Origin of the sequence: Deinococcus aerolatus (assembly GCF_014647055.1) — a bacterium.
GTDB classification, from domain to species: domain Bacteria; phylum Deinococcota; class Deinococci; order Deinococcales; family Deinococcaceae; genus Deinococcus; species Deinococcus aerolatus.
Genome location: NZ_BMOL01000015.1, coordinates 1 through 55,716, shown reverse-complemented (window position 1 = coordinate 55,716; position 55,716 = coordinate 1). Strand labels below are relative to the sequence as shown.

The window sequence follows — 55,716 nt, the reverse complement described above, 5'->3', positions numbered from 1 at the left end:
CGCCTGGACAACGTCGTGTTCCGCATGGGCTTTGCCAGCACCCGCCGTCAGGCCCGGCAGTTCGTGGGCCACGGTCATATTCTCGTGAACGGCAAGAAGGTCGACGTCCCGAGCTACCGCGTCAAGGTTGGCGACGAGATCGTCGTGACCGAGGGCAGCCGCTCGATGGGCTTTATCCAGGAAAACATGGAAGCGCAAAAGCGCCGCCGCGTTGCTCCCTGGGTCGAACTGAACCCCGAAACCTTCACCGGTACCTTTGCCCGCCTCCCGGCGCGTGAAGACCTGGCGCTGCCGATCAACGAGAACTTCATCATCGAGTACTACTCGCGTTAACGGAGGCCCCAGTGGATCAAAAGCGCCCTCAACTTAAAGCCCGCGTGGACGGCGATTATGGCGAGTTCGTCCTGGAACCGCTCACGCGCGGTTACGGCGTCACCATCGGGAACCCCATCCGGCGCATCCTGATGTCCTCGATCCCCGGCACGGCTGTCACCAGCGTGTACATCGAAGACGTACTGCACGAATTTTCCACCATTCCCGGGGTCAAAGAGGACGTCATTCAGATGATCCTCAACCTCAAGGAACTGGTCGTGAAGTTTCACGCCCCCGGCCCCAAGACCCTGACCCTGCGCGCGCAGGGCGAGGGTGTCGTCAAGGCGAGTGCCTTCGAGGTGCCCAGCGACGCCGAGATCGTCAACCCCGACCTGGTGATTGCCACCCTGGCCGAGGATGGCAAGCTGGTCATGGAAGTGCGCGTGGAAGAAGGCGAGGGCTACGTTCCCGCCGACAAGCACGCCACCAAGGACCGCATCAACTCGATTCCGGTGGACGCGGTGTTCTCCCCGGTGCGCCGCGTGGCCTACCACGTCGAGAACACCCGCGTGGGTCAGCAGACCGATCTGGACCGTCTGATCCTGCGCGTCTGGACCGACGGCTCGACCGGCCCGCAGGACACCCTGGACAAGGCGGTGGAAATTCTGCGCGAGGAGCTGAACGTGTTCGGCAATGTGGAGAACCTGCCGGCCCTGACTCCGGAGTTCCAGCAGCCGGTCTACACGCCCTCCACCCCAGTCATGCCGCAGCCCGGCGTGTACGATCTGCCCTCGGCTCCCGCTGCGCTGAACCTGAACCCCGGCGACTACCCCGCCGAAATGGATTCGCCGCGCGTGACGCTTGAAGGCCTGGGTCTGACCACCCGCGTGCTGCATTCCCTCAAGGAAGAGGGCATCGACAGCGTGGACGCGCTGTGCGCGCTCTCGGACCGTGACCTGAAAAAGGTGCCCGGCATCGGCGAACGCAGCCTGGACGAGATCAAGCAGCAGCTGGCCCAGTTTGGCCTGGCGCTGCGCGACTAAACCATTTTCCGGCCTCTGGTTGCAGGGGCCGCGTTTTGAAGGAGAACACCCATGCGCCACGGTAAAGCCGGACGCAAGCTCAACCGCAACAGCAGTGCCCGTACCGCCCTGGCCCGTGCCCAGGCGACGGCGCTGCTGCGCGAGGGCCGCATCCAGACGACCCTCACGAAGGCCAAAGAGCTGCGCCCCTACGTTGAGAAACTGATCACCACCGCCAAGGGCGGCGACCTGCACGCCCGCCGTCTGGTGGCCCGCGACATCCATGACAACGACGTTGTCCGCAAGATGATGGATGAAGTGGCCCCCAAGTACGCCGAGCGTCCCGGCGGCTACACCCGCATCCTGCGCATCGGCACCCGCCGCGGCGACGGCGTGACGATGGCCCTGATCGAACTGGTCTGAGTTCAGACCGTTCCCGAAGCCCCCTGCCCTGTGCGGGGGGTTTTTGTTTGGTGTCGAATCGGGCTGGGCACGTCAACGCCCTGTGTGTGCAGCTCGGGATTTTTCAGGCGCATAAAGCAGCATGTCAGCCGGGTTTGTAAAGCTCAGAATGTCATTTTTCCAGTCAGCCAGCGGGCGGCTATTCCTCCCGGTGTGTGGTGGACGCAAAAACCCGCCTCGGCGGCGGGTCCGTGCGGGGGTGATGACATTCTCGCTTTCATACTGACATTCTCAACTGAGATGGACAATTACTGGCTGAGCGTCCCAATAATGCTGAACATCGGCAGGAACATCCCCGCCACGATGGTGCCCACGATGCCGCCGAGGAAGACGATCATGATCGGCTCAATGGCCGCTGTCATGCTGTCGACAGCCTCGTCCACTTCACGGTCATAGAAATCGCCCACCTTGATCAGCATAGAGTCCAGAGCGCCGGTTTCCTCGCCAATCGAGATCATGCTGACCACCATGGGCGGAAAGACCTTGCTGGTGGCCAGGCTCGAACTCATCTGTTCCCCCACCATGACGACGTTCTTGGCGTTCTCGATGGTGTCCTCGACGATGGCGTTGTCGGCCGTGCCCTTGGTGATTTCCAGCGCCTCTATGATGTTCACACCGCTACTGATCAGCAGGCCAAAGGTGCGGGCGAACGACGCGATGGCGCTTTTCTGGGTCAGGTTGCCGAAGACCGGCAGCTTGAGCTTGATGTCGTCGATCACAACGCGGCCTTTGGGTGTCTTGTATACCCAGCGGTACGCAAAGGTCGCAATCACCCCGAACACCACGATTAACCATGCCGAGTTCTTCAGGAAGTCCGAGACCGCCATCAGCATCCTGGTGATGAAGGGCAGCGGCGCGTTGAGCTGCGTCAGGATTCCCGCAAACTGCGGCACGATGGTGGTGAGCAGGAAGTAGGTGATGAGAATGGCGAAGACCAGCACCACCACCGGATAGGTCAGGGCGCTCTTGATCTTGCCGCGCAGGGCCAGCTCCTTTTCCTGAAAATCGGCGATGCGTTCCAGCACCGAATCCAGGGTGCCGCTCGTTTCACCGGCCCGCACCAGATTGATGTACAGGCGGTTGAAGACCTTGGGGTATTTGGCGATGGCCTCGCTCAGCGGCGTTCCCGCCTCCACATCGCTGCGCAGGTTCTTGACGGTCTTCTGAAAACCCTTGTGCTCGATCTGGCCCTGCAGGACGGCCAGCGACTGCACCAGCGGCACGCCCGCATTGATCAGCGTGGCCAGCTGTTTGCTGAAGATCGAAACCTGTTTGAGGCTGGGCGGACGGTCGTCCAGAAAGGGGATCTTGATGTCGGCATTCAGACCGCTCTTGGGGGCCTTGATCTCGACGACCATCAGGTTCTTGGCGCGCAGCACGTCGCGGACCTGGGCCGACGTCTCGGCCTCCATCTGGGATTTGAGCACTTTGCCAGAGCGGTCGCGCGCGCGGTATTCGAAGACGGCCATATTCTGCCCAGTATAATCTGGGGTGGTCTTGCGCCGACCTTACAGACGCGCCGCCCTTATGACTGAATCCCTGACCTCTGTTTCTGAAAATCCCGCTGCTGCAGCTGTCGACCGGGCCTGGTCGGTCCTGCAGGACGGCGGCATCGTGGCCTATCCCAGCGAGACGGTCTGGGGCCTGGCGGCCCTGCCCGGTCACCCGGTGGCCGTGGGGCGGTTGTACGCGGTCAAGGGCCGCCAGGCCCACCGGCCAGTGCAGGTGTCGTGTCAGGACGCCCGTGCCGCGCTGGAGCTGGCCCAGCCGAGCGCCGCCCTCACGGCGTTGTCGGCACTGTGGCCCGGCCCGCTGACGCTGGTGACCCCGGCCCTGCCGGGTCTGGCCTCCACGCTGGCCCCTGGCGGGCTGGTGGGTCTGCGCGTGCCGTCGCACCCGCTGGCGCTGGCGCTGCTGCGGCGCAGTGGGGGGCGGCTGCTGACCACGAGCTGCAACCCCAGCGGGCAGCCTCCCGCCCTGACGTCGGCCCAGGCGCAGGCCATGGCGCTGGCGGACTACGTGTTGGCTGCGGAGACGACCGGGAAGCCGGACGAGGAACCGATTGGCGGGCAGGCCAGCACCGTGGTCGAACTGCCGGGGGGCACCCTGCTGCGCTCCGGCCCGCTGGACGAGGCGGTGGCCGCGCTACTGGCCGGGGTGCGGGCCGGGCAGCCGCATGACTGACCCGGTGACGCCTGCCCCGCCGCCCCGGCTGTCGGCCCTGATCGGCGCGGCGCTGCTGGCTGCCGGCCGCCCCGTGGCTGTCCGTGAACTGGCCGCCACCCTGGACCTGCCGGAAACCACCGTTGAGCGGGAACTGCTGGCCTTTGAGAAGACCCTGGCGTCGGCAGGCCTGGGCTTCGTGGCCGAGGCGGTGGCGGGCGGCTGGCGGCTGATTGTGCCGCCTGTGCTGGCGGCCCGGCTCGCGCCGCTGCTGGCGCCCCCGCCGCTGCCGGCCCTGAGCAGCGCCGCGCTGGAGGTTCTGGCGGTGATTGCCTACCGGCAACCGGTCACCCGCGCCGAGATCGAGGCGATGCGCGGCGGCAGCGCGGGTACGGTGGTCACCTTGCAGGAGCGTGAACTGGTCAAGGTGGTGGGCCGTTCGGACGCGGTGGGCGGCCCGCTGCTGTACGGAACCACCGGGCGTTTTCTGCTGGAGTTCGGGCTGGTAGGTCTGGATGACCTGCCCCCTTTACAGGAGGGCGGCTTCTCGCATCTGCTGCGCGGCTAGGCGCTGCTGAAGCCGTCTGCCGGGCTGCGCCTCACATCAAGCGAATGTGACGTACTGGGGGTGTGTGGGGGTACACCACCCCCGGAAGACGTGCAGGTCAGGCTTTCGGCGTTACACTCCCTGCACGCTGCGCCACAACACCCCGCATTGCCCAGGCCCCCATGACCAAGACTGTATGACCAAGACTGCCAACCTCGAAACCTTTGATTTCCTGCAACTGCTGTACCTGCTCAGCGAGCAGGGCCGGACTGGTGCCCTGACTGTTCAGCGCGCCGACGGCCCGTTTCAGGCGTTTCTGGAGGGCCACCGGGTCCGCCACCTGCAGTTTGCAGCCCAGACTGGGATTCCTGCACTGATCCGGCTGCTGCTCGACCCGCACGGGGGCTTCCGGTTCGACGAGGGCGTCGTGCATCCCAATCCGCTGCTGAATGTCAACCTGGACGATGTGGCGCTGGAAGCGCTGGACGCCCTGCCCGAAGTGCCGCTGCCCTTCGGTGGCCCGGTGAAACTCACCTCGCCGGAGCGCGCGGCGCGGATTCGCTGGGGGCTCAAGGATCAGGCGATTCTCAAGCAGATCGAGCTTCAGCGGCCCGTCTCGCTGCTGTCGCAGGACCCCGACGCCCGCCGGCTGCTGCAAAAACTGCACCAGATCCGTCTGATCGCCCCGCGCAAGTCCCGCGTGGCCCGGCTGAGCGTGGCGGTAACCCGCGAGGTGCAGGGGGTGGTGGTGGTGGATGACCTGATCCTGAAGCGCTGGAAGGAGGACATGTTGCGCCCACCGCAGACCGTCGCGGTCCGGGCCGACGACGGTCTGGTTCACACCCTGTCGGTGCGCGGCGGCCCGAACCTGTCCAACACGCTGCTGGTGCCGGCCGAACTGCTGATGAGAACGGGCCTGCGCGCCGGCGACAGCGTGCTGGTGCGGCCCGCGTGAGCTGGGTTCCGCTCTTGGCGGCGCGGATCGGATAGCCTCGGCAGATGACCAGGCCCACCAACAAGACCCCGGACACCGTGAAGCTGGCCGTGATCCAGATGCACGTCACCGATCAGCTGGAGGACAACGTGGCCCGCGCCGAGGCGCATGTCCGCGACGCGGCGGCCCAGGGCGCACAGGTGATTCTGCTGCCGGAACTGTTCGAGAACCTGTACTTCTGCCAGGTGGAGCGCGAGGATTACTTTGCCCTGGCGCACCCGCAGCAGGACCACCCGTTTATCGGACGGTTCCAGAACCTGGCGCGTGAGCTGGGCGTGGTGCTGCCGCTCAGCTACTTCGAGCGGGCCGGACAGGCGCACTACAACAGTCTGGTGTGCATCGACGCCGACGGCGAGGTGCTGGGCAACTACCGCAAGACCCACATCCCCGATGGTCCCGGCTACGAGGAAAAGTACTACTTCAATCCTGGAGACACCGGGTTCAAGGTCTGGGCCACCCGTTATGGGCGCGTCGGAGCGGGCATCTGCTGGGACCAGTGGTATCCCGAGACCGCCCGCGTGATGATGCTGCAGGGCGCTGACTTCCTGCTGTATCCCACCGCCATCGGCAGCGAGCCCGCCGAGGTCGAGTCGCCCAACAGCCACCACATGTGGCAGCGCGCGATGGTCGGGCACGCCGTCAGCAATTCCAGTTACGTGGGCGCGGCCAACCGCATCGGCACCGAGGTGGTGGGTGGGCTGTCCCAGACGTACTACGGACACTCGTTTATTAGCGACTACACCGGCGAACTGGTGGCCGAATTCGGCGACACCGACGAGGGCGCGCTGACCCACGATCTGAATCTGGCCGAGGCCCGCAAATTCCGCGCGGGCATGGGCTTTTTCCGGGACCGCCGCCCGGAGCTGTACGGTCCGCTGCTGACGGTGGACGGCGTGACGCGGCGAGACTGAGGGTTGGCGGTGCCGGGCTGAAGCTGAACTACGGTCCCCGGACGGCCAGCGGCCCGCTCAGCACCCGCCGGGCGCCCCGGTAGCGCGGCCCCCAGTAACGGTCGGCCATCAGGGTGTCCAGTGAGACCTTGCCCTGGTAGCTGTTGGCGCTGACGAAGGTGTCGCCGCCCAGGTAGATGCCCACGTGCGAGATGCGGCCCCCGCCCACCGTGTCGAAGAACACCAGATCGCCGGGCTGCAGTTCCTCGGCGGCCACCGGCTGGCCCACCTGTGCCTGATCCGCGCTGACCCGGGGCAGGCGCACGCCCAGCGGCGTGAACACCTGCAGCACGAAACCGCTGCAATCCAGTCCGGCGGGGGTTGTGCCGCCGTACCGGTACGGCGTGCCCAGCAGGGCCATCGCCATGCCGCGCCAGTCGCCGGGCAGGGCCGCGCTGGGCCGGTCGGGTGACGGCGCGTCCGGCAGCGCCGGCTCAGGCGGAGCGAAGGCGGGGGCCTGCGGCGCGGCGCTGGGCACCGGCTCGGGCGGCTGGGGCACACCCAGAAGGGGCGGCAGCGTCAGGGAGAGCGCAGCAAGCGGCCCTGGCGTGGGGGCCAGGGCAACGGGCGTGGGCTGCGCCGGAGAGGGCAGGGTGGCGGTGGCGGGCAACGTCAGCACCTGGCCCACGCTCAGCACCGCGCCCTCGGGCAGGGCGTTTTCGGCCAGCAGTGCGTTGACACTGACGCCGTAACGCCGCGACAGGGCGTACAGGGTCTCTTTCGGCCCAACGACATGCCGCGCCGTGCTGGAGACCCGCAGGGTCTGGCCGATCTTCAGATCGGGGCTGTGCAGGCCGTTCAGCGCCAGCAGGGCCTCGACGCTGATGCCCGCGCGCCGGGCGATGCCGTAGGCGGTGTCCTTGGCCTGCACGGTGACGGTGACGCCCTGGAATTCCCCGGTCTGGGCCCCGGCTGGTCCTCCCAGGAACAGAAGGGCACCCAGCAGCAGGGCGGGGAACGGAAAAACAGACAGGGTTCGAGGCATCGGATGGGGGCTCGCAGGGGGCGGAGATATGGATTGACCGTGTGGGATGAGAATGAGATTGTGGGTAAGGTAACACAACATCAAGAATTGGAAAAGGTGAGCCGGGTGAGAAGTGTGGGGCGGCGGTGGGTGGGATGGGGGGGCTCCCCACGCCCGCGCCGCTTTCACCTGCCCTTCATTCCCCGGTGCAGGCGCCCTTCCCACTGCAGACGGGCGTATGGTGGGCGGGTGTTTGCGCGTGTTGGCGAGTGGCGAATCAATACATTCAGGGCGCTGAGTCATCCCCACTACCGCCGCTACTGGTTCTCGCAGTTGCTTTCGCTGGTGGGGGCGTGGATGCAGGCCACCGCGCAGCAGTATCTGGTGCTGGAGCTTTCGGGAGGCAGCAGTTCCGCGCTGGGTCTCGTGACGGTGGCGCAGTTCACGCCCAGTCTGCTGCTGTCGCTGTTCGCCGGGGCCATCGTGGACCGGGTGCCCCGGCGGCGGGTGCTGCTGGCCACGCAACTTGTGCTGCTGACCACCGCGCTGGTGCTGGCCGTTACCACCCATTTGGGCATCGTGTCATTGCCGCTGGTGATGCTGCTGGCCTTTGTGTCGGGGTGCGCCAACGCCTTTGACATGCCTGCCCGCCAGAGCATGGTGGTGGACTTCGTGCCGCGTGAGGCCGTGACCAATGCGGTGGCCCTGAACAGCCTGTCGTTCAACGTGAGCCGCACGCTGGGGCAGGCGCTGTTTGGGGTGGTGGCGGTGCTGGGCATCCGGCTGCTGGCGGGCGGGGACTCCACCAACATTGCCCGGCTGGCCCTGCCTTTCTACCTGAACGTGGCGTCGTTCGGGGCGGTGCTGTACGTGCTGGCCACCCTGCCTTTTCCGGCCCGTCCGGGTCTGCGGCGGGGCAAGGTGGGCGACGACATCCGCGAGGGCCTGCGCTACGTGCGGGCCACGCCGCCCGTCCGCAACGTGATGCTGCTGGTGGGCCTGATGAGCCTGACGGTCATCAACTTCAACGTGATCATTCCCTACTTCGCCCGCGTGGTCTACGGCGAACGTGAGGCGGCCTTCGGGTTGCTGTCGGCATTTTTTGGTGTGGGGGCGATGGGCGGCGCACTGTGGCAGGCCAGCAAACCCAATCCGGCGCGCAACCTGCGCTACGGCGCCGTGATCCTGATCGTCTCCACCATGGCGCTGGCCCTGACGCCTGGCTCGGTGCTGGCCGCGCCGGTGCTGGCGGCCTGCGGGTTCGGGATGCTTACGCTGCTGGTCAGCGCCAACAGCACCGTGCAGCTGACCATCCCCGACCACCTGCGCGGGCGCGTAATGAGCCTGTATTCCTTCGTGCTGGTGGGGATGGGACCGCCCGGCGCGCTGCTGTCGAGCGCCCTGATCAACAAGGACGGCCCCCTCGGCTCGCGCTGGGGCCTGATCGTGCTGGCGGCGCTAGGGTTGGTCGCCCTGCTGACGCTGTGGCGCAGGCTGCCACGCGTGCTGGAAGGACCGAAAGCTGTTCCGGCAGACTGATCTGGCTGCTGGCCGGGAGTGGGCCGCCTCCCACCCCCGATTCCTCAACCCGGTTCAAACCCTGCGCCGCGCACAGGCTGTTATGCTTCACCCATGGTTTCAGACCGCACCCACGATCATTCGCAAGTGCTGATCACCTGGACGCTGATCGTGATCGGCATCGGCGCGGTCATCGGCATTGGCACCGCCGCCGCCCTGATGGCGCGCAAGGACCGGCCCCTGCTGGACGATCCCGACGCGCCGCTGTTCATCTGACGATCGTCTGAGGGTCAAAACCCCTGCCTGACCCTCTTCCCGGTGGAGAGGGCTTTTTTTGCGCGTACGGTACAGCTGCCGCGCGGTGAACGCTAGAACGGCCACACGCGCGGAATGATCAGCAGCGACACGGCGAAGGTCACCAGCGTCAGGCCGGAGCCGACGCGCACAAAGTCCAGAAAGGTGTAGCGACCCGGCCCGTAGACCAGCATGCAGGAGGGCTCCAGCGGCGTGATGAACGAGTTGCTGGCGGCAATCGTGATGCCGATGATGAAGGGGCGTGGGTCGTAGCCCAGCGCCCCTGCCGTGCCGATGGCCAGCGGCAGCATCACCAGCGCCGCCGCCTGGTTGCTCATGGGCTGGGTCAGGGCCACCGTGACCAGAAAGAGCGCGGCCAGCAGGCCGTAGGGCCCCAGCGGCTCCAGCACGCCCGACAGCGCCCCGGTCAGCACCCCGGCGGCCCCGGTGGCCTCAAACGCCGTGCCGAAGGCCAGCATGCAGGCGATCAGCACGATGATGGGCCACTCCACCGCGCCGTAGGCCTCCTCCGGCGAGATCAGGCGGAATATCAGGCTCAGGGCGACGGCCACCACCACCGCCACGGCGAGCGGCACCGTCCCGGATGCCCCCAGGCCCACCGCGCCCACGAACAGGGCCAGGGCCAGCGGCGCGCGGCGAGGGTCGCGCACGCGCTCGGTCAGGTCACCCATCACGGCCAGGTAGTCGCCCAGCGAGTCAATGCGGGCCGCCGTGCCCTGAATCAGCAGCAGGTCACCCACCGCCAGCCGCACACCGCCCAGCCGCTCGAAGTGCTGGGCGCGGCGGTGCAGCGCCAGCACCGACACGCCGTAGCGCTCGCGGAAACGGCCCTCTTTCAGGGTCCGGCCCAGCAGCGGCGAACCGGGCAGCACGACGGCCTCGATCAGGCGCACGTTGCTGTCCCTGCCTGGGCTGCCCTCGCCTGGCTCGGCGCGCAGCTTCTGCTCGGATTTGCTGACCACGCCCAGCGTGCTTTTCCCGGCCAGGATGCGCTCGGTCTGGCCTTCCACCGCCAGCGTGTCGCCGGCCTGCACCACAAAATCCGGCCCTGGCGCGTAGAAGGTCTGGTTGTCGCGGCGCACCGCCACCACCGTCAGGCCATGGTCCCGGCCCAGCCCGCTGTCGCGCAGCGCCTGATCCGCCAGCGGGCTGCCAGGGGCCACCGTCAGGTCCGCCAGATACTCACGCAGCGAGTCTTCCAAGGCGGCCTCCCGGTTGGGCAGCAGGCGCGGGGCCACGAGGAACAGGTACAGCAGGCCCACCACGGCCACCGGCAGGCCCACCCAGGCCAGCTCGAAGAAGCCCAGCGGCGCCTGCCCGGTGGTGGGCAGCGCTCCCGAGACCACCAGATTGGTGCTGGTGCCGATCACCGTGACTGTGCCGCCCAGGATGCTGGCAAAGGCCAGCGGCATCAGCGCCCGCCCCGCTCCCAGGCCTGACCGTTTGGCCAGTCCGGCCACCACCGGCAAAAAGACGGCGGTGGTGGCGGTGTTGCTGGTAAAGGCGCTGATGCCTGCCACCGTGCCCAGCAGCCCGCGCAGCATGGCCGGGGCGTTGCGGGCGCGGCGGGCCAGCGACACCCCGATCCACTCGATGACTCCTGCCCGCAGCAGCACCCGCGTCAGGATGAACAGCGAGGCGAGGGTCAGCACCGTGTCGCTGCCGAAGCCGGCAAACGCCTGCCCCGGCGTGACCAGCCCGGCCAGCAGCAGCGCCGAGAGCAGGGCCAGCGCGGTGACGTCCACCGGCAGCCATTCGGTGGCAAACAGCACCAGCGCGGCCACGAACAGGATCAGGATGAGCGTTACGGGGTCCATGGATTCACCTGTTGGGAAGGGGAAGCGGGGGAGAGAGTGGGGGGCAGTTTCCGGAGACTGCCCCGAGTGTGCGCGGGGCAGCGGAAGGACACATGAGACGGTCTAGATCAGGTCTGGAGACTGCCTGAGTTCTAACTTGCGGGGGTTGTCTGGTCCAGCCCATTCGCTCCTCTCGACAAGCTGCCCGCCGCGCGGTGGCATGGACGGGACGGCGCTGATACTGTGGTCTGACACCAGTTGTTGCCCGTGCCCCGGCCCAGTCCCCGGCCTGTGCAGGGGTACCCAGTAGCGTTCCGCCCCGCCCCTCAAGGAGTCTCCATGCCCACCGTTCACGTCTTTGCCCGCGATCACATCAACACCGACGAGATTATTCCCGCCCGTCACCTGACCACCGACGTGGAGGCCGAGCTGGCAAAATTTGCGATGGAGGATTACGACAAGACCTTCGTGAAGCGTGTTCAGCCCGGCGACATCATCGTGGCCGGGGCCGACTTCGGCTGTGGCAGCAGCCGTGAGCACGCCGTCTGGGCGCTGCGCGGCGCGGGCGTGGGCGCGGTGATTGCCCCCAACTTCGCGCGCATCTATTACCGCAATTCCATCAACAACGGCTTTCTGGCGCTGGAGTGTGAGGGCATCGTGGAGGCTTTCGAGGACGGCGACGACGCTGATCTGAACCTGCAGGCAGGCACCGTCACCAACACCCGCACCGGCCAGAGCCTGACCTTCGTGCCGGTGCCGCAGTTCGCACTGGACGTGCAGAAGGCCGGCGGCTGGCTGGAGTACATGAAGGAGCACGACGCCGCCGATCTGGAAGCCGAAACCCTGAACGCCCACAGTACGGAGGCCGGTCACGGCCACCCCGGCCACGACTCCACCGAAGTTGACTCAGCGACACAGGACCCAGCCACACAGGAGAAGACCCATGCCTAAGATCGTCACATTGCCCGGCGACGGCATCGGCCCTGAAGTCACCGCCGCCGCCGTTCAGGTGCTGCGCGAGGTGGCCCCGGACCTGACCTTCGAGGAACACGCCATCGGCGGCGCCGCCTACGACGCGCACGGCGATCCCTTCCCGCAGCGCACCCGCGACGCGCTGAGGGACGTCGACGCTGTGCTGCTGGGCACCGTGGGCGGCGCGCAGAACAGCCCCTGGAACAGCCTGGCGCGCCCGATGCGCCCCGAAAGCGGCCTGCTGGCCCTCCGCAAGGCGCTGGGCTGCTACGCGAACCTGCGCCCGGTGCGCGTGCAGCCGGGGCTGGAGCACCTGTCGCCCCTCAAGCCGGAACTCGCACGCGGCGTGGACATCCTGATCGTGCGCGAGCTGCTGGGCGGCGTGTACTTCGACGGGGACCGCAAGCTCGACGGCGACACCGCCTACAACACCATGCGCTACACCACGCCCGAGGTGGAGCGCGTGGCGAAGATGGCCTTCTGGGCCGCCGAGCAGCGCAAGGGCCGCGTGACCAGCGTGGACAAGGCCAACGTGCTGGAGGTCAGTGAGCTGTGGCGGCGCGACGTGCAGGCCCTGCGGGACCGCGAGTACCGCAGCATCCACCTGAACCATGAGTACGTGGACAGCGTGGCCATGCTGATCGTCTCGGACCCCAGCCGCTACGACGTGATCGTCACGGAAAACCTGTTCGGCGACATCCTGAGTGATCTGGCCGCCGTAATTCCCGGCAGCCTGGGTCTGATGCCCAGTGCCTCGTTGGGCGACGGCGCGGGCCTGTTCGAGCCAATTCACGGCAGCGCCCCTGACATTGCCGGCAAGGGCGTGGCCAATCCCGCCGCCGCCATCATGAGCGCCGCCATGCTGCTGCGGCACGGCCTGGGCCGCAGCGACGCCGCCAACCAGATCGAGCGCGCCGTGGCCCTGGCCCTGCGTGAGGAACCCACCCGTGACCTGGGGGGCAAGGCAGACACCAAAACCTTTACCCACGCGGTGATGGAGGCGATCGGCACGCCCGTCGGCTGACCGGAAGGACGATTCAGGCGCTGGGGGACGGAAGGGCAGACAATCTTTCTGTCCCTTGCGGCCTTTAGCGCCTTTTTTCCAGTTCCCCCACCTGAGATTCCAGTTCCTGAATCCGCTTGGCATGTCCCCCGTCCAGGGCCAGACGGATGACCCGGACGACCACCAGGATCCAGGCCAGCAGCACGGTCAGGACAAGAAGGACCATGATCAGTTCCACCGGGCCGAGGTCGGGCATGATCCAGCCTACAAAAAGGCTGCGCTGTCCCTGTGTCGATTTGCGCCTCGTTCAGGCCCCTTGGCCTCAAGGCGATATGGTACGGGCATGGTCACCGTCGTCTCCCATCCGCTGATTCAACACAAGCTCTCGCTGATGCGCGACACCCAGACCGGGGTCAAGGAGTTCCGCGAACTGGCTGCCGAGCTGAGCATGCTGCTGGCCTACGAGGCCATGCGCGATCTGGAACTGGCCCCCCACACCGTCACCACGCCGATGGAAACTGGCGAATTCCCCATGCTGAGCGGCAAGAAGCTGGCCCTGGTGGCCATCTTGCGCGCCGGACTGATCATGACCGACGCGATTGTGGATCTGGTGCCGGCGGCCAAAGTGGGCCATCTGGGGATGTACCGCGACCCGCAGACCATGCAGCCGGTGGCCTACTACAACAAGCTTCCCGCCGACATCGCCGAGCGCCGCGTTTTCCTGACCGACCCCATGCTGGCGACGGGCGGCAGTGCCAGCGCCGCCATCCACAGCCTCAAGCAGGCTGGGGCGCAGTTCATCAAGCTGATGTGTATCCTCGCAGCCCCAGAGGGCATCGCCGTGATCGAGCGCGACCACCCGGACGTGGACATCGTGACCGCTGCCATCGACTCGCACCTGAATGACCACGGCTACATCGTGCCGGGGCTGGGCGACGCGGGAGACCGGATCTACGGCACCAAATGAGGCATCTGCTCCCTTCGGCTGACGCCGTGGCGCGGCATAGCCTCTAGACTCGGGTCAGTTTATGGATTCACTCTCTGCCTTCGCCCGGCAACTGGGCATCGCGGACCTGTTTGGACTGGGGTTCGTCAGCGTCGTCGTTACTTTCCTGACTGCCGGGCTGTTTACCTGGCTGTTCATTCCGCGCCTGCGCGAATTTGCCGTGCAGGTGGGCTGGGCCGATCATCCCAACGAGCGTCGACTCAACACCGAGCCGCTGCCGAATGCGGGTGGTCTGGCCATTTTCGCAGGCTTCATCGTCAGCGTGATCGTGGCGTGGGCGCTGCGGCCCATCGTCGTGGAGATCGTCAATATTCAGGTGCTGGCCATCCTGCTGGGCGCGTCGCTGCTGGTGCTGGTGGGCTTTATCGACGACCAGTACGGCCTGTCGCCGCTGTCGCGTCTGCTGGTGCAGGTGCTGGCCGCCATGCTGCTGATCGTCAACGGCCTGAAAATTGACTTCAATGCCATTCCCTTTCTGCCCATCATTCCCGACGCCATCAACGCGCCCCTGAGCATCTTCCTGACCATTCTCTGGATCGTGGGCCTGACCAACGCAGTCAACCTGATGGACGGCGTGGACGGTGTGGTGGGCGGCGTGGGTTTTGTGGTCAGCACCGTGCTGCTGGCGACGGCGGCGCAGTTTCCGGACCGGGCCGCCGCCGTGGTGCTGCTGGCCGGCCTGTCGGGGGCAGCTCTGGGTTACCTGCGGCACAACTTCAACCCCAGCCGCATCATCATGGGCGACGCAGGGGCGTACCTGTTTGGCTACACGCTGGCCGCTGTGAGCCTGCTGGGCACCCTGAAATTCAGTGCGGGGGCCAGCCTGCTGGTGCCGCTGGTGGTGCTGGCGTTGCCTGTACTGGACACCACCCAGGTGGTGATCGGGCGGCTGGCGCGCGGCATCCGCAACCCGCTGGGCCACCCTGACAAGACCCATATTCACCACCGCGTGCTGGCCCGCACCGCCAGTGCGCGGCGCACCGCCGTCATTCTATGGACCGTGTCGCTGATCTGCGGCATGGTGGGCATGGCATTCCAGGGGGTGTCCTGGCCGGTGATTGCGGTGACAGGTGTGTTGATCGCCGCGTGCCTGTGGTTCGTGGCCTACCGCCGCATGCGGGCCCAGACCATCGATGCGGCCCGGCAGGCGTCCATCTCGAAGGACGGCTGAAGCCTCCGCGCCTGGGCTGAACCCGGGCCATCCTCCAGATTAGTGGTCTGGAGGATGGCCTTTTTATGGAGGTTTATCGCTTCCGGTGCGCCGCCCGTCGCCATTCCCCAACAGGCTGTGGGAAATGCTTTTCTCTGGTTGCGCTGCCACCCGCTATGCTGTCCGGCATGTCTGTCCTGCTGCCCACCCGTACCCAGAGCGCCGAACAGGTCATGGCCTTCTACGATGCCCACCGCACCACCCGCAAATACGTCACGGCGCAGGACGGTTCCCCACTGCCCCTGCCCGCAGACCATTTAGAAGCCATCCTGCACGCCGCCCAGCGGGCGCCCACCGACGCCACTGCGCAGCTGTATTCGCTGGTGCGGCTGGTGAACCCTGCCGTGCGGGCCGAGGTGGCGGCCCTGACCACCAACGCGCACATTGCCACTGCCTCCGAGGCCTTCGTGGTGTGCGCGGACGTGAGGCGGGTGGAGCGGGTGCTGGAGGTCAGGGGGCAGACGCCGGGGCACTGGCCCGCCATTGCCGTGCATTTCGGCATCGGGGACGCCGTGATGGCCGGGACCAACCTGCTGACAGCCGCTGAGATGCTGGGCTACCAGGGGTGCTGGATCGGCGGCGTGATGAACGGGCTTGAGGGCATCATTGATCTGCTGGCGCTGCCGCCCGGCGTGCTGCCATTCGCCGCACTGACCATCGGCACCTCTGCCGAGGACACGCCTTACCGCCCGCGCGTGCCCCGCCCGCTGGTGATTCACACCGACACCTATCACGGCGGCACGGACGGGGAAATCCGCGACGCCGTGGAGGTCATGAACCCCATCGCGGCGCGGGGGGACCAGCCCGGCGACTGGGCCAGACTGCTGCGCTCCTACTTCGCCGTGGGCGGCAGCATGGAACAGCGCGAACCCCGGCTGGTGGCGGCCCTCAAACGGCAGGGCCTGTGGGCGGGGGATGAGGACGTCACCCCGCCTCTTCCGTCCGTCACGTAAGCGAATGCCCGCTTGATGGGCTGGGCCAGCACCAGTGTCGTCGTCCCACCCCGCCTTCTGGCGGTAGGAGCGTGGGGTTGCCGCCTCGTCACGCATGAAATGACGTGAGTGTCCGCTGGACCGGGCCTTACGTTAAATAAAGTGGACATGGACGACAAGGCAAAGGGCGGCCCGGAAGCCGCCCCTCTGCACCGAAAGCTCAGTCGGCGGCCTGGGCCGTTTCCTGGGCCGGGTACACTTCCAGCACGCCCGCCGCGCCCATACCGCCGCCGATGCACATGGTCACCAGCGCCTTGCCGCCGCCGCGCCGTCCGAGTTCGTAGATGGCGGTGGTGGCCAGCTTCGCGCCGCTGCAGCCCAGCGGGTGGCCCAGCGCAATCGCGCCGCCGTTGACGTTGGTGATCTCCTCGTTCAGGCCCAGCTCGCGAATCACCGCGAGGCTCTGGGCGGCAAACGCCTCGTTCAGCTCGATCAGGTCAATGTCGGCCAGGGTCAGCCCCACCTGCGCCAGCACCTTGGGAATGGCCTTGACCGGGCCGATGCCCATCAGTTCAGGGTCCACCCCGGCCACCGCGAAGCCCAGGAATTTCGCCAGTGGCTTCAGGCCCAGTTCCTGTGCCTTTTCGCCGCTCATGATCAGCACGGCGGCGGCGCCGTCGCTAAAGGGGCTGCTGTTGGCCGCCGTCACGCTCCCGGTGGTCTTGAAAGCGGGACGCACCTTCGCCATATCGGTCAGATTGGCGTCGCGGCGGATCAGCTCGTCCTTGCCGAACTGGAGGGTCTCGGTCTTGATCTTTGTGCCCTCGACCGTGTCCTTCTCCACCAGCACCGCCACGATCTCGGCGTCGAAGCGTCCGGCGTCCTGGGCGGCGGCGGCCCGCTGGTGGCTACGCAGGGCAAAGGCGTCCTGATCGGCGCGGCTGACGCCGTACTTGTCGGCCACGTTCTCGGCGGTCATGCCCATGCCGATGTACGAGCCGGGGCGGGTGTCCACCAGGTCGGGGTTGGGGCTGGGGTTGTGGCCGCTCATGGGCAGCATGCTCATGCTCTCCACGCCGCCCGCCAGCATAATTTCGGCCTGCCCGGTCTGGATGGCCGCCGCCGCCATTGCAATGGTCTGGAGGCCGCTGGAGCAAAAGCGGTTGACGGTCACGCCGCCCACGCTGTTGGGCATTCCGGCGCGCAGCGCGGCCAGGCGGGCCACGTTCAGGCCCTGCTCGGCCTCGGGGATGGCGCAGCCCAGGTAAACGTCTTCCACCAGGGCGGCGTCAATGCCGGCGCGGCGCACGGCCTCGTTCATGACCAGGGCGGCCAGATCGTCGGGGCGGGTGTTGGCGAGGGTGCCTTTGATGCCGCGTCCCACGGGGGTCCGAACGGCGGATACGATAACGGCGTCTTTCATTTGCGTTCTCCTTGAGAGAAAGGTTCAGGTGGGCTAAGAGTCAAGAGAGGTGGGGAGGCCGGGCAAAACCCTCGCAATAAACGCTTCCAACTCTGCATCATATTTTTCGGGGTCAATGTTCCAGCAGCGGATATGTTTGGCTCCCTCCACGCGGTGGTATTCCACCAGATCGGGGCGGGCGGCGGCCAGAGCGTCGGACTGGCGGATGGGAATGGTGGCGTCACGGGTGCCGTGCCACAGCAGGATGGGCAGGTTGAACTTGGGGGCGGCGGCCAGCTGGTCCACCACATCGAAATCCTGCCCGCTGCGCCGGGTGACCAGATACTGCACGAAACGGCCAATCTGACGCGCCATGAAGCCGGGAATGCCGTAACGCTGCCCGTTGGCGCGAATGGTGTCGCGCCAGTCCAGCGCCGGGCAGTCCAGCGCCACGCCCGCCACCGGAATCGGGTACGGCTGGTGCCGGGGCCGCAGCACGCTCAGGGCCACGTTGCCGCCCATCGAAAAGCCGTAGAGCATGGCCCGCCCGTACCCGGAGGCCTTCGCCCAGTCCAGCGCGGCGATCACATCTTCCGCCTCCTTGTCGCCCAGGCTCAGGTAACCCCTGCCCACACGCGGCGCACCGTGTGCGTTGCGGAAGGTGACGAACAGCGAGGCCACGCCCGCCCGCCGCAGCGCCGGGAGCATCCGCAGCGCCTGTGCCCGCTGCCCACCGTGCCCATGAATCACTATGGCGATGGCGTCCTTCTTACCCGACACGCTGGGAATGTGCCACGCGGGCATGTCCCCCACGTCGGTGTGAACCGAAGTGACCTCGTAGTCGATGCCCAGTTGCCCCGGCGTGCCGTTGTACACGAAGGTGGACACCCACGCGAGCGAACCGTTCGGCAGCACCCCGCGCTCCTCCAGGATCTCGCGTTTCACCAGCGTTCCCGCGAGATTGGGCGGGCCCAGAATCGCGTGGCCCTGGTTGGGCAGCAGCGGCACGATGCCCACCACTCCTCGCGAGAGCGTTTCCGGCGAGGCCGGCAGGTACACGGAGTTGCCGCGCCGCCCCACCGGCACGAACTCGCCCTTGACCCGGCGCGTCTTGGAGCGCAGCGTGATCTCCGCGCCCAGGAACGCCCCGGCCAGCACCGCCACCGCGTAGGACAGGGTGGCCCAGCCCAGCGCACGGCGACGGTTGATCTGACGGATTCGGGTGAGGATCGACACGGTCGGTGCTCCTATGGGGGAGGGGCGGCGGCACTGCCCCTTTCCCCGCAGAGGGGGGGAGGGGCCAGCACAAGGTCAGTTCCTGAGCGGCTTGCCGGTCTTGAGCATGTGGTCGATGCGCTGCTGCGTGCCCTTCTTGCCCAGCAGGGTCAGGAAGGCCTGACGTTCCAGGTCCAGCAGGTGCCCCTCGCTGACCTTGGCAGTGCGGTTGTTGCCGGTGCCGCCGCTCAGCACCCGGCCCAGTTCCTTGCTGACCACCAGGTCGTAGTCGGTGATGTACCCGCCCTGGTGCATGCCGTACAGCGCACTCTTCAGCGCGGCGATGGCGGCGTCGCCCATCACGGGAATGTCCTGGCGGGGCGTGGGCTGCACGTAGCCGGGCGCCAGCGCCAGCACCTGCCGCTTGGCCTCCATGAGGATGTGGTTCCTGTTCATGGCGACCGTGTCGGTGTCGCGCAGAAAGCCCAGGTTGCGGGCTTCCAGGGCACTGGTGGACACCTTGGCCGTGCCGATCAGCTCGAAGGCGCGCTGCACGGCGGGCAACATGGTTGCGCCGATCTGCTGGCCAGGGTGCAACTGATCGGTGAAGCGCAGCAGCATTTCCTTGGTGCCGCCGCCGCCGGGGATCAGGCCCACGCCCACTTCCACGAGGCCCATGTACAGCTCAGCGCTGGCAACGACGTGATCGGCGTGCAGGGTGAACTCCGCGCCGCCGCCCAGCGTCATGCCGAAGGGCGCGGCCACGGTGGGGTGCGGGGAGAAACGCAGGGACGTCGTGACCTGCTGGAACTGCTTGATCATGTCGTCCAGCTCGTCCCATTCGTCGGCCTGTGCCTGCGAGAGGATCAGCGGCAGGTTGGCCCCGGCGCTGAAGTTCTCGCCCTGGTTGCCCACCACCAGTCCGGCGTAGCCCATGTCCTGCACCAGCTTGTGCGCGTCCTGCACGGCACGCAGCTGGTCCTCGCCCAGCGCGTTCATCTTGGCGTGCCATTCCACCAGCAGCACGCCGTCGTCCAGATCGACGATGCTGGCGCCGCCGCGCTTCTTGACCACCTTGCTGGCGTCTTTCTTGAGGTCCGTCAGGATGAAATACGGCGCCTCGTACGGCGTGGGCTGACCCTCGGGTGTCACCGTCTCGTCCTCGCCCTGTTCATTCACAGAGTAGAACCGCTCGCGCCCGCTGTCCTTCATGGCCTGCAGCAGCGGGGGCAGGGTGCGGCCCTCGGCTTCCAGGTTGCCGATGACGGTCTGCACGCCCAGGGTGTCCATCGTCTCGAACGGTCCCTGCTCCCAGCCGAAGCCCCACTTCAGGGCGTTATCGATGTCCTGCAACCGGTTGGACACATTCCCGGCCATCTTGGCGGCGTACCAGAACCCGTCGTTCATCACGCCGCGCAGGAAGTCGCCCTCCTTGCCCTCGGCGGTGTACAGCGTCTCTACCCGCTCGGCCAGCGGCCTGCCCTTGACGGCCTCCACGGCGGCCACCTTGACCTTGCCCTGATCCTCGTAATCCATGCTCTCAAGGTTGAGATTCAGGATTTTGGTCTTGCCCTTCTCGTCCTTGGTCTTCTTGTAAAAGCCGCTGCCGGTCTTGTCTCCCAGCCATTTCTTATCCTCTACCAGGGTGCGGAAGCTGTCGGTCAGGCTGAAGTCCTCGTCGTCGGGGGTAACCTTTCCAATGTCGTTGGCGACGTGGTAGATGATGTCCAGCCCCGACAGGTCAGCGGTGCGGAAGGTGGCGCTGCTCGCGCGGCCCAGCACCGGCCCGGTCAGCTGGTCCACCTGCGCGGGGGTCAGTCCGGCCTGCTGCATGTGCTGCATGGCGCGGATGATGCCGTAGACGCCGATGCGGTTGGCGACGAAGCCCGGCACGTCGTTGGCAATCACCACGCCCTTGCCCAGCGTGGTTTCGGCAAATTCGCTGAAAGTTTCCACAACTGCTGGGTCGGTCTTGGGCGTGGGAATCACTTCCAGCAGGTGCAGGTAGCGCGGCGGATTGAAGAAGTGCGCGCCCACAAAGCGGCGCTGGAAATCCTCGCCCCGGCCCTCGATCTGCAGGTGCATGGGAATGCCCGACGAGTTGCTGGAGATGATGGCCGTTTTCTTGGCCACCTTTTCCACGCGCTCCCACAGGCTGCGCTTGGCGTCCAGCTTCTCGATGATGGCTTCCAGTATCCAGTCAGCGTCCTTGACCTTCGGCAGATCGTCTTCCAGGTTGCCGGGGGTAATCAGCGCGGCGCGTGACCGGTCCATGAAGGCGGCGGGGCGGGCCTTGAGCGCTTTCTGAATGCCCTGCTTGGCCAGGAAATTGCGGTCCGGGTTGTCGGGCAGCACGATGTCGAGCAGCATCACGGGAATGCCCGCGTTGGCGAGTTGCGCGGCGATGGCAGCGCCCATTACACCTGCGCCGATCACGGCAGCTTTCTGGATCTTCATGGAACCTCCTGGGAAACGGTCGAACTGAGGGGGCGAATAAATTTAGACTCGGTTCAAAGTTTAATGCAAGGTCAGGTCAATTGTCCACCAATCCGGAGCGGCGAAATCTTCATCTGTCGCTGGTGAGTTCGCGAGCACATTCGGTGTGCATCTATGTCTCACTGCCGCCGGCATGCATGTTTCGGGAAGCGGAGCAGCTGGAAGTGGCCCACGGCGAAAGCGTGGCGGGCACTGCGCTCGCCCAGCCGCCCTTAGCTACAGGAGTTGCCGGCAAGTCGCCAGGGGCGGGGAACCGCCGCGCCCCCACCGAATCCAGGGGAGCGTGAACCGGGCCATGTCCGGGGTCGACACGGTGGCCGTCGCGATCACGCGCTACTTACGATGCCCTGTATCGGTGTGCTTACCGTTGGCTGGGGGGCCACCATGAGCACCTGCGGGATTCCGGTGGGCAGCCGCGTGGTGGACCTGCGCGACAGGGCGTGCCTGCCCGGCCAGGGTTGCACGCCCACCTCGAACTTCGGGGCCGGAGATGTAGGCAGCAAGCCCGTCAAGCTAATGGCGCCGATTGCTCCGGCAGGCGTGGCAAACGCGGGGCCGAGCTTCATGGTCAACAACCCGTCGTCTTGGGTGGCCCTGACCTGCAAGACGCACCGCCTTGGTCCGCTGTTTCATGCCGCGTCCTTATCCAGCGTTGCGGTTGCCGGGCGTAAGCAAATGGTCAGAGGGCTTTATCTACAGTTCATGGTGCGCTGGGCGTGCGGGTGTTCCCCCCGGATGAACAGCGTGCCAGAAGCGCGACTTCATGTCCCGGAGTGTGACTGTATGACCCTGCTTCATGCGCCCCTGTATACCGCTCCCCCACCCTCTTCCAGCCCGGAGGCCCCGTTCTGGGGTGTGCTGGCGCAGCCCGAACGGCACCTGCTGCCCGGCGGTGAACTTCTGGTGTTCCGCTTCGGTAACGGCTACGGCGCGGCTCTGAACCACGGCGACGAGTTCTGTGTGCTGGACTGCACGGACGGCGAGCCCCAGCCGGCCTTCTATACCCCGGTGGCGTCCGGCATCCTGGAGGGGCTGGATCCCGCCACAGTCACGCTGCTGCTGACCCAGACCGAGGCCCTGCCGCGCCACCCCCGGCTGATCCTGGCGGACGAGGCGTTGCTGCAAGAAGCGTTCTAGCCCCGCCGGGCCAGGACCGCCGGGGGGCTTACCCCCCCCCCGCCAGCACCACCACGCGAGTGAAGCTCTTAACAGCGGTTGGGCGGCTCCCGAGCCTATGTTCAGGCCCCATGACCCGTGATTCTTCCCGTCCCATGCGTGCCCGCAGTCTGGCTGAAAAGCGGCAGCGCCGGGCCGACATCCTGAGCGCCGCCGAGAACCTGTGGATCACCACCCCCTACGCGGAACTGAGCATGAACCAGGTGGCGGGTGCGGCGCAGCTGGCCAAGGGCACCCTGTACCTGTATTTCGACACCAAGGAAGAGCTGTTCCTGGCGCTGGTCGACGGCCACCTGGAAGCGTGGATGGACCGCGCCACCATCCTGCTGGGCGAGCGCCGTCCCCGCACGCCGTCACAACTGGCCGACGTGCTGCTGGAGGCCGGGGACGGATCCGCCGCGCTGCGCCGCCTGCTGGTGCTGCTGGGAACGGTGCTGGCGCGCCGGGTGCGCCCGGAATTGCTGCAGGAGTTCTACGAGACCCTGAACGCCCGCCTGGACCGCCTGCTGGCGCTGATGCCGCTGGAGAGGTCCCTGGCTGAACGGGTCGTGATGCACCTGTACGCGCTTTCCATCGGCTGGCAGCACCTGTCCGAGTCGGGCACCCTCGGCCCTGGCGAAGGCGATGCGGAGGGGGCCCGACTGGACGCCCGTCCGGTCACCCTGGCCGCCCAGCAGGCCGGGCAGGCCGAGGAGGAGTTCAAGCTGGCGGTCAGGGCCGTGATCGAGCGCGTGGCCGGCGTGGTCAGCGCCGTCTGACCTCACCTGTGCCCGCGGCCCGGTTGGAGGCCGCCGGGCCGGGTTGATGCTGTCGACGTTTGCTGGGCGGAGTTTGCTGGGCAGACCCCGGGCGTGTCGCGCCCGGAAGGCCGCCCCTGCCAGGATCGTGTGGGTCCGCAGGGGCGACAGGCCTACTGCTGGCCCGTCCCTCAGCCTCCCTGGCAGTGGGGCAGATGGGTCACACTTCGCCTAAGATGGGACACCATGAAGAAAAACCTCGTTCTGATCGGCGCGGCCCTGGCCCTGTCCTCGTGCAGCCTGATCTCCAGACCCGCGGATCCGGTGACGGTGACGGTGATGGGGCTTAACGACTTTCACGGCAACCTGGAGGCCAGCAACTTCTCCGGCGTGATGATCCCCGATCCGGCGGACCCCACCAAGCAGATTCGCCTGAAGGCCGGGGGCATCGAGACCATCGGCGGCTACCTGGATCAGGAACGGGCCAACAATCCCAATCTGGTCTTTGTCGGGGGCGGCGATCTGATCGGCGCGTCGCCCGTGACCAGCAGCCTGCTGCGCGACGAACCCACCACCCTTGCCCTGAGCCGGCTGGGCATGCAGTTCAGTGCGCTGGGCAACCACGAATTCGATCAGGGTCTCAAGGAACTGCTGCGAATGCAAAACGGCGGCTGCGACAGCAACGACACCGCCAAGGCCTGCAAGTTCGAGAACCCCTACCCCGGCGCTGGCTTCAAGTGGCTGGGCGCGAACGTGGTGGACAAGACCACGCAAAAGCCCGTCTTCGCCCCCTACGGCGTGCAGGAAATCGGCGGCGCGAAGATCGGCTTTATCGGCGCGGACCTCAAGGCCACGCCCACCATCGTCAACCCCTCGGGCATCACAACGCTGGACTTTCTGGACGAGGCCAGCTCGATCAACAGGTACGTCCCCGAACTCAGGAAGATGAAGGTGGACGCCATCATCGTGCTGATTCATCAGGGCGGCGTGGCCAAGGACGGCTTCGCGGCCCCCGCCTGCGGCAGCCTGACCGGTCCTATCGTGGACATCGTGAACAAGCTGGACCCGGCCATCAGCGCCGTGATCAGTGGTCACACCCACCAGGGCTACAGTTGCGTCGTCAAGGGCATTCCGGTGATTCAGGGCGACTTCTACGGTCACCTGTTGCAACGCCTGGACGTGACCGTGGACAAGGCCAACCACAAGGTGCTCTCGGTCAGCGCGGCCAACGTGGTGATGGACCCCCGCACGCTGCCCAAGAACGCGGCCATGACCGCCCTGCTGACCCGCGCCCAGACCCTGACCAACGCCGTGAAGGGCACGCCGGTGGGCACCCTGGCACAGGCCAGCATCAGCCGCACCAACAACGCCGCCGGCGAGAGTGCCCTGGGCGACGTCATCGCCGACTCGCAGCTGGCCGCCACAAGGGCCAACGGGGCCGTGATCGCCTTCATGAACCCCGGCGGCATCCGCGCCGACCTGACCGCAAGTGCGGCCGGCAACACCGCCACCTTCGGCGACCTGTTCACGGTGCAGCCCTTCGGCAACACCATGGTGGTCATGGACCTGACCGGCGCGCAGATCAAGGCGCTGCTGGAGCAGCAGTTCGACAACCCCGAAGCGGGCAGCAGCCGGATCCTGCAGGTCAGCAAGGGCTTTGCCTACAGCTACGATTCCACCGCCGCGAAGGGCAGCCGGGTGGAGGCGGCCAGCATCAAGCTGAACGGCGAGACCCTGGACCCTGCCAGGACCTACCGCGTGACCATGAACGCGTTCCTGTCGACCGGCGGCGACAACTTCCTGGCGTTCAAGGACGGCACCAACGTGCTGCAACTGCCTAACCTGCCGGACGTGGACGCCCTGGACGCCTACATCAAGGCCAACCCCGGCCTGACGGGCGGCGCGCAGGACCGCATCACCAGGATCAAGTAGGGCGCGGCGGGCGAGAGCGGGATTCCCCTGCCTGCCCACCCGCCGGGCGTGCGTTCCCCTTCCTTTGACAGGAGGGGGCCATACGCCCATTTCTTCCTGCCGCCTCTGTCTTGAGCGTCTCTTTGGAGGCTGGTTCGTAGGGCCGGTTCATGTACTATCCTCGGCAATACCGGAACACCGTCCTCTTTGGAATCACTTCCAAATTTTCCCCTTTTCCTCTCCGCTCCCTCTCTGCCGAGGAGGTTTTCACCCATGACCCTGCCCCCCCCCACACTGGCCCGCTCCAGCGGCGTTCTGCTGCACCCCACCAGCCTGCCCGGTCCCTACGGCATCGGCGAACTGGGCCTTTACGCGCGTAATTTCATCGACTGGCTGGCGGACGCCGGGCAAAAATACTGGCAGGTCATGCCGCTGGGGCCGACCGGCTACGGCGATAGCCCTTATCAGGCTTTCAGCGCCTTTGCGGGCAACCCGTACCTGATCGATCTGGCGACCCTGCGCGGCGAAGGCCTGCTGCATGAAACCGACTTTGCCGCTACGCCAGTCTTCGCGCCTGACCGGGTGGATTTTGGCCTGCAATACATCTGGCGCAACCAGATGCTGGAGCGGGCGTACATCTCGTTCGTGGGAGGCGCGGCCCCGCACCTGTCCCATGAGTTCGAGGCGTTCAAGGCCGAAGAAGCTGGCTGGCTCGACGACTACGCGCTGTTCACAGCCCTGAAAGCGGCGCACGGCGGATTGCAGTGGAACGCCTGGCAGCCTGCCGTGCGTGACCGCCAGCCTGAGGCGCTGGACGCGGCCCGACATGACCTGAGCGTGTCCATTGAACGCACCCGCTTCGTCCAGTTCCTGTTCTTCCGCCAGTGGGCCGCGGTCCGGGCCTACGCCCGTGAGCGGGGCATCGAGGTGATCGGCGATATTCCCATCTTCGTGGCGATGGACAGCAGCGACGCGTGGGCGGGCCGAGACCAGTTCTATTTCGACGATCAGGGCCAGCCCACCGTGGTGGCAGGCGTGCCGCCGGACTACTTCTCGGAGACCGGGCAGCTGTGGGGCAACCCGCTGTACAACTGGAAGGCCATGCGGGAAGACGGCTTTGCATGGTGGATTGAGCGGTTCAAGGGCAGCATGAAGCTGTTCGACCTGATCCGTATCGACCACTTCCGGGGCTTTGCGGCGTCCTGGGAAATTCCCTTTCCCGCCGAGACCGCCATGCACGGGCGCTGGGTGCCCGCCCTGGGCGACGAGATGTTTCAGGCTGTGCGCGACGCGCTGGGCGTGCTGCCGATCATCGCCGAGGACCTGGGCGTGATCACCCCGGACGTGGAAAAGCTGCGCGACGACTTCGGCTTTCCCGGCATGGCGGTGCTGCAGTTCGCCTTTGGCGGGGGCGACTTTGCCGTCAACGACTTTCTGCCGCACAACCTGCGCGAGAACCAGGTGGTCTACACCGGCACCCACGACAACGACACCACGCGCGGCTGGTGGGTCCACGCCGAGGAACTGGAGAAGCACAACTTCCGCACCTACACCTCCTCGGATCCCAGCGAGGCCACCTTCGTGCCGCAGATGATGCGCCTGGCCTTCGAGAGCCGCGCCGCACTGGCGGTGGTTCCCCTGCAGGACATCTTCAACCTGGGCAGCGAGGACCGTATGAACCTGCCCGGCACCACCGGAGCCCACAACTGGACCTGGCGCTACCGTGCCGGCGACCTGCGCCCCGAGCTGGCGGCAGGCCTGCGGGCGCTGACGGTGGAGACTGGCCGCCTGGGTCAGGAGGGCTGAGCCGCGTGGAGGTGCCCCCGGCGGCAGGCGACCCCTGCGCGGGACGCACCGCGCAGCCCAAAGCGTTACACTTCTCAGGCGAGAAAACTCGTCCCGATATGCTGGCATCCGCCGCCGGGCGAGATATGGAGGCCCTATGAACACTGCACCAAACCAGATTGCCCAGGACAAGGTCGTCGACCTCGAGTACACGCTGACCGTGAACGGCGAGATCGTGGACCAGAGTGAACCCGGCGAGCCGCTGACCTACCTGCACGGCCATAGCAACATCATTCCGGGGCTGGAAAAGGCGCTGGAAGGCAAGGCCGCCGGCGAGCGCATGCAGGTCACCGTGCAGCCGGAAGACGGGTACGGCGAGCGCGACGAGACCAACACCGAGGAACTGGCCCGCGAGGATTTCGAGGACGACATCGAGATCGGCGAGACCTACTACGCCCAGGCCGAGGACGGCAGCGTGATTCCCTTCACGGTGATGGACGTGAACGGTGACACCGTGAAGGTGGACTTCAACCCCCCGCTGGCCGGCATGGTCCTGAACTTCGACGTGACCGTGGTAGACGTGCGCGACGCCACTGCCGAGGAACTGGAGCACGGCCACGCCCATACCCCGGACATGCACGAGCACGAATAAAGCCTGAGGGCTGAGGGGTGGGGCAGAGACGGGCCAGATTCTGGCGGGTCTCTGCCCCGCTTTCTGTCTTGAAAAGAGCCTGAACGGCCCAGCCCCCTTCCCTGGTGGGGCTGGGCTTTCAGGCATTCAGGGCGTCAGGCGGTGGCGGTCACGCGGGAAGGCGCGGGCATAGCGCACGTTGGCGATGCCCAGCAGCTTGGCGGTCAGCCGCTCGGCTCCGATGGCGAAGCCGCCGTGCGGGGGCATACCGAACTTGAACACCTCGGAGTAGCCGGTCATGGCTTCGGGATTCATCCGGTAGGCGCGGATCGAGTCCATTAGCATGGCGTGGTCGTGGATGCGCTGCCCGCCGGAGGTGATCTCGATGCCCCGGAACAGCAGGTCATAGCCGCGCGTGAGGTCCGGGTTCAGGCTGCCGTCCGCGTTGTGGTCGGCGTGCGTGTAGAAGGGCCGGGCAGCGCGTGGGTACTTGGTCACGAACACAAAGTCGCTGCCCTCGGTTTCGGTGAAGTGCTGAGAGAGCAGGCGTTCGGCCTCCGGGTCCAGGTCCTTGCCGCCGACCTGATGACCGTACTTCTCGGTCACCAGTGCGCGGGCTTCCATCAGCGGAATACGCGGAATGTGCGCCGGAACGTCGGGGATCGTCGCCCCCAGCAGCGTGAACTCGGCGGCGCAGGTCTCGCGCAGCCGTTCCATGATGGCCGCCAGCAGCCCGTTTTGCAGGGCCATCACGTCGTCCTCGCTGTCGATAAAGCCCATTTCCACATCCAGCGACAGGTACTCGTTCAGGTGGCGGCTGGTGGCGTGTTCCTCGGCGCGGTAGACGGCGGCCACCTCATAGACGCGCTCGAAGACGCCCACCATGATCTGCTTGTATAGCTGCGGGCTCTGGGCCAGGTACGCCTGCTCGCCGAAGTAGTCCAGCTTGAACAGGTTCGCGCCGCCCTCCGCGCCTGCAGAGACGATCTTGGGCGTGCTGATCTCGGTAAAACCGTGTTCGCGCAGGTAGGTGTGAAACCCGTACACGATCTCGCCCTGCACCTTCAGGGCCGCCCGCTCGCGCAGCCCGCGCAGCGAGACGTAGCGGTAGTCCAGCATGGTCTCGGGGTTGACGTTCCATTCCATCTTGGGAATTTCCAGCGGCGGCGCCTCCACGGCGGCGCTGACCACGCGGAAGTCCGTGACCTGCACCTCAAACCCCCCCGGCGCCTTGGGATGCGCCTTGACCCGGCCCACCACCTCGACGCTGCTCTCGGGCAGGGGAAGGCTCAGGCTGCTGCCCACGCACTGGGTAATGCCGGACACGTCGCGCAGCACCACGAACTGCACGCCGCCCAGGTCGCGCCGGGCATGAACGAAGCCCTGAAGGCGCACGGTCTGCCCGTCGTGCTGCGCGAGGTCACGGGTCAGGGTGCGGGGGAGTTTCTGTGTTGTTGCAGCGGGCTGGGGTTCGGTGGTCATGGAATCTCCTGTGTGGGCGGACTCAAAAAAGCCCCCGACTCCGGCGAGGAGGTCGGGGGCGCGGCGGCATCAGGCGTCCCCTAGCGGGGATCGTTGTCGCTGTTGTTGGTGGGGGCCACGAACATGCGGGCAAGTCTAGCGGTCGCGTGGGCCACATTTCAATCTGGAAACTAGTCAACGTGGCGGGCTGGCGGGCAGTTCACTCTGCAGGAGTGCCGTCCCCACGGGCTGCCATCACGGCGTCCAGCCGCGCCGCCGTGTCTGCCGCGCCCATCACGCGGGCCGCGTCGGCGGCGCTGGCCCCGCCCCCGTCGCGTACTCTGGGATCGGCGCCTAGCTCCAGCAGCCAGTTCAACATGTCCATGCGGCCAAACATCGCGGCCATCATCAGGGCTGTCCTGCCGCCGGGTGCGGCCACGTCCAGCCCCGCGCCGCGCTCGACGAGCAGTTCGGCGGTGGCCTGATCGCCCCGGAAGGCCGCGCCCATCAGCGGGGTCTGCCCCTGATCGTTCAGAATGTCGGGATCGGCCCCGTGGTCCAGCAGGGTGCGGACAGCGCCGATGTGGCTGTGGTATGCGGCCAGCATCAGCAGCGTGTCGCCGCGTGTGTTCTGAAGGTTGGGCGGCAGGCCGCGCCCCAGCCAGGTGTTCAGAAACCCGGCGTCCCCGTTGCGCGCCGCCTCGAAGGCCGACTGCATGATGTCCAGCACCTCGGCGTCAGTGGCTTCGGTGGCCGGCGTGGCTTGAGGCTGGGCGTGCGGATCGGCGTCGGCGGACATGGTGGGCCTCCTTGAAAGGCGGACTCGAACGGCGGAAAGGACGTCGGGGGTGCGGCGGAGCAGGTCACGGGATGCATGGGGGCCGGGGGCCGCCGCGAGGATATAGGCCAGTCTAGCGGGCGGTCGGGGGCGCAGCCCAGCGCTTCAGGCGGGGCGCAGGTCAGGGGCGGAGCGAGCACCGTCCAGCAGCTGCTGCCTAGTCTGCTCGTCGAGCTGGTCGAAGACGGCGCTGCGGTTACGCCCCAGTGCCTTGGCGTGGTACAGGGCGGCGTCGGCCCGCGCCAGATCGGCGTCGTGGGTGCCGGGGGTCTGGAGCTGGGCGCCCCCCACGCTGACCGTGATGTTCAGGCCGTGCGGCCAGGGCTGCTCCTGAAAGGTGCGGACCAGCCTCTCGGCGTGGCCCTGGGCGGCCGCCGCGTCCATGCCGGGCAGCAGGACCAGGAACTCGTCGCCGCCCCAGCGGCCCACGGTGCCCTGGCGGCCCGTGACCCGCGCCAGGAGTGCGGCGGCCAGGATCAGCACCTCGTCCCCAACCGCGTGGCCGTGGCGGTCGTTGATCACCTTGAAATGATCGATGTCTACCAGCAGTAGCGCGTCCGGCTGGTCCTGTTGCCCGCTGTGCCCGGCGGCCTCCACCATCAGGCCCCGCCGGTTGGGCAGGCCCGTGAGCGGGTCCGAATATGCCAGGGCCGCCAGCAGCTGCTGACGCTGCAACGAGGACAGGTGCTGGGTGCGGTACCACGACAGCAGGTAGATCATGACGGCGGTGGCCGTGATGTTGACCTGTAGTCGCAACAGGTCCAGTGGGTGGCCGGTCACGGATTCGTTTTGAAAGATCCAGGGCAGTGCCAGCGACACGGCCAGCAGCCCCAGGGCCAGATGTCCAGTGCGGGGACGGGTGTGAATCAGCAGCAAAAAGGTAAAGGCCACCAGTATGCTCAGGTACGGCCCCGAATTGAGGTAATACGTGGGCGGCTGCTGCGTCACTGAGAAAGCTGTCACGTTGGCCAGTGATGCCAGGCCCGCAGCCCAGACCATGACGGTTTCGGCGACGCGCAGCGCGCGGCCCAGCAGCAGCCAGACCATAACGGCCCCGAACACCACAATCAGGGGGGGCGTCACGACCTGAACGAAAAACTCCGGAATACCCGCCTGCTGCCGTGCGGCGGTGGACATGGTCAGAGCAAGGATCACGATTCCCAGCATCAGCAGGTACACCCGCCGCAGCGCCCGGTTCGAGGCCGCCGACGGTGTCATGGATATAGCCGGGGAAAACGTGTCAGACCGGTGCCGCGCGTCCTGTCTGCCGTCTGGAGGCACCATGCTCCGCAGTATAAGGGTGTGGCTTTGCTGGCACAGGCGCAGACGGGCTGCGCCGTCCGCCTGGCTCCTCACCACATTTGGCCCTTCCTGCGCGGCCTACACTGCCCTGTTATGTTGCGTCCCCGTATCAAGCCTGAAGTGATGAGTCCAGTGGGAGGCTTTCCCCAGCTGAAGGCAGCGGTGGAGGCCGGGGCCGACGCCGTGTTCTTTGGCGTCAACCCGGAGCGCGGGCCAGATCAGGCCATACGGGGCCGGGCGGACGGCGCAGGCTTTCACGCGCGGGCCAAGGTGGGCTTCGACGCCGAGGCGCTGCCCGAGATCATGCGCGGTCTGCACGCGCGCGGGGTGCAGGGTTTCGTGACGTTTAACGTGCTGGTCTTTGACCGTGAGCTGCGCGACGCCGAACGCCAGCTGATGGCGCTGGCCGAGGCCGGGGTGGACGCCCTGATCGTGCAGGACCACGGCGTGGCGCGGCTGGCCCGGCAGATCTGCCCGGACCTGCCCATCCACGGCTCCACCCAGATGAGCATCACCAGCGCCGAGGGGGCCGAGCACGCCCGCCGGTTCGGAGCCAGCCGGGTGGTGCTGGGCCGTGAGCTGAGCCTGCGCGACATCGAGCGCATTGCCGCACAGACCGACGTGGAGCTGGAAACCTTCGTTCACGGGGCGCTGTGCGTATCCTATTCCGGCCAGTGCTTTTCCTCCGAGGCGTGGGGAGGTCGCAGCGCCAACCGGGGCCAGTGCGCCCAGGCCTGCCGCCTGCCGTATGACCTGCTGGTGGACGGCGAGCAGCGCGATCTGGGCGACGCCCGCTACCTGCTGTCGCCGGGCGACCTGTACGCGCTGCATCAGGTGCCGGAACTGGTGCGGATCGGCGTGAACTGCCTGAAGATCGAGGGCCGCTACAAGGACGCCGAGTTCGTGGCCCTGACCACCGCCGCATACCGGCAGGCTGTGGACGAGGCGTGGGCGGGCCTGCCGCTGACCATCACGCCGCAGCAGGAACAGGATCTGGAACAGGTGTACTCGCGCGGCCTGGCCCCGCACTTCATGGCCGGCACCAACCACCAGACGGTGGTGCGCGGGCGGGCGCCCAGGCACCGCGGCGTGCGGGTGGGCACCGTGCGCGGCGTGACCGAGCGCGGCGTGCTGGCTGAACTCTCGGAGCCGCTCAAACCCGGCGACGGTCTGGTCTTCGATCCCGCCAACTGGCGTGCCCCGGAGGGCCGCGAGGAGGGCGGCTTCCTGTACGGGCTGTGGCAGGACGGCCAGCAGGCAGGGGACGTGCGTTCTGGCGGCGTCTATGAACTGCGTTTCGGGCGCGGCGCGGTGGACGGCTCACGCGTGCGCGTGGGCGATCCGGTGTGGCGCACCCACGACCCCAGCCTGAACGCCCGCGTCAAACCGCTGATCGAGGCGGGCGATCCGGTGTATACCCGCCCGGTCAGCGCGCAGTTCGTGGGCCACGTCGGGCAGCCCCCGCAGCTGACCCTGACCGACGAGGCGGGCCGCAGCTTTACCGCCCGCCTGCCGGAGCCGCTGTCGCCCGCCCGCAACCGGGCGCTGGACGAGGCAAACCTGCGTGAACAGCTGGGCAAGCTGGGCGGCACCGGCTACCATCTGTCGGCCCTGGACGTGAGCCTGCGCGGCGAGGGCTTTCTGCCGGTCAGCGCCCTGAACGGCCTGCGGCGCGAGGTGGTGGACGGCCTCACGGCCTTGCGGGCGCAGGCCCCGGCGCGGCGGATCGGTGAGGTGCTGGGCGGCCTCGCGGCGGAGCCGTCCCGTCTCCCGGCAGGGGGTGGGCCGGCAGAACCGCGCCTGCACGTCCTGGTCCGCACGCCCGAGCAGCTGGACGCGGCGCTGGAGCAGGCGCCGGACTCCATCACGCTGGATTACCTGGAACTGTACGGCCTCAAGCCCAGCGTGGAGCGGGTCAGGGCCGCCGGCATTGAGGTGCGGGTGGCGAGCCCGCGCATCCTCAAGCCCACCGAGCAGAACCTGCAGAAGTTCCTGCTGTCGCTGGACGCCGGGATTCTGGTGCGCAGCGGCGGGCTGCTCGAAGGCCTGCAAGGAACCGGGGACACCCGGTTGACCGGAGACTTCTCGCTGAACGCCGCCAACGTCCTGACCGCCCGCGCCCTGCTGGAACTGGGCCTGGACCGGCTGACCCCCACGCATGACCTGAACGCGCAGCAGATCACGGAACTGGCCGGGCTGGTAGGGCCGGAGCGGCTGGAGGTCATCGCCTACGGCCACCTGCCGGTCTTCCACACCGAGCACTGCGTGTTCTGCCGTTTCCTGTCAGACGGCACCGATTACACCAACTGCGGTCACCCGTGCGAAACACACCGCGTGGCCCTGCGCGACGAGCGTGGGCGCAGCCACCCGGTCATGGCCGACGTGGGCTGCCGCAACACGGTGTTCGAGGGCCGCCCGCAGGTGGCCGCCGCGCACCTGACCGGCTGGCTGGAGGCGGGCCTGCGTCACCTGCGCCTGGAATTCGTTCACGAGTCGCCGCAGCAGGTGCGCGAGGTGATCGGTGCCCACCGCGCCTTCCTGAACGGCGAGGTTCGCGCCGCCGAACTGGAGTCGAGCCTGTCACGGCTGGCGGAGGGCGGCACCACCGAGGGCAGCCTGTTTGTGCCGCACGACTTCGGACTGCTGGACGCCCTGCCGGTCCTGTAGCTTCATTAAGTCTCCATTCTTGACCGGGATGTTAGATTCCTCCGCGCCGGCTCCTGTGGGGGGCGGCTACGCTGGACCATGCTTGCTGACGCGCATCCGGTGAAGGTGGAACGGCACGACACGGCAACCAACTGTCACCACACCAATACCGGGCGCCGTGCGGTCAGAACGTACCGGGAAACCCCTGTGGGCCTGTTTGTGGCCCGCGATTTTGTGGGCCATCCGCGTATCCGCCACTGGCAGGCGCATCTGTTGCCCGCCCTGAATCTGGTGGTCTGCCATTACAGTTTTCACGGCCACCGTGAACACGACTTCTACATTGACGTGGCCCAGATCAGCCGGGAGGGCGCCGTCTGGACCGTGCGCGACCTGTACCTGGACATCGTGCTGCACGACGGTCTGGGAGCGGAAATCGCCGACACCGACGAACTGCTGGCCGCCTGGGAAGCGGGCTTTCTGACCTCCGAGGACCTGCAACAGGCCATTGAGGTGGCGCACCAGACCGTATCCGGGCTGGCCCGCGCCCGCTATTCCCTGAGCCACTGGCTGAAGGGACAGGCCCTGCGGCTGGAATGGCACGGCGAGGTCCAGGCCGGACTGCCGGGTGGGACCGGCACAATGGTGTCCTAGACTTCCTGGGTGAAGGCCCAGCGCTCCGCCCATCAATCCCGTCTGGAAGCTGCCCTGCCTGTGGCACTGGCGCGCGTCGCCGCCACGCCGGGGGTCTACGCCGCGCTGTGGTGCGGTTCGGCGGCGCTTGGGGAGGCCACGCCGCACAGCGATCTGGACTTCCACGCTCTGGTGACCGGCGAACACCGCTGGCGCAGCAACTTCACGGTGGACGGCGTGCCGGTGGAGGTCTTCCACAACCCCGTTCGCCAGGTCCGCGCGATGTTTGCCGAGGAGGACGCCGCGACGGTCACGATGTTCGCGCAGGGCCGTGCCGTCCTGCCCCATCCCGAGCTGGACGCGCTGATGGCCGAGGCGCATGCGCTTTACGCGGCGGGGCCGAAGCCCAGGCCCCTGACGGAAGCCCAACGCTTCAACCTGATCGAGGAGGTGATGGACGGCCGGGGCGTTCTGGACGAGCCGGTTCATGCGCTGGTGGCCCTGTCGACGGTCAGCAGCGCTGTGGATCAGCTGTACGCCGTCAACGGCTGGTGGGAGGTCAAGCACGAACGCTGGCCTGCCGACCTCGCCGGCAGAAGTCCGGAGCTGGCGCAGGGGTTGAATGCCGTTCTCGTGGCCACCGACGCGAGATCACGGCAGGCGGCGCTGGAAACCCTGGTCACGCGGCTGACCGGCGATCTGGCATACCGGGACGGCGGCAGCGAACCCGAAGCCGTGACCTGAAGCCGCGTCAGGCTCCTGTCATTCCGGCCCCCCTACACTCCGGTTCATGATCGGGCCCAGATGATCGAGGTCAGCCATTACAGCAAGCGCTACGGCGCGCATCAGGCGGTGCAGGACCTCAGCTTCACGGTGCCGCCGGGGGCCGTGTTCGGCCTGCTGGGCAGCAACGGGGCGGGGAAGACCACCACCATCCGCGCCCTGGTGGGTCTGACCCGCCCCACCTCCGGTACCGTGCGCGTGGCCGGCTATGACGTGTGGAAAGACCCGCTGAAGGCCAAGGCTGCCTTCGGCTACATCCCGGACCGTCCGTACCTGTACGGCAAGCTGACCGCCCGAGAGTTGCTGCGCTTCGTGGGGCAGCTGTACACAGTTGACGGGGCCGACGCCGAGATCGACCGCTGGCTGGCCCTGTTCCGGCTGGAAGACTTCGGCAACGAGCCCATCGAGACGTTCTCACATGGGATGAGGCAGAAGGTGGCGATCATCTCGGCCATGCTGCCCGATCCCGGCGTGCTGATCGTGGATGAGCCAATGGTGGGCCTGGACCCCCACGCCGCCCGACAGGTGCGCGAACTGCTGCGCGCCCACGCCGACCGGGGCCGCACCGTGCTGCTGACCACACACAGCCTGCCGCTGGCCGAGGCCGTGTGTGACCGGCTGGTGGTGCTGGACCGGGGGCGCGTGCTGGGCGAGGGCACGATGGACCAGTTGCGCGCCCGCACCGGCACCGAGGCCGGGGGCGTGCACGGCGACAGCCTGGAACGCATCTTCTTCCGCCTGGTCGAGGAGGAGCAGGAGGTGGCGCGGCAGCGGCGGGAAGGGGTGGCGGGATGAGGCAAACCCTGGCTGGCTTGACCGTGGTCATGCCCTGGACTGCATGACCACCCGCCCCGCCCCCACAGCCCAGCGTCTGCGCCCGCCCAGCCTGCTGAACCTCAAGCTGACTGCCCTGCGCCACACGCTCAGGCGGGGGCCGAAATGGGGCTACGCCTTCATCGCGGTGCTGGCCGTGCTGCTGGTCTGGGGCGAGGTCTACGGCACCTGGCGGGCGCTGAGTTTCCTGGGGACCTTCGGCAGCATCGGCACCAATGTCTTCGCCCGCGTGCTGGAAATCGGCCTGATCACCCTGTCGAGCGGCGTGACCTTCAGCGCCACCACCGCCGCCATCTCCACGCTGTACCTCAGCGAGGACCTGAACTTCCTGCTGACCCAGCCGATTAAAACCTGGCGCGTCTTTGCCCTGAAGGTCACCGAGACGTTTCTGAACACGGCCCTGGTGCCCACCCTCCTGACCCTTCCGCTGCTGCTGACCCTGGGCGTGTACTTCCACGCGCCCCCGTGGGCCTACCCGCTGATGGCGTTGACGGCCCTGCTGACCTTTGCCGCCCCGGTGGGCCTGGGCGCGCTGCTGGCGGTGGGGTTGATGCGCTTTGCCCCGGTGGGCCGCGTGCGCGAGGTCAGCACCGGCCTGGGCGTGCTGATCAGCGCCGCGCTGGTCTACGCCGTCCGTGCCCTGCGCCCCGAGGTGCTGATCCAGAAGATGCAGGACCCGGCGCAGTTTGAGACGCTGCTGAAGAACTTCGCCAGTCCGGGGAGCCCGTTCCTGCCGCCGGTGTGGGCTTCCCAGGGAATCTGGGGCGCGGCACAGGGCCGGCTGGAGCCCGCGCTGCTGCCGCTGCTGCTGCTGACCGCTGGACTGCTGGCCGCCGCCACCGCCCTGGCCACCCGCGCCTACCAGGACGGCTGGGCGCGGGCGCTGGATTCCAGCACGCCCCGGCTGGACCCGTCGCCCCGGCGGGCCTCCCCGGCCGAACGCCTGTTTGCCCGCCTTGGCCCCGCCGGCAGCCTCGCGTACAAGGACCTGCGCGTGACTCTGCGCGATCCGACCCAGTGGAGCCAGTTGCTCGTGGTGGTGGCGCTGGCCGGGGTGTATCTGGTCAGCGTGCGGGCCGTGCCGATTCCGGTGCCGCAGTTCCGGGGCATTCTGGGCTATGTGCAGCTGGCCTTCCAGGGCTTCATCGTCTCGGGCGTGGCGGTGCGGCTGGCCTTTCCCGCCGTCAGCACCGAGGCCAAGGCGTACTGGCTGCTGAGAACCAGCCCGATCAGCGCCCGGCAGATTGTGCTGAGCAAGTTCTGCGGCGTGCTGCCGGTCACGCTCACGCTGGGGCTGGTCCTGAGCGTGGCCAGCGCCCTGAGCATGGATCTGGGGCCGACGCTGCTGCTCCTGAGCGTGCTGGTCAGCGTCAGCAACGCCTTCGTGATCACCGCGCTGGGCGTGGGCCTGGGCGCGGCGGCCCCCAGGTTTGACGCCGACAACCCGGCGGAAATCGGCGTCAGTCCCGGCGGGCTGGCCTTTATGGGCCTGAGTCTGGCGTACTCGGTGCTGTGCCTGGGGCTGCTGGCACGTCCGGCGGCGGGCAGCGTGCTGCGGCCCGATCTGTTTCCCGGACTGTCGGCCCTGGGCACCCCCGAGGGCGTGCTGGGGCTGGTCGGTCTGGGTGTGGCAACAGTGCTGGGGGCGTGGCTCAGCCTGCGGCTGGGCTGGCGGCGGCTGGACGCGCTGGAATAGCGCCGCTGCGTCAGGGCGCATAATTGCCCCCATATGGCGGACGACATCGACAGACATGAGCGCCGGGCCGCACGTCGTGCCAGGCGCAGGGACGATCCATTCACCGAGGTGGGCAGTACGTTGCTTGCGCTCCTTGCCCTGAGCCTGATCTTCGGCGAGACGGTGGTGAGTGTGGTTCTGCTGGGATGCGTCGTTCTGCTCACGGCGCTGTATTTCATCTCGGCTCAGGCGCAGCGGGGGCTGGCTATTTTGTTCACTCTGCCGAGCTTTAGACGGGTGTTCCGGTTGGTGATCCCTGTGTTCGCGGTGGCCGGCATTTTCGCCGACGACGAGCCGTTGCCTATGATTCTGGTGTTGATAGCGGCAGCGCTGGCCCTGGCCGTCGCCATGCTGACGGTTCGCAATGCACATTCCCCTGCCGCTGAAGTCAAAGACGTTCCTGCTCCCGCTGCCGTTCCCGCGTTGCCCGCCCAGTCCAGCGGCGAGACCATCTCCGAGATTGACATCCGCGCGCTGTGCCGGGGGCTGCCGCCCGCCGTGGCCGGACAGGTCTTTGCCACGGTGGAGCATCTGGAAACAGTGGCCGCCGAGGCAAGGAGGAGTGGCGACACCCGCCGCTCCTATGACGCCCGGCAGGGCCTGACCGACTACCTGCCCAACACGGTCAACGCCTGGAAAGCCCAGGCCGAGGACCAGCGTGATCTGGGCGAACTGACGCGGGCGCTGGAACAGGTGCGCGAGATCGCGGGAGTGGACGACGCGGGCGGCGAGGCTGGGCGGCGGGCCTGGGAGACGCAGCGGCGGTTCCTGGCCTCGCGCAAGGGCGAAAAGGACTGAGCCGTAGACGGTGACTGCAGCGCTGACATGCATCCCTGGCACTTTTGGGTGACGTTCTCTGCTGCCCGCCTCCGGTATAAGGGGGAGACGTTGTTGTTCTCTCCCGCCCCTCTGTTTATCTGCCCAGATGTTCTGCCCAAGGAGGACGCATGACCCGCCGCCGCCCCAATTTCAAGACCCTGCTGCGCGTGACCCGTGCGCTCAAAGAACCTGCCGCCAGTGCCGAGGAGGGCGGCTCCCTGACCGACGCGGCCCGCCGCGCCGCCCGCAGTGCCCTGAACGATCCGCGCGTGCAGGGCGCTGCCGGGCTGATGCGTGACCGGGCCGAGGCGGTGCGCCTGCGTGTGGGCGAGGGCGCGGACCGCAGCCTGGAACGCCTGATCGGCGAGTCCAACGCCCGCCGGGGGGGCGGCACGCCGCAGGAGGTGGCCGCATTGCTGGAGGGGCGACGCCGCGAACGCGACGCCCGCACCCACCGCGCCCTGGCCCGTCAGGAACTGCTGGGCCGCGCCGAGAACGCCGAGCAGCGCCGGATCCTGACGCTGCTGGCCGGGGCCACCGTGTGGGCAGGCGGCACCCTGGAAGCGGGACCGCTGCGCTACACGGCCGTGCTGGACCGGCTGGCCCCCAGCGGCAGCGCCGAGGCCGAGATGGCCATTCACCGCGCCCTGTGGACGCTGGCCGAACGGCGCGTGCTGGCGGTGTCGCCCCACGGCGTCGTGACCGCGGTGCAACTGCTGGAGCAGGGGCGGGCGGCGCTGCCGCAGGCCGACTGAGCAGTGAACAGAAAAGCGGGCAGTGAACAGAAAAGCGGGAGGCGCAGACTGGCCTCCCGCTTCTTTTTGCCGTGCCCTACGCCAGAGTCCCGCCGGCGGCGCTCATCGCCGTGCCCATGTTCTCGAAGGTCTTCTCGATCAGCTTCTTGGCCTGGACATCCAGCATGCGCCCGCCCACCGAGGCTACCGGGCCGCGCATGCTGGCCTCGCCGGTCCAGTCCAGGGTGGTGGTGCCGTCGCCGTTGTCCACCACGTTCGCGCCTGCCGTCAGGTCCACCACGCTGCCCAGGCCGCCGCCGCGCACGTTGACGTTCACGCGCCCGGCGTCCTGGTCAGGCAGCACCTCGATCTTGAACTTGAACTTGCCGCGCACCATGCCCACGCCCACCTGCACGGTGGCCTCCATGTGGTTGGCGTCCTGCACCACGACTTCCTGCACGTCGGGCAGGCAGCGGGCCACCCGTTCGGGGTCCTGCACGAAGGCCCACACCACGGCGGGGGCGGCTTTGACCTGTTCCTGACCTGAGTAATTGAGTTTCATGGGACACGCTCCTTGAGAGGCGACGGGACAGACAGGGGGTGGGGCAGTGCCCCCGATTGACAGTGCCCCCCGATTGTAGGCGGACGTGGCGGCGCGGGCGATGAACGAACCGCCCGGCTTCCTTGCGAGAAGGACGGACCGCCCTACAGGTGGGCAGGAGGTGGTGCGCGGCGGTGTGCTGTCGACTACCATGCCCGCATGCTTCCCGAACCCCGGCGCGTCGCGGGCGTCCTGCTGGCGGCGGGCCGCAGCACCCGCATGGGCCGCCCCAAACAACTGGCAGTGCTGGGCGGGCACCCGCTGTGCCTGTACGCAGCGCAGGCGCTGGCCGGGGTGTATGCCCCGCTGCTGGCGGTCATCCCTCCCGGCGAGGTGGGCGAGGGCGTCCGCGCCGCGCTGGCGGGGCTGCCGTTCGCATTTGCCGTCAATCCGCATCCAGAACGGGGGCTGGCCTCGTCGTTCCGGGTGGCTGCCGCGCACCTGCCTCCCGGCCTGGACGGGGCGGCCTTTGCCCTGGCGGACATGCCGCTGGTTGGGGGAGCCCAGCACGCGGCGCTGCTCTCGGCCTTTCAGGCGACGAACGCCCCGGTCGTGATGGCGGCCTACGGGGAGGGCGACGGCGCCGTGCGTGCGCCGCCGCATCTGCTGCGGGCCCACCTTCTGCCCCACCTGCTGACCCTGCCCGACGCGGACCACGGGCCCCGTCGGGTGATCGCGGCGCAGGGCAGGGCCGCGCTGACACTGAATGTTCCCGCCGCCCTGCTGCTGGATGTGGACACGCCGGAGGGGCTGGCGCAGGCCGAGGCCGCCCTGAAGGAGAGGGGCTGAACGGTTGGTGCCGCCGAGCCGCGCTACCCTGGGGGCGTGATGTCTGAAGCTGCCCCCCAACCTGAAGTGTTAACCCTGACGATAGAGAAACTCGTGGCCGGGGGTCTGGGGCTGTCCCGCGACGAGGGCGGCGTGGTGCTGGTGCGCGGCGCGCTGCCCGGCGAACGCGTGCGGGCCAGCGTGCGTGCGGGCCGGGGCGTGCGGCAGGGCGTGACCCTGGAGGTGCTGGACGCCAGCCCGGACCGGGTGGACGGCCCGCGGCTGCCCACCGCCGATCTGGCCCACGCCTCCTACGCCGCGCAGCTGCGCTACAAGCGCGACTTCGTGCAAGAGGCGCTGAGCCGCATTGCCAAGCTGGAGCACCCGGTGAACGAGACCGTGCCCAGCCCCAGCGAGTGGCACTACCGCAACACCGCGCAGTATCTGGTCACGCCCGCGGGGCTGGCCTACCGCGAGCGGCGCGGCAACGATCCGCTGGTGGTGGGCGAGGACCCGCTGGTCATGGAGGCCATCTCGGCGGTCGTGAGCAAGATTGACCCGGTTCATCTGGACCCCGCCACCGAGGTGGCCTTCCGCGCCAGCGCCCTGACCGGTGAGGTGGTGGCCGCCCTGATCGGGGCCGGCGAGCCGCGCGTGTTCCTGCGCGCCAGCGATCACCTGATGGACGCCGGGGTGGTGGGCGTCTCACTCGCGCAGCCGGCCGGCCGCCGCTTCAGCGCGGGCGTGCGCCTGATCGCCGGCGAGGCCGACGTGCGCGAACAGTTCGGGCGCGTGCAGGTCAGCGTGAGCGCCACCGGCTTCGCGCAGGTCAACCCGGCGGCGGCGGGGCTGGCGTATCTGCGGGCCGCCGAGCTGGCCGGCAAGGGCGAGCACGCCGTTGACCTGTACGGCGGCGCGGGCGCGATTGGCCGGCACCTGGCCCCCAACTTCCGGCGCGTCACGGTGCTGGACGCCTCGCCCGAGGCCCTGGCGCGTGGTCGGCAGGACGTGGCCGAGAGTGTCGCGGCGGGCGGGGCAGAGGCCAACGTCACGTACCGCGACGGCGACGCCGCCCGCTTCAGCGAACTGGGCACCGACGTGATCGTGGTGGACCCCCCGCGTGCCGGGCTGGAGGAAGGGGCGCGCGTGCACATCGATTCCAGCACGGCGGACCGGCTGGTGTACATCTCCTGCGATCCAGCCACCTGGGCACGCGACGTGGGTGACCTGACCCGGCGCGGCTGGAAGCTGGGCGAGGTCACGCCGCACGACTTCTACCCGCAGACCAGCCACATCGAGATCGTCAGCGTGCTGAACCGCTGAGCCTTCCCAGACCGAACCTTCACCAGCCTCTGGCCTCGCTGCGTTAGTGTGGGCGGCATGAAAGCGGGTTTCCTGGCTCTGCCCCTGCTGCTTGGCAGCTGCCGGAGCCCCGAGCCGGACCCCGGAGTGGCGCGGCAACTGGCCGCCCTGAGCAGCCGTATCGCTGCCCTGGAAACCGAGGTCGCCGACCTGAAGACCGGGCAGCGGGTCCGGGGCGCAGCCAACGCCGGGGACGTGACAGCGCGCGCCGCCGCCCAGAACTGCGCCATTGCGCTGGCCCGCACGCTGGAACTGTTCCGGCAGAGCAGCCTGGGCAACCGCTACCCCACGCCGGCGCTGGTGGTTCTGCCGGATGCCTGCGAGGGCCAGCGCGTGGGCTGGAAGAAACTGGAGGCCCAGCAGTACACCTTCGCTGTGACCAACGGCGACGGCGAGGTTCTGGCGCAGCAGAGCGGGCCATAAGCTGACGGTCAGTGACCCAGTGCCACCGGGTCATCGGTGCGTTCCTCTTCCAGCAGCACGCCGAATGTGGTGACCCGGTCGCCCGTGAAGCCCATTACAAAGGCCCAGACCTGATCGGGAAACTTCTCGTAGATGGCGCTGCGGACGTAGACCGCCTCGTTGCCCTGCATGAAGGTCCGCTCGCGCACCAGTTTCGTTTCCCGGCCGTACTGCTCGATGCCCGTCTTGCGGAAGGTCGTGAAGCCGTCCAGCGTGCCCCACTGCCCTTGCACGGCCGGCGTGAAGGAGTTCCACAGCCGCTCCAGCCGGAGCGCCAGAAACTCGGTCATCAGCGCCCGCCCACGCGTGAAGGCGGCCTGCTCAGCCGGGGTCCGGGTGGCCGCAGCCGCCGGAGGGCGGGGAGGAGCAGCGGTTGTGCCCTGCGCCAGCGCCGACGGGCTCAGCACCAGCAGGGCGAGGGCCACCATCAGCAGTGTGGGGTTCATGCCCCAGCCTAAGCTGCGCGGGCGCCGTGCGATGTCAGATGAAAGGCAATCTGTCTTCTCTGGCTCCAGAGTATGGCCGGGCGACGGGGTGATGAGGCAGTGGATGGGGCTGAAGACTGGCGGGCGGCTGGTGCGGCCCTGTGCGCCGACCCGGACTGCGCCCTCGGTCACCCGCTGGACTACGAGCCGGACGCCGATGGGGCGGAGGCCACGCCTGGAGCGGTGGTGGCGGGCGCGGTCTGGGAGAGCAGTCGCTCGATCACCGCTGCCACCCCGTCCTCCGCGTTGCTGAGGGTCACTTCATCTGCGGCTTCCAGCGCTTCGTGCTCCGCGTTGGCCATCGCCACGCCGCGCCCGGCCCAGGCCAGCATCTCGGCGTCGTTGGGGGCGTCCCCGAAGGCCAGCACCTCGGACGGGGCGATGCCCAGGGTCCCGCACAGCCGCGCCAGCCCCCACGCCTTGCTGACCCCCTCGGCCAGCACCTCCAGAAACGGAGCGCCGCTGTGGGTCACGGCGTGGCCTCCCAGGTTCAGGGCCTGAACCTCCTGCAGCAGTTCGCGCGGGGTCAGCGCCGGGTGGCGCACGATCAGCTTCAGGCTCGGCTCGGCCAGCACCTCATCCAGCAGGAAGCTGCCCATGTCGCCGGGCTCGCGGTGGTGGTCCCCGAATCCGGCGATGTCGGCGTAACCCGTCTGGGCCACGAAGCCCTCGCCGCCCTGCCGAACGCTGACGAACAGCACGCCGGGAACGCGTTCGGCCAGAGCCACGGCCAGGGCACGCTGCGCCGCCGCCGTCACATGCGCCTCGAACAGCACTTCCCCGGTGCCCAGGTGAACGCCGTGGGCGCCGTTGCCGCACAGCGCCCACCCTGCAAACCCTGCGGCCTGTGCGATTTGTTGAACCCCACGCGGTTGCCGCGCCGTGACCGGAACCGTCAGGATGCCCGCCACCCGCGCCGCGTCCAGCGCCCGGCGGGTGCGCGGGCTGACGCTCAGGTCCGGACGCAGCAGCGTGCCGTCCAGATCGGTCGCAATCAGGCGAATGGGCATGGCGGTCAGGTTAGCGCTCCTCCAGCACCACCACCGCTGAGGCGTGTTCTTTCGTGTGCGTTAGCGTCAGGTGGGCCACCCAGCCGCGTTCCTGCATCTCGGCGTCAATGTCGGGGCCAAAGGCTAGAAAAGGCCGCGTGAAGGGAAAGGGGCCGTCCGGCGTGGCCTCCCGCACCACCCACACGTCGCGCCAGCCGTGGGGCCGGGGCCAGACCTTCTGAAAGGCTTCCTTGGCGGCGAAGCGGGCCGCCAGGCTGGGGGCCGGGTCACTCAGGCGGGCGCAGTACGCCAGTTCTGCGGGAGCAAACAGCCGTTCGGCGCGTGGCCCCTCGCGCTCCAGCATGCGGCGGATGCGCGAGATCTCGATCAGGTCATGGCCCACGGCGACGATCATGACCGTGATGCTAGTGCGTGGCCTGCCCCCTGGGCCGCTATGCTCGGGCGGTGATGCCTGAGCAGACCCTCTTTCCCGACACCAGCCTGCAGGAGGTGGCCCGCGTCATTCGCTCCGTGCAGGGCCAGTGGCGCCGCATGGGCGTGTCGCGCGTGCGGATTTTTGGTTCGGTGGCGCGCGGCGAGGCCACGGACCTGTCAGACGTGGACCTTCTGGTGGATTTCGACATCGAGGCGGGCCTGCTGGACCTGATGCACGTCAAGGACCTGTTCGAGGACACCCTGCGCCGCCGTATCGACGTCCTGACCGAGGGCGGCCTGAAACCGCAGCTGCGCCGCGAGATTCTCAGTGACGCGGTGGACGTGCTGGACGTGCCGCGCCATCCGCAGACCACCTTCCGGCGCAAGCGCTGGCGCTGGCGGCTCTATGACGTACTGGACGCCCTGGACCGCGTGCGCGAGTACACGGCGGACCACACACTGGACAGCTTTCTTGACGACGAGCGCACCCGCGACGCTGTGCTGCGCAACCTTGCGCGGCTGGGCGAGACGACCAAGTTCATCCCGCAGAGCGTGGAGGACCGCCACCCGCAGGTGCCGTGGGCCTATCTGCGCGACATCCGCAATCTGGTGGCGCACGATTATTTCGGCATTGATCCGGTGCTGGTGTGGCACACGGCCACGTCGGAACTGGTCAACATCCGGCCCAGTCTGCAGAAGGTGGCGGACGGCGGAAAGGAGGAGCGGGCCAGCTGAAGGGGCCAGCCCCCTCTTCCCGATCCTGGCCTCAGTTCCAGGCCAGCCGCGCCCGCGTCTGCCAGTAGGCCTCCGGCGACTCGGCCAGGCCTGCCAGCGCGGAGAAGTCGCCCGTCAGCGTCAGCGCCCGCAGGTTGCCCTCCAGCTGCTCCGAGGTGGTCGCGCCGCTCAGCACCACGTCGGCCCACGGCTGGGCCAGTGCGGCGGCCAGGGCCACGGCGTCGGGACCAGCGTTCAGTTCGTGGCCTACCTGGGCCAGCGCGGGCGGAAGGTCAGCGCGTCCGGTCAACCTGCCGTTGGCCACCGCCTCCTTGACCACCACAGACCAGCCTGCCGCATGGGCCTCCGCCAGGGCCGCCCCGACCGACGGCTCCAGCACGTTCCAGGTGGCCTGCACGGCGCTGAAGGGGTTGACCCCGTCCACCGTGACCTCCAGGGCCCGCCGCACCGTGTGGGCCTGCCCTGGTCCGCTGGTGGACAGACCCACGCGCACGCCGGCGCCGGCCAGTTCGGCCAGCCGTGACAGCACCCGCCGGTTTTCCAGGACGCCCGTCTCCAGCGTCGCGGAGTGGATCAGGTAGAGGTCCGGGGCGCGGCCCAGGGCCGCCAGGGTTTCGGGCCATTGCCGCTCCAGCGTGTCCAGATCATGGCTCTTGACCTCGTGCGTGTCGGCGTCGGTACGCCAGTCCGCGACGTAGGTGTAGCCCCACTTGCTGCCGACGGTTGCCGTGTGACCGCGTGCGCGCAGCCAGTCGCCCAGAAAGACCTCGGCGCGGCCATAGCTGCGGGCCGCGTCGAAGTAGCGGATGCCGGCAGCCCAGGCGGTGTCCAGTACGTGCCAGGCGTGGATCTGCATGGCCTGGGGGGTCTTGTCTGTCAGGTCATCTCCGTGGCCCAGATTGATGTAGCCGGGCCGGCCCAGGGCGGCCAGGCCCAACCCCAGGCGGGGAGCGTGCGGAGGGAGCAGAGGAGAAGTCATGTCCTTACCCTGGCACATTCGCCCAGGGTCACAGCCAGTTCGGGATTCACAATCAGGTCAAGCGGCCCGGCGGCCAGCGCCGGCGACTTGTCCTGAACAGGCCTGGACAGGCGGCTCAGCCCACCAGGGCCAGCGCCGCGTCTGCGAACACCGCGAAAGCCGCGTTTATCCCCCGCATGGCGCTGTCTACCGGCTGTCCGTCCCTGAGATGCAGGCCCGCGTTGAACTCGATGCCGAAAGCCGGAACGCCGCTGCGCCGGCTGTGGTTCAGGCTCAGGGTGTCGGTGCTCCACGGCTCGCCGATGGTCACGCGCTCAAAGGCGCTGGCGGCGATCACGCTCTCAAAAGCATGCTCGGCAGCAGCCTTCAGGGCCGCCCACCGGTCGTGCGGAAAGGTGGGGGCGTCTGGTGTGCCGGGCATCAGGCAAATGGCAGGGCGCGGCGTGCCGGTGTCCTGGCCCAGCCGGGGACCGTGGGGGGCCATGCTGTGGCCCACGATCATCAGCCGTGCGCCGGAAAGTTCTGCAGCCACCGCCGCGTCGAAGGTGTCCCAGATGCGCCGCAGGCGTCCTTCGCGTTCATCTTCCGGAATCTGGGTGTCGGGCGGATACAGCGGCTGACGGTCAAAATCGGTGGCCTTGATCACGCCGTTGTCCACGCGGTCCACGCGGTCGCGGTTGAGGTCCACGGCAAAGCGGCTCCAGGGCGCCTGGACATGCCGCGCGCCGGGCAGCGAGTACAGCAGGTCCGTGTAGGCGTCCCCGTCCAGAAAGAGGCGCCGCAGAAACGCCTCGCGCTTCGGGGTGTCGAACATGTCGTCCCCCAGCATCTGCCGCAGGATCTGTGCCGGGAGCTGCCCGGACGGGTGGGGCGTGACGATCACAAGCTGATCGCGCAGAGGCGGGGGGCGGTCTGTCATGCCCTCAGAATGGCACGCCCTGGAGACTGGCCGGCAGGGCGGTGCAGAGCAAAAAGCCGGCACAGAAAGACAGTACAAAAAGTCAACACAACAAGAAGGCGGCCCACGCGGGACCGCCCTCTGAGAAGGGATGAGGCTTACTTGGTGGGGACCTTGATCTTGCCGCTGATGATCTGGCCCTTGATGCCTTCCACCTTGGCCACCTGGGTGCTGGTGATCAGGGCCTTGTTGTACTGGTCGACAGCGTAGCCCACGCCGCCGTCCTTCAGGCCGAAGACGCGCGAGCCCGCCTTGAACTTGTCGTCCTTGACGTCGCTGATCAGCTGGTAGACCGCGTTGTCTACCCGCTTGACCATGCTGGTCAGGCCGTGGTTCATGGTGGCGGGGTTCTTGTCAAAGTCGCCCAGGTAGTTCTGGTTGCTGTCCACGCCGATAAAGAACATGGGGCGGGTGTTGCCGGCGCAGGCCTTGGTGTAGGCCGCGCTCTTCTTGACGGCCTTGAAGTTGTCGGTGGTGAACTTCACGCCGCTCGGCAGGCTGCCGGCCTTGAGGCACTGGGTCTGCTTGACGTAGTCGATCACGCCGTTGCCTGAGGCGCCGGCGGCGGCGAAGATGATGTCCGCGCCCTTGGCCCGCATGCTGCCGGCGATTTCCTTGGCCTTGCTGGGGTTGTTCCAGGCGTCGGGGGTGGTGCCCACGTACTGCGCGATCACGCGCGCCTTGGGGTTGGCGGCCTTGACGCCTGCGGTGTAGCCGGCTTCAAACTTGTGGATCAGGGGAATGTCCATACCGCCGACGAAGCCCACCACACCGGTCGAGCTGTTCATGGCCGCGAGGTAGCCCACGAGGTAGCTGCCCTCCTGCTCGGAGAAGGTCAGGCTGGCGACGTTCTTCTCGGCGGAAATGTCGTCGACCAGACCGAAGTACAGATCGGGGTTTTCCTTGGCGACCTGGCTGATGCTGGCGTTGTTGGCAAAGCCCACGCCAATGGTCAGGTCAAAGCCCTCGTTGGCAAACGAGCGCACGCCCTGAATCACCTGGCTGGGATCGCTGGGCTCAAAGTCCTTGACCTGCACGCCCAGCTTCTTGGCGGCGCGCTGGCTGCCCTCGTAGGCGCTCTGGTTGAAGCTCTTGTCGAATTTGCCGCCCGCGTCGTAGGCCAGGCCCACGCGCATGGCCTGCGCGCCAGCAAGAGAAACGGATACGGCCAGGGCCAGGGTCAGAAATTTCTTCATGGTGAATCCTCCAGTTTGGGGCTGTGCCTAGACAGCAGGCATGTGGGTTGCTTGAACACAGTATACGAAAACTGCGCCGTCATCTGAACACGCCGCGGTGACCTGCACCTGATGGGGGTACGAGGAGTGCGGCAGGCGGGCGTCGGTGCGGGCGGAGCGCGGGCATCATTTCGCCTCCAGCTGAACCGGACGCAGGTGCTACGCTTTTGGCATGGATCAGGCCGAGTTTGCGCCCCTTGAGAACGGGCCCAGTGAGTGTGACCCCAGTGAGAACGGCCCCGGTGGGTATGGGGATTATCTGGCGCTGAGCGCCGAGATTGCCCGCCACAACCGCGCCTACCACGAGCAGGACGCGCCCACCATTCCCGACAGTGAATACGACGCGCTGGTGAGGCGCCTGCGTGGCCTGGAGGCTGCCAACCCCGGATGGGCTGCCCAGGCCGCGCAGCAGCTGGGGGCGGACACCAGCCCCGCGCAGGCGGTGGGCGGCGCTCCCAGCACGGCCTTCCAGCCGGTGAGCCATCCCACCCCGATGACCAGCCTGGACAACGCCTTCGACGACGCTGAACTCAGTGACTGGCGCGAGAAGCTGGCCCGCTCACTGAACCTGCCGCCCGAGCACGACGATTTCGTGTTTACCGGGGAGCTGAAGGTCGACGGCCTGAGTGTGAATCTGTATTACAAGGGCGGGCAGTTGCAGTGGGCCGCCACGCGCGGCAACGGCTCAGTTGGCGAGCTCGTGACCGCGCAGGTGGCGACGGTGCCGGGCATTCCCACCGTGCTGAAAAACCTGACCGGCGAGCTGCCAGGTGGTGAGATAGAGGTGCGCGGCGAGGTCTACATGAGCCGGGCAGACTTTGCCGCCTACAACGCGCAGGCCGAGGAACTGGGCACCCCGCTGCTGAAGAACCCCCGCAACGGCGCGGCGGGTGCCCTGCGCCAGAAAGACCCGGAAGTAACGCGCACCCGCAACCTCAAGGCCGTCTTTTACGCGCTGGGCAAACGCGACGGCGTCCCCGCCACCACCCAAGGCGAGGTGCTGGCCTGGCTGAACGCCCAGGGCTTTTCCATCAGCCGCTACAGCGAGCAGCTGGCTGGGATTGACGCCGCCGCCGACTACCACGCCCGCATGACCGCCCAGCGTCAGTCCTTCGAGTTCGACGCCGACGGCACGGTGTTCAAACTCGATTCCCTGAGACTTCAGGAGGAGGCGGGATTCACCAGCCGCGCTCCACGCTGGGCGATTGCCTACAAGTTCCCGGTGGAGGAGGTGGAGACGGTGCTGGGGAGCATCAGCGTGAACGTGGGCCGCACCGGCAAGCTGACGCCACTGGCGCATCTCTCGCCCCGCCTGATCGAGGGCAGCACCGTCAGCAAGGCCACCCTGCACAACGAGGATTTCGTGCGGGATCTGGATCTGCGCGTCGGGGATACGGTGGTGGTCCGCAAGTCCGGCGGCGTGATTCCGCAGATCATGCGCGTGGTCAAGGAAAAACGCCCGTCAGATGCGCAGCCCTTCGTCTTTCCCGATACCTGTCCGGAGTGCGGCCAGCCGGTCACGCGCGATCCCGAGGATGCCAACACGTACTGCACCAACCCGGCCTGCCCGGCGCAGACCTACAAACTCGTGGAGTACTTTGTCTCGCGCGGCGCGATGGACATTGCGGGGGTGGGCAGCAAGCTGATCGCGCAGTTGCTGACATCGGGCCTGATCCACGACGCGGCCGACCTGTACGCTCTGGACGCCGGGACGCTGGCCGGGCTGGAGCGCGGCGGCGAGAAGAAGGCCGGGAACATTCTGGCCGAGCTGGAGGCCAGCAAGACCCGCCCGCTGTGGCGCCTGATCAACGCGCTGGGCCTGGACCACGTGGGCGAGCGCAATGCCAGGGCGCTGGCCGGGGCCTTTGGCACGCTGGACGCGCTGATGGCCGCCACCCCCGAGCAGATCGAGGCCGTGCCGGGCCTGGGCAAGGTGATCGGCGCGAGCGTGGCGGTGGCCCTGAAAACCGACAGTTACGTCACGCTGCTGAACAAACTGAAGGCGGCAGGCGTCAATCCGCAGGCGGAGGAGGTCCGGCGCGGCGAACAGTTGCGCGGGCTGAATTTCGTCATCACCGGCAGCCTGGGCCGCCCGCGCGACGCCATCAAGGCCGAGCTGGAGGCCGCCGGGGGCCGAGTGACCGGCAGCGTGACCGGCAAGACCTCCTACCTGATTGCCGGGGAGGACGCCGGCAGCAAGCTGACCCGCGCGCAGGAACTGGGGGTGGACGTGCTGGACGAGGCCGGGCTGGCGGCCCTGCTGGCCGAAAAAGGGGTGGAAGAGCAGGGGTAGAGGAGACAGGCGCGGCCTGAGAAGCTGGACAACCGGACGTGCAGCGGCGGGGCAAGCCTCATCTGCCCGCCCCGCCGCCGTTCCCTGAAGATGTGAGAGGGCCTCCTTCGCCGCCCGTCCCGCGCGTTACTGCCCACAACCCTCTAAACTGTCGCGTACTGGCGCGGCGCACCACTCGGCCCGCGCGCGGAGGCATTCCCATCATGGCAAGCAACCCAACTCAGTCCAACACCCCCAGTTCCGAAGTCGAGATCAGCAAGAGCGTCCTGATGGACATCGCCGCCACCACCATCACCGGCATCGAGGGCACCGAGGTCGCCTCCGCGCCGCTGAATATGGGCGAGGTGCTGCGCAACCAGAGCAGCGCCCGCAAACCCCGCGCCCTGCGGGTGACCCGCGACGGCGGCAGCGTCAGTGTGGACGTGGGCCTGAACGTGGATTTCGGGCAGAATCTGATGGGCGTGTCCCAGCAGGTGCAGCGCGCCGTGTGCGAGAACATTGAGCTGATGACCGGCCTGAAGGTCCGGGCCGTCAACGTCACCGTTCAGGGCGTGTGCGTTCCCGCCGCGCCCGCCGTTCGGGGGCTGTCTTGACCCGCCGCCGGGACAAGGCCGTCCAGCCGGTCGGTACCCGCCGCGCCGCCCGCGAATTTGCCTTCCGCGTGCTGTTCGAGGCGGACCGGGGTGACCTGCCGCTGGACACGGTGTTTACCCGCAGCGAGGGCCAGATGCGCGACGGCGACGACACCTTCCCGCGCCTGAACGAGGAGGCCCTGACCTTCGCCCGCGAGCTGGTGGACGGCATCGGAGCGCGCCGCGCCGAGATCGACGAGACGCTGCACCGCACCATCCGTGGTTGGAGCTTCGGGCAGATGGCCCAGACGGACCTGAACGTGCTGCGGCTGGCCACCTTCGAGATGGGCCACACCGCCGAGCCCCACCCCCCGGTGATCGAGAGCGCCGTACGCATCGCCCGCAAGTTCGGGGGTGATGATTCCGGACGTTTCGTGAACGGCGTGCTGGCGGGCCTGAGCCGCAGCATGAAGACCGCGCTCGCCGGACCGCAGGCGGAGCAGGAGTGACCGCACGGGTGCTGGCGGGGCCGCCCGCGGCCGAGGTGCTGTTGCAAGACGCCGCAGCGCGGGCCAGTCGCCTGCCAGCCCAGCCCAGCCTGGTCATCGTGCGCGTGGGGGACGATCCCGCCAGCGTCAGCTACGTGCGCGGCAAGGCGCGCAAGGCCGGCGAGGTGGGCCTGCGCGGCACCGTTCACGCGCTGCCAGAGGCCACCTCCCAGGCCGACCTGCTGGCCGTGATCGACAGTCTGAACCGCGACGATGACGTGAACGGCATCCTGGTGCAGCTGCCGCTGCCCGCGCATATCGCCGAGATGGCCGTGCTGCACGCCATCGACCCGCGCAAGGATGTGGACGGCTTCCACCCCCTGAACGTGGGGGAGCTGTGGGCCGCCCGGCCGGCGCTGACGCCCTGCACCCCGGCCGGGATCATGTTCCTGCTGAAGCACTACGGGATTGCGGTGGCCGGCGTGCGGGCCGTGATCGTGGGCCGCAGCCATCTGGTGGGCCGCCCGCTGGCCGCGCTGCTGCTCAACGCCGACGCCACCGTGACCGTGGCCCACAGCCGCACCCACGGGCTGCCCAGCGTGACCCGTGAGGCGGATCTCCTGATTGCGGCCGCCGGCTGCCCCGGGCTGATCACGCCGGAGATGGTCAAGCCCGGGGCTACTGTGATCGACGTGGGCATCAACCGCGTGCCGGGAGCCGGGGGCCGCAGCCATCTGGTGGGCGATGTTCACCCGGACGTCTCTGGCGTGGCCGGGGCGCTGACCCCGGTGCCGGGCGGCGTCGGTCCCATGACCGTGGCGCAGCTGCTGGCGAACACCGTGCGGGCCGCCGAATTGCAGCATCATCTGCGTTCCGAGGGTGCCGGTGAACTCGTTCGCTGAGCTGCTGAGCAACCGCTGGCTGTGGACGGCCATCCTGGCCTCCACCAGCGCGCAGCTCATCAAGGTTTTTCTGATTCTGCTGATCGAGCGGCGCTGGCGGCCTGCGGCCTTTATGGAAACGGGTGGCATGCCCAGCAGCCACAGCGCCATGGTGGCCGCCCTGAACACCGGCGTCGGCCTGTCCGAGGGCGTGGGCAGCGCGGCCTTTGCCGTCAGCGCCGTTTTCGGCATGATCGTCATGTATGACGCGACGGGCGTACGCCACGCCAGCGGCCAGCAGGGCGCCCTGCTTAACGAGCTGATCAGCGAACTGCGTGACGTGGTGCGTGCGGGCTTCGCGCCGCTGCCAGTGCGGGTGTTGCTGGGCCATACCTATCTGGAAGTGCTGATGGGCATCCTTCTGGGTATCGGCGCGGGCTTTCTGGCCTTCCGGGTGCTGTAACTCCCGTGGACAGGCGGCGCGGCAGTCAGGAGATGCGGGGTGGGGAAGGGAATCACCCGCGTGCCGCCTGTGGAAGCCTGCCCCACAGGCGGGCTACTGTCCCGGACCCCTTGAACCTTTCCGCCTGACCCCGTAGCATAGGCCCCCGGTGTGGGCGGTTAGCTCAGCGGTAGAGCGTTCGCCTTACAAGCGAGTGGTCGTAGGTTCAAATCCTATACCGCCCACCAACAAAAAGTCCCGCCTAGCGCGGGGTTTTCTATTTGTGGTCGGCGGTTAGAGGGTTCGTTTTCGGCCTTCCGGTGTAGTAGCGGTGTAGTAGTGCGTCGAAACGTATTGGACAAACGTTGCGTGCGTGAGGCCAACTGTCCTGGCCCCCAACTTTCGGGCCGCCCTTTCCTGCGGTGGCCCCAAAGTTTGGACGGTTTCGACTAGAGACCCGGCTCAACGTGAGCCGATCCCATAAACCTGTCCGCGTTCAGGTCAGGAGCGGCTCACTGGGGTTGTCGGCTACTGAGTGAAGTTGTCCAGTACTGGGGGCATGACGTCAAAATTCGTGCCGGGCCGTCCCAGTAGATACCCCTGCGCCGCCAGCAGATGCCCGTGCGCTACGTCGGCCCCCATCGATGTCCCGTTTCTCAGCATGTCCGCCGTCTCGATACCCTCGATGATCACGCGCACGCCGGTCACCCGGGCATACGCCATGATGGCGGCCAGGACACCGTTGGTAACGGTATCCATGGGCGCGGCGCTGACCACGCTGCGGTCAATCTTGACGAAGTCCACGTGCAACTGCCGCAGCATCTCAAGTCCAGCGTTGCCAGCGCCAACGTCGTCGAGGGCCAGTCGGAAGCCAGCGTCCCGCAGCAACTTTGCCTGATGAAGCACAGCAGACATGTGTCCAACGCTCCGTTCCGTGACCTCGAGAACGATCTGGCCCGGATGCAAGCCTGCTGCGTTCACGGCGGCCAGCAGCCGGGGCGCGAGTGGCGTCTCCTGGTCAAGCGTCTGCGGGGTGAGGTTCAAAAACAGCAGGGCGCCGGCGGGGAGACCGTGGCAGCGCTTCAGGGTGCTTGACCAACATAAGTCGTCCAGCGCGAGGCTGCGGTTCAGGCGGGCCGCAAGGTCGAACAGTTCCTGTGGTCCGGCAAAGCCTGAGCCGGCTGCCGGCCTCGCCAGGGCCTCGAAGCCGAGGAGTGTCACCGTACTTTGGTCGTCAGGTGGGCAACTCCAGATTGGCTGGAAAGCGATGTCCATGTGGCCAGCCATCAACAGGTTGCGGAACGAAACAACCTGGTCGTGGCCTGTCAGCGTTGCCCGATCGGCGATGGACTGAAAGGTCACGATCCGGTCGCGGCCTTGCCGCTTGGCCTCATAGAGCGCCTGATCGGCCTGCTGCTGCAGGTCATCGGGACTGCTGATTGCCTGACTTGCCGACATGAGCCCCACGCTGAGGGTGGGCAGCTGTTCGTGCCTGAGCGTGGCGGATAGGCTGTTCAGCAGCGGCATAGCCCGATCCCCGTCGCCTGGCATCAGCAGCGCGAATTCGTCGCCACCCACACGGTAGGCATGTCCCGGGAACTGTGCGGTCAGGATCCGGCCAAGGTCGATCAGCGTCTGATCGCCTCGCAGGTGACCGTACCTGTCGTTGATCAGCTTGAATTCGTCGATATCCAGTCGCGCCAGCGTGAAGCCTTGGCCGCCAGATGTCATGCGCTGCATCATCTCCCCAAGTGCCTCCTGGAAGGCGCGGTGATTGCCCAATGCGGTCAAGCTGTCGGTCGTCGCCTCAGTCTTCAGGTGGGCCATGGCTTGTGAGGTCACTTCATCAAGGCGGGTCTGCTGCAGTTGGAACTTGAACCAGAAGTAGCACATTACACACAGCCCAAGGATGAAGACCAACGGCGTGACCACCACCAAGGCCTTCTGGATCCACATCAGCTGGCGAACATGCTGCTTGGCCACCATATTGTGCGCGACAGAGGCCTTGTTGACCTCCTCCTGAAGCGTATCGAACATGGGATCGATCAGCCCGGTGTCCACTGCCGTCTGTCGGGCCAGATCGTGAGCGTCCACCGCAGGGAAGAGCTGCGTATGAACCGCGTCCAGGTACTGCTTGTGCAACCGTAGGATGCCGTCGATCTGGCGCTGTTCGTCTGGCACCACCTCAGATCGGAGGGTCTTCAGGATCGAAACCAGAGCCGCGCCCGCGTCCGTGTGACGCTGCAGGACTGCGGCCGACGGCTCCAGGCGGTACTTGCGCTCCAGGGACTCCTCAGCGCCAACCTGATAGCGTGCCGCCTGGTAATGGTCGCTCTGCTGCACGCTGTTCCAGGCCTTGCTGGTCAGTTGCTGGGTTTCCACCGTGGCCAGGATGGCGAACAGCGCCAAAGGCAGGAAGGTCAGGATCAGGATTGCGGTAATGCGCTGACGTTCGGGGCGTAGAAGATGGGTCGTCCATTTGTGGATGAGCCTGAGCCGGGGAGCGGCCAGTTCAGGAATTGTCCCTTTAAGAAGGAAAGTGAAGGCCACCTATTCAGCATCTTGTATCCTGACTCACAACTTCCTTAAATTTCCCCTTGTGGCAAACTCATGAATGAGTCTGAGGTCAGTGCCAGACACCTTGCACGTGCCGGACTATGAGTCATACGGATTCCGTTTAAACAGGTATACTCGAGGCATCAGAAAAGTCATTTTTCAACACACTGCTGA

The 55,716-nt window shown here is 67.4% G+C and carries 53 protein-coding genes and 1 tRNA gene (1 of these 54 only partly in view); 36 read left to right on the top strand and 18 right to left on the bottom strand.

The annotated features are described in order from the left end of the window. The 3 genes in view from rpsD to rplQ are tightly spaced (at most 51 nt apart) and all read left to right on the top strand, a layout consistent with a single transcriptional unit that may run on beyond the window. A protein-coding gene (gene rpsD / locus IEY31_RS14265) for a 30S ribosomal protein S4 (RefSeq protein WP_188973145.1) crosses the window boundary here: on the top strand, positions 1-333 show its 3' portion. The gene continues 288 nt to the left of window position 1, outside the view; 333 of the gene's 621 nt are visible here — the last part of the coding sequence; the start codon falls outside the window, past its left edge; its stop codon occupies positions 331-333. An 11-nt stretch (positions 334-344) separates the two neighbouring features. After that, entirely contained in the window at positions 345-1,355 is a 1,011-nt protein-coding gene (locus IEY31_RS14260) for a DNA-directed RNA polymerase subunit alpha (RefSeq protein ID WP_188973143.1), read from the top strand. 51 nt (positions 1,356-1,406) lie between these two features. After that, a complete protein-coding gene (rplQ, locus tag IEY31_RS14255; RefSeq protein WP_029476425.1) occupies positions 1,407-1,757 on the top strand; it encodes a 50S ribosomal protein L17 in 351 nt (116 codons plus the stop codon). A gap of 287 nt (positions 1,758-2,044) precedes the next feature. Here rplQ and IEY31_RS14250 read toward each other — a convergent pair whose 3' ends face one another. Continuing rightward, a complete protein-coding gene (locus tag IEY31_RS14250) occupies positions 2,045-3,265 on the bottom strand; it encodes a type II secretion system F family protein (protein WP_188973141.1) in 1,221 nt (406 codons plus the stop codon). Between the two features lie 58 nt (positions 3,266-3,323). Here IEY31_RS14250 and IEY31_RS14245 point away from each other — a divergent pair, with 58 nt between their 5' ends. The 4 genes from IEY31_RS14245 (at position 3,324) to aguB (ending at position 6,411) form a co-directional block, all read left to right on the top strand. Continuing rightward, the gene (locus IEY31_RS14245) at positions 3,324-3,980 is read left to right on the top strand and encodes an L-threonylcarbamoyladenylate synthase (RefSeq protein WP_188973139.1); all 657 of its coding nucleotides are present in this window, start codon (positions 3,324-3,326) and stop codon (positions 3,978-3,980) included. Next, complete coding sequence (gene scpB, locus IEY31_RS14240; RefSeq protein WP_188973137.1) at positions 3,973-4,527, top strand: SMC-Scp complex subunit ScpB; 555 nt, start codon at positions 3,973-3,975, stop codon at positions 4,525-4,527. The genes IEY31_RS14245 and scpB overlap by 8 nt, the downstream gene beginning before the upstream one ends. A 175-nt stretch (positions 4,528-4,702) precedes the next feature. Further along, the gene (locus IEY31_RS14235; protein ID WP_188973135.1) at positions 4,703-5,461 is read left to right on the top strand and encodes a DUF4388 domain-containing protein; all 759 of its coding nucleotides are present in this window, start codon (positions 4,703-4,705) and stop codon (positions 5,459-5,461) included. A gap of 44 nt (positions 5,462-5,505) precedes the next feature. Continuing rightward, positions 5,506-6,411, top strand: a complete 906-nt coding sequence (aguB, locus tag IEY31_RS14230; RefSeq protein ID WP_188973133.1) for an N-carbamoylputrescine amidase — start codon at positions 5,506-5,508, stop codon at positions 6,409-6,411. 28 nt (positions 6,412-6,439) lie between these two features. On the opposite strand, the gene IEY31_RS14225 is transcribed toward aguB, so the two are convergent. After that, positions 6,440-7,435 carry a C40 family peptidase gene (locus IEY31_RS14225; protein ID WP_188973131.1) on the bottom strand — a complete coding sequence of 332 codons (996 nt, stop codon included), beginning with the start codon at positions 7,433-7,435 and terminating at the stop codon, positions 6,440-6,442. A 228-nt stretch (positions 7,436-7,663) separates the two neighbouring features. On the opposite strand from IEY31_RS14225, the gene IEY31_RS14220 reads away from it, so the two are divergent. Then, complete coding sequence (locus tag IEY31_RS14220) at positions 7,664-8,953, top strand: MFS transporter (protein WP_188973129.1); 1,290 nt, start codon at positions 7,664-7,666, stop codon at positions 8,951-8,953. Between the two features lie 93 nt (positions 8,954-9,046). After that, positions 9,047-9,208 carry a hypothetical protein gene (locus tag IEY31_RS14215; RefSeq protein ID WP_188973127.1) on the top strand — a complete coding sequence of 54 codons (162 nt, stop codon included), beginning with the start codon at positions 9,047-9,049 and terminating at the stop codon, positions 9,206-9,208. A 92-nt stretch (positions 9,209-9,300) separates the two neighbouring features. Here the strand turns inward: IEY31_RS14215 and IEY31_RS14210 are convergent, their stop codons facing one another. Then, positions 9,301-11,064: an SLC13 family permease gene (locus tag IEY31_RS14210; RefSeq protein ID WP_188973125.1), complete on the bottom strand. Its 1,764-nt coding sequence runs from the start codon at positions 11,062-11,064 to the stop codon at positions 9,301-9,303. Positions 11,065-11,382: 318 nt separating this feature from the next. Here IEY31_RS14210 and IEY31_RS14205 point away from each other — a divergent pair, with 318 nt between their 5' ends. Together IEY31_RS14205 and leuB are read left to right on the top strand one after the other, a co-directional pair. Continuing rightward, positions 11,383-11,994: a 3-isopropylmalate dehydratase small subunit gene (locus IEY31_RS14205; RefSeq protein WP_188973123.1), complete on the top strand. Its 612-nt coding sequence runs from the start codon at positions 11,383-11,385 to the stop codon at positions 11,992-11,994. Further along, positions 11,987-13,039, top strand: coding sequence for a 3-isopropylmalate dehydrogenase (leuB, locus tag IEY31_RS14200; protein WP_188973121.1), 1,053 nt, complete (start codon positions 11,987-11,989; stop codon positions 13,037-13,039). Before IEY31_RS14205 ends, leuB begins: the two co-directional genes overlap by 8 nt. Positions 13,040-13,103: 64 nt before the next feature. Here the strand turns inward: leuB and IEY31_RS14195 are convergent, their stop codons facing one another. Beyond that, complete coding sequence (locus IEY31_RS14195; protein ID WP_188973119.1) at positions 13,104-13,274, bottom strand: hypothetical protein; 171 nt, start codon at positions 13,272-13,274, stop codon at positions 13,104-13,106. Between the two features lie 87 nt (positions 13,275-13,361). Between IEY31_RS14195 and upp the strand changes: the two genes are divergently transcribed. The 3 genes from upp to IEY31_RS14180 all read left to right on the top strand — a co-directional run bounded on the left by upp (position 13,362) and on the right by IEY31_RS14180 (position 16,187). After that, complete coding sequence (upp, locus tag IEY31_RS14190; RefSeq protein ID WP_188973117.1) at positions 13,362-13,985, top strand: uracil phosphoribosyltransferase; 624 nt, start codon at positions 13,362-13,364, stop codon at positions 13,983-13,985. A gap of 61 nt (positions 13,986-14,046) precedes the next feature. Beyond that, a complete protein-coding gene (locus IEY31_RS14185; RefSeq protein ID WP_188973115.1) occupies positions 14,047-15,195 on the top strand; it encodes an MraY family glycosyltransferase in 1,149 nt (382 codons plus the stop codon). Between the two features lie 167 nt (positions 15,196-15,362). Further along, a complete protein-coding gene (locus IEY31_RS14180; protein WP_188973113.1) occupies positions 15,363-16,187 on the top strand; it encodes a nitroreductase family protein in 825 nt (274 codons plus the stop codon). A 199-nt stretch (positions 16,188-16,386) separates the two neighbouring features. Here IEY31_RS14180 and IEY31_RS14175 read toward each other — a convergent pair whose 3' ends face one another. The 3 genes from IEY31_RS14175 to IEY31_RS14165 form a co-directional block, all read right to left on the bottom strand. Then, a complete protein-coding gene (locus IEY31_RS14175; protein ID WP_188973111.1) occupies positions 16,387-17,589 on the bottom strand; it encodes a thiolase family protein in 1,203 nt (400 codons plus the stop codon). A gap of 33 nt (positions 17,590-17,622) precedes the next feature. Then, complete coding sequence (locus IEY31_RS14170) at positions 17,623-18,804, bottom strand: alpha/beta hydrolase family protein (protein ID WP_229723644.1); 1,182 nt, start codon at positions 18,802-18,804, stop codon at positions 17,623-17,625. Positions 18,805-18,879: 75 nt separating this feature from the next. Further along, complete coding sequence (locus tag IEY31_RS14165) at positions 18,880-21,240, bottom strand: 3-hydroxyacyl-CoA dehydrogenase/enoyl-CoA hydratase family protein (protein WP_188973108.1); 2,361 nt, start codon at positions 21,238-21,240, stop codon at positions 18,880-18,882. Positions 21,241-22,062: 822 nt separating this feature from the next. Here IEY31_RS14165 and IEY31_RS14160 point away from each other — a divergent pair. The 5 genes from IEY31_RS14160 to IEY31_RS14140 all read left to right on the top strand — a co-directional run bounded on the left by IEY31_RS14160 (position 22,063) and on the right by IEY31_RS14140 (position 27,540). Then, positions 22,063-22,416 (top strand): hypothetical protein, encoded by a 354-nt coding sequence (locus tag IEY31_RS14160; RefSeq protein ID WP_188973106.1) that lies wholly within the window; start codon positions 22,063-22,065, stop codon positions 22,414-22,416. Between the two features lie 110 nt (positions 22,417-22,526). Beyond that, complete coding sequence (locus IEY31_RS14155) at positions 22,527-23,213, top strand: TetR/AcrR family transcriptional regulator (protein WP_188973104.1); 687 nt, start codon at positions 22,527-22,529, stop codon at positions 23,211-23,213. Between the two features lie 225 nt (positions 23,214-23,438). Beyond that, the gene (locus tag IEY31_RS14150) at positions 23,439-25,124 is read left to right on the top strand and encodes a bifunctional metallophosphatase/5'-nucleotidase (RefSeq protein ID WP_188973102.1); all 1,686 of its coding nucleotides are present in this window, start codon (positions 23,439-23,441) and stop codon (positions 25,122-25,124) included. 252 nt (positions 25,125-25,376) lie between these two features. Beyond that, positions 25,377-26,909, top strand: a complete 1,533-nt coding sequence (gene malQ, locus IEY31_RS14145; RefSeq protein ID WP_188973100.1) for a 4-alpha-glucanotransferase — start codon at positions 25,377-25,379, stop codon at positions 26,907-26,909. A gap of 136 nt (positions 26,910-27,045) precedes the next feature. After that, positions 27,046-27,540: an FKBP-type peptidyl-prolyl cis-trans isomerase gene (locus tag IEY31_RS14140; protein WP_188973098.1), complete on the top strand. Its 495-nt coding sequence runs from the start codon at positions 27,046-27,048 to the stop codon at positions 27,538-27,540. 126 nt (positions 27,541-27,666) lie between these two features. On the opposite strand, the gene aspS is transcribed toward IEY31_RS14140, so the two are convergent. The 3 genes from aspS to IEY31_RS14125 all read right to left on the bottom strand — a co-directional run bounded on the left by aspS (position 27,667) and on the right by IEY31_RS14125 (position 31,102). Next, entirely contained in the window at positions 27,667-29,001 is a 1,335-nt protein-coding gene (gene aspS / locus IEY31_RS14135; protein WP_188973096.1) for an aspartate--tRNA(Asn) ligase, read from the bottom strand. A gap of 199 nt (positions 29,002-29,200) precedes the next feature. Next, entirely contained in the window at positions 29,201-29,779 is a 579-nt protein-coding gene (locus IEY31_RS14130; protein ID WP_229723642.1) for an ankyrin repeat domain-containing protein, read from the bottom strand. 144 nt (positions 29,780-29,923) lie between these two features. Further along, entirely contained in the window at positions 29,924-31,102 is a 1,179-nt protein-coding gene (locus IEY31_RS14125) for a GGDEF domain-containing protein (protein WP_188973094.1), read from the bottom strand. A gap of 111 nt (positions 31,103-31,213) precedes the next feature. Here IEY31_RS14125 and IEY31_RS14120 point away from each other — a divergent pair, with 111 nt between their 5' ends. The 7 genes from IEY31_RS14120 to IEY31_RS14090 all read left to right on the top strand — a co-directional run bounded on the left by IEY31_RS14120 (position 31,214) and on the right by IEY31_RS14090 (position 39,322). Then, entirely contained in the window at positions 31,214-33,787 is a 2,574-nt protein-coding gene (locus IEY31_RS14120; RefSeq protein ID WP_188973092.1) for a U32 family peptidase, read from the top strand. Between the two features lie 78 nt (positions 33,788-33,865). Further along, positions 33,866-34,417 (top strand): DUF402 domain-containing protein, encoded by a 552-nt coding sequence (locus IEY31_RS14115; RefSeq protein WP_188973090.1) that lies wholly within the window; start codon positions 33,866-33,868, stop codon positions 34,415-34,417. A gap of 9 nt (positions 34,418-34,426) precedes the next feature. Next, positions 34,427-35,140, top strand: coding sequence for a hypothetical protein (locus tag IEY31_RS18755; RefSeq protein ID WP_229723640.1), 714 nt, complete (start codon positions 34,427-34,429; stop codon positions 35,138-35,140). A gap of 60 nt (positions 35,141-35,200) precedes the next feature. Further along, positions 35,201-35,974: an ABC transporter ATP-binding protein gene (locus IEY31_RS14105; protein WP_188973088.1), complete on the top strand. Its 774-nt coding sequence runs from the start codon at positions 35,201-35,203 to the stop codon at positions 35,972-35,974. A 43-nt stretch (positions 35,975-36,017) separates the two neighbouring features. Next, a complete protein-coding gene (locus tag IEY31_RS14100) occupies positions 36,018-37,709 on the top strand; it encodes a putative ABC transporter permease subunit (protein WP_188973086.1) in 1,692 nt (563 codons plus the stop codon). Between the two features lie 33 nt (positions 37,710-37,742). Then, complete coding sequence (locus IEY31_RS14095; protein WP_188973084.1) at positions 37,743-38,546, top strand: hypothetical protein; 804 nt, start codon at positions 37,743-37,745, stop codon at positions 38,544-38,546. 149 nt (positions 38,547-38,695) lie between these two features. Then, positions 38,696-39,322, top strand: a complete 627-nt coding sequence (locus tag IEY31_RS14090) for a hypothetical protein (RefSeq protein ID WP_188973082.1) — start codon at positions 38,696-38,698, stop codon at positions 39,320-39,322. Positions 39,323-39,398: 76 nt separating this feature from the next. Here IEY31_RS14090 and IEY31_RS14085 read toward each other — a convergent pair whose 3' ends face one another. Further along, positions 39,399-39,863, bottom strand: a complete 465-nt coding sequence (locus IEY31_RS14085) for an SRPBCC family protein (RefSeq protein ID WP_188973080.1) — start codon at positions 39,861-39,863, stop codon at positions 39,399-39,401. 198 nt (positions 39,864-40,061) lie between these two features. Here IEY31_RS14085 and IEY31_RS14080 point away from each other — a divergent pair, with 198 nt between their 5' ends. Genes IEY31_RS14080 through IEY31_RS14070 form a run of 3 tightly spaced genes read left to right on the top strand, consistent with a single transcriptional unit; the run spans position 40,062 to position 42,455 of the window. Further along, complete coding sequence (locus IEY31_RS14080; RefSeq protein WP_188973078.1) at positions 40,062-40,691, top strand: nucleotidyltransferase family protein; 630 nt, start codon at positions 40,062-40,064, stop codon at positions 40,689-40,691. A gap of 39 nt (positions 40,692-40,730) precedes the next feature. Continuing rightward, on the top strand, positions 40,731-41,993 hold the full coding sequence (locus tag IEY31_RS14075) for a class I SAM-dependent RNA methyltransferase (RefSeq protein ID WP_188973076.1): 1,263 nt from the start codon (positions 40,731-40,733) through the stop codon (positions 41,991-41,993). Positions 41,994-42,050: 57 nt separating this feature from the next. Then, positions 42,051-42,455 (top strand): hypothetical protein, encoded by a 405-nt coding sequence (locus IEY31_RS14070; RefSeq protein ID WP_188973075.1) that lies wholly within the window; start codon positions 42,051-42,053, stop codon positions 42,453-42,455. Positions 42,456-42,463: 8 nt separating this feature from the next. Here the strand turns inward: IEY31_RS14070 and IEY31_RS14065 are convergent, their stop codons facing one another. The 3 genes from IEY31_RS14065 to IEY31_RS14055 form a co-directional block, all read right to left on the bottom strand. After that, complete coding sequence (locus IEY31_RS14065; protein ID WP_188973073.1) at positions 42,464-42,940, bottom strand: hypothetical protein; 477 nt, start codon at positions 42,938-42,940, stop codon at positions 42,464-42,466. Positions 42,941-43,119: 179 nt separating this feature from the next. After that, positions 43,120-43,989, bottom strand: a complete 870-nt coding sequence (locus IEY31_RS14060) for an HAD family hydrolase (protein WP_188973072.1) — start codon at positions 43,987-43,989, stop codon at positions 43,120-43,122. A 10-nt stretch (positions 43,990-43,999) separates the two neighbouring features. Next, the gene (locus tag IEY31_RS14055) at positions 44,000-44,383 is read right to left on the bottom strand and encodes a 4'-phosphopantetheinyl transferase superfamily protein (protein ID WP_188973071.1); all 384 of its coding nucleotides are present in this window, start codon (positions 44,381-44,383) and stop codon (positions 44,000-44,002) included. A 53-nt stretch (positions 44,384-44,436) separates the two neighbouring features. On the opposite strand from IEY31_RS14055, the gene IEY31_RS14050 reads away from it, so the two are divergent. After that, positions 44,437-45,138: a HepT-like ribonuclease domain-containing protein gene (locus tag IEY31_RS14050; protein WP_188973070.1), complete on the top strand. Its 702-nt coding sequence runs from the start codon at positions 44,437-44,439 to the stop codon at positions 45,136-45,138. 31 nt (positions 45,139-45,169) lie between these two features. Here IEY31_RS14050 and IEY31_RS14045 read toward each other — a convergent pair whose 3' ends face one another. From IEY31_RS14045 to IEY31_RS14035, 3 genes are all read right to left on the bottom strand, one after another. Then, on the bottom strand, positions 45,170-46,117 hold the full coding sequence (locus tag IEY31_RS14045; protein WP_188973069.1) for an aldo/keto reductase: 948 nt from the start codon (positions 46,115-46,117) through the stop codon (positions 45,170-45,172). Positions 46,118-46,232: 115 nt separating this feature from the next. Next, positions 46,233-47,036: an N-formylglutamate amidohydrolase gene (locus tag IEY31_RS14040; protein ID WP_188973068.1), complete on the bottom strand. Its 804-nt coding sequence runs from the start codon at positions 47,034-47,036 to the stop codon at positions 46,233-46,235. 137 nt (positions 47,037-47,173) lie between these two features. Beyond that, positions 47,174-48,271: a BMP family lipoprotein gene (locus IEY31_RS14035; RefSeq protein WP_188973067.1), complete on the bottom strand. Its 1,098-nt coding sequence runs from the start codon at positions 48,269-48,271 to the stop codon at positions 47,174-47,176. A 211-nt stretch (positions 48,272-48,482) separates the two neighbouring features. On the opposite strand from IEY31_RS14035, the gene ligA reads away from it, so the two are divergent. The 6 genes from ligA to IEY31_RS14005 all read left to right on the top strand — a co-directional run bounded on the left by ligA (position 48,483) and on the right by IEY31_RS14005 (position 53,234). Further along, positions 48,483-50,603, top strand: a complete 2,121-nt coding sequence (gene ligA / locus IEY31_RS14030) for an NAD-dependent DNA ligase LigA (protein ID WP_188973066.1) — start codon at positions 48,483-48,485, stop codon at positions 50,601-50,603. 203 nt (positions 50,604-50,806) lie between these two features. After that, positions 50,807-51,196, top strand: a complete 390-nt coding sequence (locus tag IEY31_RS14025) for an Asp23/Gls24 family envelope stress response protein (protein WP_188973065.1) — start codon at positions 50,807-50,809, stop codon at positions 51,194-51,196. Further along, positions 51,193-51,684 carry a transcription antitermination factor NusB gene (gene nusB, locus IEY31_RS14020; protein ID WP_188973064.1) on the top strand — a complete coding sequence of 164 codons (492 nt, stop codon included), beginning with the start codon at positions 51,193-51,195 and terminating at the stop codon, positions 51,682-51,684. The genes IEY31_RS14025 and nusB overlap by 4 nt, the downstream gene beginning before the upstream one ends. Next, entirely contained in the window at positions 51,681-52,565 is an 885-nt protein-coding gene (locus IEY31_RS14015; protein WP_188973063.1) for a bifunctional 5,10-methylenetetrahydrofolate dehydrogenase/5,10-methenyltetrahydrofolate cyclohydrolase, read from the top strand. Before nusB ends, IEY31_RS14015 begins: the two co-directional genes overlap by 4 nt. Continuing rightward, positions 52,549-53,007, top strand: a complete 459-nt coding sequence (locus IEY31_RS14010) for a divergent PAP2 family protein (RefSeq protein WP_188973062.1) — start codon at positions 52,549-52,551, stop codon at positions 53,005-53,007. Before IEY31_RS14015 ends, IEY31_RS14010 begins: the two co-directional genes overlap by 17 nt. A 152-nt stretch (positions 53,008-53,159) precedes the next feature. Further along, a tRNA-Val gene (locus IEY31_RS14005) sits at positions 53,160-53,234 on the top strand. A 280-nt stretch (positions 53,235-53,514) separates the two neighbouring features. Here IEY31_RS14005 and IEY31_RS14000 read toward each other — a convergent pair. After that, on the bottom strand, positions 53,515-55,536 hold the full coding sequence (locus tag IEY31_RS14000) for an EAL domain-containing protein (RefSeq protein WP_188973061.1): 2,022 nt from the start codon (positions 55,534-55,536) through the stop codon (positions 53,515-53,517). Positions 55,537-55,716 lie beyond the last annotated feature (180 nt).

Excerpts from the sequence above, each read along its gene's own strand:
- rplQ (WP_029476425.1), top strand. The coding sequence starts at position 1,407 with ATGCGCCACGGTAAAGCCGGACGCAAGCTCAACCGCAACAGCAGTGCC.
- IEY31_RS14250 (WP_188973141.1), bottom strand. The coding sequence starts at position 3,265 with ATGGCCGTCTTCGAATACCGCGCGCGCGACCGCTCTGGCAAAGTGCTC.
- IEY31_RS14245 (WP_188973139.1), top strand. The coding sequence starts at position 3,324 with ATGACTGAATCCCTGACCTCTGTTTCTGAAAATCCCGCTGCTGCAGCT.
- scpB (WP_188973137.1), top strand. The coding sequence starts at position 3,973 with ATGACTGACCCGGTGACGCCTGCCCCGCCGCCCCGGCTGTCGGCCCTG.
- IEY31_RS14235 (WP_188973135.1), top strand. The coding sequence starts at position 4,703 with ATGACCAAGACTGCCAACCTCGAAACCTTTGATTTCCTGCAACTGCTG.
- aguB (WP_188973133.1), top strand. The coding sequence starts at position 5,506 with ATGACCAGGCCCACCAACAAGACCCCGGACACCGTGAAGCTGGCCGTG.
- IEY31_RS14225 (WP_188973131.1), bottom strand. The coding sequence starts at position 7,435 with ATGCCTCGAACCCTGTCTGTTTTTCCGTTCCCCGCCCTGCTGCTGGGT.
- IEY31_RS14215 (WP_188973127.1), top strand. The coding sequence starts at position 9,047 with ATGGTTTCAGACCGCACCCACGATCATTCGCAAGTGCTGATCACCTGG.
- IEY31_RS14210 (WP_188973125.1), bottom strand. The coding sequence starts at position 11,064 with ATGGACCCCGTAACGCTCATCCTGATCCTGTTCGTGGCCGCGCTGGTG.
- IEY31_RS14205 (WP_188973123.1), top strand. The coding sequence starts at position 11,383 with ATGCCCACCGTTCACGTCTTTGCCCGCGATCACATCAACACCGACGAG.
- leuB (WP_188973121.1), top strand. The coding sequence starts at position 11,987 with ATGCCTAAGATCGTCACATTGCCCGGCGACGGCATCGGCCCTGAAGTC.
- IEY31_RS14195 (WP_188973119.1), bottom strand. The coding sequence starts at position 13,274 with ATGCCCGACCTCGGCCCGGTGGAACTGATCATGGTCCTTCTTGTCCTG.
- upp (WP_188973117.1), top strand. The coding sequence starts at position 13,362 with ATGGTCACCGTCGTCTCCCATCCGCTGATTCAACACAAGCTCTCGCTG.
- IEY31_RS14185 (WP_188973115.1), top strand. The coding sequence starts at position 14,047 with ATGGATTCACTCTCTGCCTTCGCCCGGCAACTGGGCATCGCGGACCTG.
- IEY31_RS14180 (WP_188973113.1), top strand. The coding sequence starts at position 15,363 with ATGTCTGTCCTGCTGCCCACCCGTACCCAGAGCGCCGAACAGGTCATG.
- IEY31_RS14175 (WP_188973111.1), bottom strand. The coding sequence starts at position 17,589 with ATGAAAGACGCCGTTATCGTATCCGCCGTTCGGACCCCCGTGGGACGC.
- IEY31_RS14165 (WP_188973108.1), bottom strand. The coding sequence starts at position 21,240 with ATGAAGATCCAGAAAGCTGCCGTGATCGGCGCAGGTGTAATGGGCGCT.
- IEY31_RS14160 (WP_188973106.1), top strand. The coding sequence starts at position 22,063 with ATGACCCTGCTTCATGCGCCCCTGTATACCGCTCCCCCACCCTCTTCC.
- IEY31_RS14155 (WP_188973104.1), top strand. The coding sequence starts at position 22,527 with ATGACCCGTGATTCTTCCCGTCCCATGCGTGCCCGCAGTCTGGCTGAA.
- IEY31_RS14150 (WP_188973102.1), top strand. The coding sequence starts at position 23,439 with ATGAAGAAAAACCTCGTTCTGATCGGCGCGGCCCTGGCCCTGTCCTCG.
- malQ (WP_188973100.1), top strand. The coding sequence starts at position 25,377 with ATGACCCTGCCCCCCCCCACACTGGCCCGCTCCAGCGGCGTTCTGCTG.
- IEY31_RS14140 (WP_188973098.1), top strand. The coding sequence starts at position 27,046 with ATGAACACTGCACCAAACCAGATTGCCCAGGACAAGGTCGTCGACCTC.
- aspS (WP_188973096.1), bottom strand. The coding sequence starts at position 29,001 with ATGACCACCGAACCCCAGCCCGCTGCAACAACACAGAAACTCCCCCGC.
- IEY31_RS14130 (WP_229723642.1), bottom strand. The coding sequence starts at position 29,779 with ATGTCCGCCGACGCCGATCCGCACGCCCAGCCTCAAGCCACGCCGGCC.
- IEY31_RS14125 (WP_188973094.1), bottom strand. The coding sequence starts at position 31,102 with ATGGTGCCTCCAGACGGCAGACAGGACGCGCGGCACCGGTCTGACACG.
- IEY31_RS14120 (WP_188973092.1), top strand. The coding sequence starts at position 31,214 with ATGTTGCGTCCCCGTATCAAGCCTGAAGTGATGAGTCCAGTGGGAGGC.
- IEY31_RS14115 (WP_188973090.1), top strand. The coding sequence starts at position 33,866 with ATGCTTGCTGACGCGCATCCGGTGAAGGTGGAACGGCACGACACGGCA.
- IEY31_RS14105 (WP_188973088.1), top strand. The coding sequence starts at position 35,201 with ATGATCGAGGTCAGCCATTACAGCAAGCGCTACGGCGCGCATCAGGCG.
- IEY31_RS14100 (WP_188973086.1), top strand. The coding sequence starts at position 36,018 with ATGACCACCCGCCCCGCCCCCACAGCCCAGCGTCTGCGCCCGCCCAGC.
- IEY31_RS14095 (WP_188973084.1), top strand. The coding sequence starts at position 37,743 with ATGGCGGACGACATCGACAGACATGAGCGCCGGGCCGCACGTCGTGCC.
- IEY31_RS14090 (WP_188973082.1), top strand. The coding sequence starts at position 38,696 with ATGACCCGCCGCCGCCCCAATTTCAAGACCCTGCTGCGCGTGACCCGT.
- IEY31_RS14085 (WP_188973080.1), bottom strand. The coding sequence starts at position 39,863 with ATGAAACTCAATTACTCAGGTCAGGAACAGGTCAAAGCCGCCCCCGCC.
- IEY31_RS14080 (WP_188973078.1), top strand. The coding sequence starts at position 40,062 with ATGCTTCCCGAACCCCGGCGCGTCGCGGGCGTCCTGCTGGCGGCGGGC.
- IEY31_RS14075 (WP_188973076.1), top strand. The coding sequence starts at position 40,731 with ATGTCTGAAGCTGCCCCCCAACCTGAAGTGTTAACCCTGACGATAGAG.
- IEY31_RS14070 (WP_188973075.1), top strand. The coding sequence starts at position 42,051 with ATGAAAGCGGGTTTCCTGGCTCTGCCCCTGCTGCTTGGCAGCTGCCGG.
- IEY31_RS14065 (WP_188973073.1), bottom strand. The coding sequence starts at position 42,940 with ATGAACCCCACACTGCTGATGGTGGCCCTCGCCCTGCTGGTGCTGAGC.
- IEY31_RS14060 (WP_188973072.1), bottom strand. The coding sequence starts at position 43,989 with ATGCCCATTCGCCTGATTGCGACCGATCTGGACGGCACGCTGCTGCGT.
- IEY31_RS14055 (WP_188973071.1), bottom strand. The coding sequence starts at position 44,383 with ATGATCGTCGCCGTGGGCCATGACCTGATCGAGATCTCGCGCATCCGC.
- IEY31_RS14050 (WP_188973070.1), top strand. The coding sequence starts at position 44,437 with ATGCCTGAGCAGACCCTCTTTCCCGACACCAGCCTGCAGGAGGTGGCC.
- IEY31_RS14045 (WP_188973069.1), bottom strand. The coding sequence starts at position 46,117 with ATGACTTCTCCTCTGCTCCCTCCGCACGCTCCCCGCCTGGGGTTGGGC.
- IEY31_RS14040 (WP_188973068.1), bottom strand. The coding sequence starts at position 47,036 with ATGACAGACCGCCCCCCGCCTCTGCGCGATCAGCTTGTGATCGTCACG.
- IEY31_RS14035 (WP_188973067.1), bottom strand. The coding sequence starts at position 48,271 with ATGAAGAAATTTCTGACCCTGGCCCTGGCCGTATCCGTTTCTCTTGCT.
- ligA (WP_188973066.1), top strand. The coding sequence starts at position 48,483 with ATGGATCAGGCCGAGTTTGCGCCCCTTGAGAACGGGCCCAGTGAGTGT.
- IEY31_RS14025 (WP_188973065.1), top strand. The coding sequence starts at position 50,807 with ATGGCAAGCAACCCAACTCAGTCCAACACCCCCAGTTCCGAAGTCGAG.